52 protein-coding genes and 2 pseudogenes (1 of these 54 running past the window's edge) are annotated in these 57,671 nt (G+C 38.0%); 35 read left to right on the top strand and 19 right to left on the bottom strand.

What is annotated here, in order from left to right:
• Together KHY58_RS09095 and KHY58_RS09090 are read left to right on the top strand one after the other, a co-directional pair.
• Positions 1–669, top strand: partial view of an MFS transporter gene (locus KHY58_RS09095; RefSeq protein ID WP_156697106.1) — the 3' portion only. The gene continues 528 nt to the left of window position 1, outside the view; 669 of the gene's 1,197 nt are visible here — the last part of the coding sequence; the start codon falls outside the window, past its left edge; its stop codon occupies positions 667–669.
• A 204-nt stretch (positions 670–873) separates the two neighbouring features.
• Entirely contained in the window at positions 874–1,758 is an 885-nt protein-coding gene (locus tag KHY58_RS09090; RefSeq protein WP_008603042.1) for a LysR family transcriptional regulator, read from the top strand.
• Between the two features lie 139 nt (positions 1,759–1,897).
• Here the strand turns inward: KHY58_RS09090 and KHY58_RS09085 are convergent, their stop codons facing one another.
• Both KHY58_RS09085 and KHY58_RS09080 read right to left on the bottom strand, forming a co-directional pair.
• A complete protein-coding gene (locus tag KHY58_RS09085) occupies positions 1,898–2,512 on the bottom strand; it encodes a LysE/ArgO family amino acid transporter (RefSeq protein WP_004694005.1) in 615 nt (204 codons plus the stop codon).
• A gap of 135 nt (positions 2,513–2,647) precedes the next feature.
• Entirely contained in the window at positions 2,648–3,688 is a 1,041-nt protein-coding gene (locus tag KHY58_RS09080; protein ID WP_077708027.1) for a YeiH family protein, read from the bottom strand.
• A gap of 347 nt (positions 3,689–4,035) precedes the next feature.
• Between KHY58_RS09080 and KHY58_RS09075 the strand changes: the two genes are divergently transcribed.
• The 4 genes from KHY58_RS09075 (at position 4,036) to KHY58_RS09060 (ending at position 8,988) form a co-directional block, all read left to right on the top strand.
• Positions 4,036–4,581 (top strand): beta-class carbonic anhydrase, encoded by a 546-nt coding sequence (locus KHY58_RS09075; RefSeq protein ID WP_012863820.1) that lies wholly within the window; start codon positions 4,036–4,038, stop codon positions 4,579–4,581.
• A 552-nt stretch (positions 4,582–5,133) separates the two neighbouring features.
• Entirely contained in the window at positions 5,134–5,886 is a 753-nt protein-coding gene (bioD, locus tag KHY58_RS09070) for a dethiobiotin synthase (protein ID WP_278473151.1), read from the top strand.
• A 184-nt stretch (positions 5,887–6,070) separates the two neighbouring features.
• Positions 6,071–7,459: an adenosylmethionine--8-amino-7-oxononanoate transaminase gene (gene bioA, locus KHY58_RS09065; protein WP_227037669.1), complete on the top strand. Its 1,389-nt coding sequence runs from the start codon at positions 6,071–6,073 to the stop codon at positions 7,457–7,459.
• A 188-nt stretch (positions 7,460–7,647) separates the two neighbouring features.
• Positions 7,648–8,988, top strand: a complete 1,341-nt coding sequence (locus tag KHY58_RS09060) for an anaerobic C4-dicarboxylate transporter (RefSeq protein WP_008603031.1) — start codon at positions 7,648–7,650, stop codon at positions 8,986–8,988.
• 104 nt (positions 8,989–9,092) lie between these two features.
• Here KHY58_RS09060 and KHY58_RS09055 read toward each other — a convergent pair whose 3' ends face one another.
• The 3 genes from KHY58_RS09055 to KHY58_RS09045 form a co-directional block, all read right to left on the bottom strand.
• Positions 9,093–9,500 (bottom strand): Fur family transcriptional regulator, encoded by a 408-nt coding sequence (locus KHY58_RS09055; protein ID WP_205112832.1) that lies wholly within the window; start codon positions 9,498–9,500, stop codon positions 9,093–9,095.
• A gap of 230 nt (positions 9,501–9,730) precedes the next feature.
• Positions 9,731–10,549 carry a metal ABC transporter permease gene (locus KHY58_RS09050; protein WP_174892177.1) on the bottom strand — a complete coding sequence of 273 codons (819 nt, stop codon included), beginning with the start codon at positions 10,547–10,549 and terminating at the stop codon, positions 9,731–9,733.
• Positions 10,542–11,363 (bottom strand): metal ABC transporter ATP-binding protein, encoded by an 822-nt coding sequence (locus KHY58_RS09045; protein WP_278473148.1) that lies wholly within the window; start codon positions 11,361–11,363, stop codon positions 10,542–10,544. Before KHY58_RS09045 ends, KHY58_RS09050 begins: the two co-directional genes overlap by 8 nt.
• 147 nt (positions 11,364–11,510) lie before the next feature.
• Here KHY58_RS09045 and KHY58_RS09040 point away from each other — a divergent pair, with 147 nt between their 5' ends.
• The 5 genes from KHY58_RS09040 (at position 11,511) to KHY58_RS09020 (ending at position 15,623) form a co-directional block, all read left to right on the top strand.
• Positions 11,511–12,425: a metal ABC transporter substrate-binding protein gene (locus KHY58_RS09040; protein ID WP_008603023.1), complete on the top strand. Its 915-nt coding sequence runs from the start codon at positions 11,511–11,513 to the stop codon at positions 12,423–12,425.
• A gap of 231 nt (positions 12,426–12,656) precedes the next feature.
• The gene (locus KHY58_RS09035) at positions 12,657–13,226 is read left to right on the top strand and encodes a hypothetical protein (protein ID WP_278456690.1); all 570 of its coding nucleotides are present in this window, start codon (positions 12,657–12,659) and stop codon (positions 13,224–13,226) included.
• Between the two features lie 48 nt (positions 13,227–13,274).
• Complete coding sequence (locus tag KHY58_RS09030) at positions 13,275–13,946, top strand: hypothetical protein (protein WP_156697108.1); 672 nt, start codon at positions 13,275–13,277, stop codon at positions 13,944–13,946.
• A gap of 291 nt (positions 13,947–14,237) precedes the next feature.
• On the top strand, positions 14,238–14,921 hold the full coding sequence (locus KHY58_RS09025) for a hypothetical protein (protein WP_021147683.1): 684 nt from the start codon (positions 14,238–14,240) through the stop codon (positions 14,919–14,921).
• A gap of 72 nt (positions 14,922–14,993) precedes the next feature.
• Positions 14,994–15,623 (top strand): hypothetical protein, encoded by a 630-nt coding sequence (locus tag KHY58_RS09020; RefSeq protein ID WP_156697109.1) that lies wholly within the window; start codon positions 14,994–14,996, stop codon positions 15,621–15,623.
• Positions 15,624–15,677: 54 nt separating this feature from the next.
• Here the strand turns inward: KHY58_RS09020 and fliB are convergent, their stop codons facing one another.
• A complete protein-coding gene (fliB, locus tag KHY58_RS09015; RefSeq protein ID WP_278473145.1) occupies positions 15,678–16,589 on the bottom strand; it encodes a flagellin lysine-N-methylase in 912 nt (303 codons plus the stop codon).
• A 160-nt stretch (positions 16,590–16,749) separates the two neighbouring features.
• On the opposite strand from fliB, the gene KHY58_RS09010 reads away from it, so the two are divergent.
• From KHY58_RS09010 to KHY58_RS09000, 3 genes are all read left to right on the top strand, one after another.
• Positions 16,750–17,313: a PepSY domain-containing protein gene (locus KHY58_RS09010; protein WP_012863831.1), complete on the top strand. Its 564-nt coding sequence runs from the start codon at positions 16,750–16,752 to the stop codon at positions 17,311–17,313.
• 516 nt (positions 17,314–17,829) lie between these two features.
• Positions 17,830–18,450 carry a hypothetical protein gene (locus KHY58_RS09005; RefSeq protein WP_004693968.1) on the top strand — a complete coding sequence of 207 codons (621 nt, stop codon included), beginning with the start codon at positions 17,830–17,832 and terminating at the stop codon, positions 18,448–18,450.
• A gap of 158 nt (positions 18,451–18,608) precedes the next feature.
• Positions 18,609–18,887 carry a PepSY domain-containing protein gene (locus KHY58_RS09000; RefSeq protein WP_004693966.1) on the top strand — a complete coding sequence of 93 codons (279 nt, stop codon included), beginning with the start codon at positions 18,609–18,611 and terminating at the stop codon, positions 18,885–18,887.
• Positions 18,888–19,303: 416 nt separating this feature from the next.
• On the opposite strand, the gene alr is transcribed toward KHY58_RS09000, so the two are convergent.
• Positions 19,304–20,416 carry an alanine racemase gene (gene alr / locus KHY58_RS08995; protein ID WP_004693964.1) on the bottom strand — a complete coding sequence of 371 codons (1,113 nt, stop codon included), beginning with the start codon at positions 20,414–20,416 and terminating at the stop codon, positions 19,304–19,306.
• 359 nt (positions 20,417–20,775) lie between these two features.
• Between alr and KHY58_RS08990 the strand changes: the two genes are divergently transcribed.
• The 4 genes and pseudogenes from KHY58_RS08990 (at position 20,776) to KHY58_RS10040 (ending at position 25,506) form a co-directional block, all read left to right on the top strand.
• Positions 20,776–21,726, top strand: a complete 951-nt coding sequence (locus tag KHY58_RS08990; protein WP_278473144.1) for a 2-hydroxyacid dehydrogenase — start codon at positions 20,776–20,778, stop codon at positions 21,724–21,726.
• A 235-nt stretch (positions 21,727–21,961) separates the two neighbouring features.
• Entirely contained in the window at positions 21,962–22,354 is a 393-nt protein-coding gene (merR, locus tag KHY58_RS08985; protein ID WP_001863748.1) for an Hg(II)-responsive transcriptional regulator, read from the top strand.
• Positions 22,355–22,382: 28 nt separating this feature from the next.
• Positions 22,383–24,023 (top strand): mercury(II) reductase, encoded by a 1,641-nt coding sequence (gene merA / locus KHY58_RS08980; RefSeq protein WP_001031935.1) that lies wholly within the window; start codon positions 22,383–22,385, stop codon positions 24,021–24,023.
• Positions 24,024–24,182: 159 nt separating this feature from the next.
• A pseudogene (locus KHY58_RS10040) lies at positions 24,183–25,506 on the top strand (ISL3 family transposase).
• A 33-nt stretch (positions 25,507–25,539) separates the two neighbouring features.
• On the opposite strand, the gene KHY58_RS08955 reads toward KHY58_RS10040, so the two are convergent.
• Positions 25,540–26,103: a TetR/AcrR family transcriptional regulator gene (locus KHY58_RS08955; protein ID WP_278473120.1), complete on the bottom strand. Its 564-nt coding sequence runs from the start codon at positions 26,101–26,103 to the stop codon at positions 25,540–25,542.
• A 200-nt stretch (positions 26,104–26,303) separates the two neighbouring features.
• Here KHY58_RS08955 and KHY58_RS08950 point away from each other — a divergent pair, with 200 nt between their 5' ends.
• The gene (locus KHY58_RS08950) at positions 26,304–28,199 is read left to right on the top strand and encodes a heavy metal translocating P-type ATPase (RefSeq protein ID WP_012863834.1); all 1,896 of its coding nucleotides are present in this window, start codon (positions 26,304–26,306) and stop codon (positions 28,197–28,199) included.
• A 119-nt stretch (positions 28,200–28,318) separates the two neighbouring features.
• Here KHY58_RS08950 and pflA read toward each other — a convergent pair whose 3' ends face one another.
• The 3 genes from pflA to pflB all read right to left on the bottom strand — a co-directional run bounded on the left by pflA (position 28,319) and on the right by pflB (position 31,537).
• On the bottom strand, positions 28,319–29,095 hold the full coding sequence (gene pflA, locus KHY58_RS08945) for a pyruvate formate-lyase-activating protein (RefSeq protein ID WP_004693958.1): 777 nt from the start codon (positions 29,093–29,095) through the stop codon (positions 28,319–28,321).
• A gap of 12 nt (positions 29,096–29,107) precedes the next feature.
• The gene (gene grcA3 / locus KHY58_RS08940) at positions 29,108–29,344 is read right to left on the bottom strand and encodes an autonomous glycyl radical cofactor GrcA3 (protein ID WP_004693956.1); all 237 of its coding nucleotides are present in this window, start codon (positions 29,342–29,344) and stop codon (positions 29,108–29,110) included.
• 75 nt (positions 29,345–29,419) lie between these two features.
• Positions 29,420–31,537, bottom strand: coding sequence for a formate C-acetyltransferase (gene pflB / locus KHY58_RS08935; protein ID WP_278473118.1), 2,118 nt, complete (start codon positions 31,535–31,537; stop codon positions 29,420–29,422).
• A 517-nt stretch (positions 31,538–32,054) separates the two neighbouring features.
• Here pflB and KHY58_RS08930 point away from each other — a divergent pair.
• Positions 32,055–32,921, top strand: a complete 867-nt coding sequence (locus KHY58_RS08930; RefSeq protein WP_021147696.1) for a DMT family transporter — start codon at positions 32,055–32,057, stop codon at positions 32,919–32,921.
• A 227-nt stretch (positions 32,922–33,148) separates the two neighbouring features.
• On the opposite strand, the pseudogene KHY58_RS08925 reads toward KHY58_RS08930, so the two are convergent.
• Positions 33,149–33,334 (bottom strand): annotated as a pseudogene (locus KHY58_RS08925) (ABC transporter ATP-binding protein); the annotation flags it as partial.
• 210 nt (positions 33,335–33,544) lie between these two features.
• Between KHY58_RS08925 and KHY58_RS08920 the strand changes: the two are divergent.
• From KHY58_RS08920 to KHY58_RS08890, 7 genes are all read left to right on the top strand, one after another.
• Positions 33,545–35,011, top strand: coding sequence for a DASS family sodium-coupled anion symporter (locus tag KHY58_RS08920; protein WP_021147698.1), 1,467 nt, complete (start codon positions 33,545–33,547; stop codon positions 35,009–35,011).
• Between the two features lie 323 nt (positions 35,012–35,334).
• Positions 35,335–35,739 (top strand): PACE efflux transporter, encoded by a 405-nt coding sequence (locus KHY58_RS08915; protein WP_278473115.1) that lies wholly within the window; start codon positions 35,335–35,337, stop codon positions 35,737–35,739.
• 58 nt (positions 35,740–35,797) lie between these two features.
• Positions 35,798–36,301 (top strand): ECF transporter S component, encoded by a 504-nt coding sequence (locus tag KHY58_RS08910; protein WP_021147700.1) that lies wholly within the window; start codon positions 35,798–35,800, stop codon positions 36,299–36,301.
• A 152-nt stretch (positions 36,302–36,453) separates the two neighbouring features.
• Positions 36,454–37,587: a trans-sulfuration enzyme family protein gene (locus KHY58_RS08905; protein ID WP_021147701.1), complete on the top strand. Its 1,134-nt coding sequence runs from the start codon at positions 36,454–36,456 to the stop codon at positions 37,585–37,587.
• Positions 37,588–37,597: 10 nt separating this feature from the next.
• Entirely contained in the window at positions 37,598–38,782 is a 1,185-nt protein-coding gene (locus KHY58_RS08900; RefSeq protein WP_278473113.1) for a MalY/PatB family protein, read from the top strand.
• A 43-nt stretch (positions 38,783–38,825) separates the two neighbouring features.
• Positions 38,826–39,785, top strand: coding sequence for a homoserine O-acetyltransferase MetA (metA, locus tag KHY58_RS08895; protein ID WP_004697897.1), 960 nt, complete (start codon positions 38,826–38,828; stop codon positions 39,783–39,785).
• Between the two features lie 289 nt (positions 39,786–40,074).
• Positions 40,075–41,346 (top strand): O-acetylhomoserine aminocarboxypropyltransferase/cysteine synthase family protein, encoded by a 1,272-nt coding sequence (locus KHY58_RS08890; protein ID WP_278473111.1) that lies wholly within the window; start codon positions 40,075–40,077, stop codon positions 41,344–41,346.
• A gap of 480 nt (positions 41,347–41,826) precedes the next feature.
• On the opposite strand, the gene KHY58_RS08885 is transcribed toward KHY58_RS08890, so the two are convergent.
• The gene (locus tag KHY58_RS08885) at positions 41,827–42,414 is read right to left on the bottom strand and encodes a PepSY domain-containing protein (RefSeq protein ID WP_008602968.1); all 588 of its coding nucleotides are present in this window, start codon (positions 42,412–42,414) and stop codon (positions 41,827–41,829) included.
• 394 nt (positions 42,415–42,808) lie between these two features.
• On the opposite strand from KHY58_RS08885, the gene KHY58_RS08880 reads away from it, so the two are divergent.
• Positions 42,809–43,375: a biotin transporter BioY gene (locus KHY58_RS08880; protein WP_060919399.1), complete on the top strand. Its 567-nt coding sequence runs from the start codon at positions 42,809–42,811 to the stop codon at positions 43,373–43,375.
• Between the two features lie 191 nt (positions 43,376–43,566).
• Here the strand turns inward: KHY58_RS08880 and KHY58_RS08875 are convergent, their stop codons facing one another.
• From KHY58_RS08875 to KHY58_RS08860, 4 genes are all read right to left on the bottom strand, one after another.
• Positions 43,567–44,331, bottom strand: coding sequence for a TIGR03943 family putative permease subunit (locus KHY58_RS08875; protein WP_278473110.1), 765 nt, complete (start codon positions 44,329–44,331; stop codon positions 43,567–43,569).
• A gap of 58 nt (positions 44,332–44,389) precedes the next feature.
• Positions 44,390–45,925 (bottom strand): permease, encoded by a 1,536-nt coding sequence (locus KHY58_RS08870; RefSeq protein WP_278473109.1) that lies wholly within the window; start codon positions 45,923–45,925, stop codon positions 44,390–44,392.
• Positions 45,922–46,791 carry a CobW family GTP-binding protein gene (locus tag KHY58_RS08865; RefSeq protein WP_008602960.1) on the bottom strand — a complete coding sequence of 290 codons (870 nt, stop codon included), beginning with the start codon at positions 46,789–46,791 and terminating at the stop codon, positions 45,922–45,924. Before KHY58_RS08865 ends, KHY58_RS08870 begins: the two co-directional genes overlap by 4 nt.
• A 424-nt stretch (positions 46,792–47,215) precedes the next feature.
• Complete coding sequence (locus KHY58_RS08860; protein WP_118091038.1) at positions 47,216–48,664, bottom strand: aminoacyl-histidine dipeptidase; 1,449 nt, start codon at positions 48,662–48,664, stop codon at positions 47,216–47,218.
• Between the two features lie 301 nt (positions 48,665–48,965).
• Between KHY58_RS08860 and KHY58_RS08855 the strand changes: the two genes are divergently transcribed.
• The 3 genes from KHY58_RS08855 (at position 48,966) to KHY58_RS08845 (ending at position 52,357) form a co-directional block, all read left to right on the top strand.
• Positions 48,966–50,417 (top strand): nicotinate phosphoribosyltransferase, encoded by a 1,452-nt coding sequence (locus KHY58_RS08855; protein WP_118091037.1) that lies wholly within the window; start codon positions 48,966–48,968, stop codon positions 50,415–50,417.
• 8 nt (positions 50,418–50,425) lie between these two features.
• The gene (gene nadE / locus KHY58_RS08850) at positions 50,426–51,193 is read left to right on the top strand and encodes an NAD(+) synthase (protein ID WP_278473107.1); all 768 of its coding nucleotides are present in this window, start codon (positions 50,426–50,428) and stop codon (positions 51,191–51,193) included.
• Between the two features lie 186 nt (positions 51,194–51,379).
• Positions 51,380–52,357 carry an asparaginase gene (locus KHY58_RS08845; protein WP_004697824.1) on the top strand — a complete coding sequence of 326 codons (978 nt, stop codon included), beginning with the start codon at positions 51,380–51,382 and terminating at the stop codon, positions 52,355–52,357.
• A gap of 275 nt (positions 52,358–52,632) precedes the next feature.
• Here KHY58_RS08845 and KHY58_RS08840 read toward each other — a convergent pair whose 3' ends face one another.
• A complete protein-coding gene (locus KHY58_RS08840; protein ID WP_278473105.1) occupies positions 52,633–53,409 on the bottom strand; it encodes an adenosylcobinamide amidohydrolase in 777 nt (258 codons plus the stop codon).
• 175 nt (positions 53,410–53,584) lie between these two features.
• Here KHY58_RS08840 and KHY58_RS08835 point away from each other — a divergent pair, with 175 nt between their 5' ends.
• Genes KHY58_RS08835 through yfbR form a run of 3 tightly spaced genes read left to right on the top strand, consistent with a single transcriptional unit; the run spans position 53,585 to position 56,043 of the window.
• Positions 53,585–54,544 (top strand): mechanosensitive ion channel family protein, encoded by a 960-nt coding sequence (locus KHY58_RS08835; RefSeq protein WP_101928735.1) that lies wholly within the window; start codon positions 53,585–53,587, stop codon positions 54,542–54,544.
• 25 nt (positions 54,545–54,569) lie between these two features.
• Positions 54,570–55,427 (top strand): D-alanyl-D-alanine carboxypeptidase family protein, encoded by an 858-nt coding sequence (locus tag KHY58_RS08830; RefSeq protein WP_101928736.1) that lies wholly within the window; start codon positions 54,570–54,572, stop codon positions 55,425–55,427.
• A 25-nt stretch (positions 55,428–55,452) separates the two neighbouring features.
• A complete protein-coding gene (yfbR, locus tag KHY58_RS08825; RefSeq protein WP_038125773.1) occupies positions 55,453–56,043 on the top strand; it encodes a 5'-deoxynucleotidase in 591 nt (196 codons plus the stop codon).
• A 195-nt stretch (positions 56,044–56,238) separates the two neighbouring features.
• Here the strand turns inward: yfbR and KHY58_RS08820 are convergent, their stop codons facing one another.
• Complete coding sequence (locus KHY58_RS08820; protein WP_101928737.1) at positions 56,239–57,123, bottom strand: epoxyqueuosine reductase; 885 nt, start codon at positions 57,121–57,123, stop codon at positions 56,239–56,241.
• Between the two features lie 155 nt (positions 57,124–57,278).
• On the opposite strand from KHY58_RS08820, the gene KHY58_RS08815 reads away from it, so the two are divergent.
• The coding region (locus KHY58_RS08815; RefSeq protein ID WP_278473104.1) for an FAD binding domain-containing protein at positions 57,279–57,671 on the top strand (393 nt) is incomplete at its 3' end.

The following is a 57,671-nucleotide window of genomic DNA, read 5'->3' as shown; positions in this document are numbered from 1 at the left end:
CTTTGTATGTTGGGAATTTATCTATTCATGCCTAATCTACAGTTTGAGCATAAGGTAGATGCTAGAGAGTCGCAGCTGTCTCTAATTAAATCCTTTTTGGTCATACCTCGTGTTCGCCTCTTGGTAGGGCTATTGTTCTTATGTAATTTTGGTATTACCGGTATTGGTCCTATTTTACCACTATACATTAAGCACTATATGCATATGAATGATGAGTTTGTAGCCACCATTGTTGGTATAATTATTTTTGGCGCCGGTTTGTTTAGTGCTTTAGCTTCAATCTCCATTGGCAAGATAACAGAACGTTTAACCATGCCTCGTATTGTTTTTACTGCTACATGGGCTGTAGGGTCTTTGTTTATACTTCAATATATAATGCCTAGTATATGGGGCCTTGGCATATTCCGTGCCATTGCAGGATTCTTCATGGGCTTTATTACACCGATTGCCAATACGCTCATATCCAAGGCTGTTCCTATTGAGCGCCGAGGTATCGTATTTGGTGCGGTGTCGAGTGTAGCCATGATGGGAAATGTATTGGGGCCTGTCCTTAGTGGTATGATTGCTCGCGCCTTTGGGTATGGGGCGGTCTTTTGGTCTACAGCAGCTATATTCTTTGTAGCGGCCCTGTTTATTTATCGTAGTTTAGTTATTCCTAGTGAAAGTTAATCATCATAGCTGATCTGCTTTCACCGTTTTAGACATAGTTAAATATATTTAGTATTATGTAGAGAATCGATAGATACTATAGATTCTATGTAAGATACTATGTAGAGAAAACGTATAGCAAACTCCAATATGGGGCTATATGTTGCGAAATGTTTCAAAGGTATTGATTTGTCTAATCCGTAAGAGAGATGAGAGTGCATCGTTATGTTATTAAAACAATTAGAGTATTTTGTATGTGTAGTAGATAATAACAGTTTTACACAAGCTGCAACAGAGCAATATGTATCTCAATCTGCTATATCTCAGCAAATCAAGGCTCTTGAAAATAGCCTTGGTGTTGAATTAATGGTTCGAGAGAAACGAAGCTTTCATCTAACACCAGCAGGACAATATTTATATCGATCTGGTAAGAAGTTATTAGAACGGTTCCATGATATTAAGGTAGAAACGACGCGCATTGGTACAGATGCACGGGTGAGTTTGCGCATTGGCTATTTGAACCGTTATAGTGGGATTGCTATGCAGCAAACTGTGATTCGCATGGCAAAGCGTTATAAAAATTTAGATATTCGTATGTACAGCGGCAGTCATGAAGAGCTATATGGCATGCTCAGCGATCGTCGTGTAGATGTAGTATTTAATGATCAATGGCAAATTTTGTCTGATGATTTTGAAAGTCATTTAATTGATAAAGCCACTACATTTATAGAGGTACCACAAGGATATACTAATGAAGATTGTGTAGAACTAAAGCATATCGATGATTTACCACTTATTTTATTGTGTCGCGGGAAATATACCTTGTCTGAAGAGGAACACTATCGTAAGGCCATAGGTTATAATGGTGCCTTCGCTTATGCTCGTACGTTAGAAGAAGCACGATACCTGGTTGCAGGGCAGCAAGGGCTATTACTATTAGATTGTTTTAAATACTTAACAGATCCTATGCCAGGTATCGAACGTAAGGTGTTGACGAATCATAGTAAACCTATGGAACGCCACTACTACTTTATATCGCAACGAAATCAAAATAATTCGTATATTGTAGCTCTTAGAGATATGTTCCGGCAGGTACTTGAAGAATTATAAATGAGATTATAAATGAAAAAGTCGTTAGCAACTTGCTAACGACTTTTTTCTTTTTTGTACATCATCTATTTGTATTTTTCTTATATAGTTATGATGGTATTAGTGATTTAGACTTTTCTTTGTATCTATGACTATAACCTTACAAAAAGTCTCTTAACATCATGAAGCCATCAATACATAGTTTGATACCGTAAATGACGAGAACCGAACCACAGAAACGGTTAATCCATGCCATATGAGTAATTTTAATTTTTTTAGCTAGTAGATGCATTGTAGTAGCTAGAGAACCAAACCAAATTGGTGTCATAACTAAGAAACCAGCGAAGAAGTGGTAGATGCTTTCTTTTGGAATATTAGCTTGAAAAGCACCGAGCATCATTGTCGCATCTAGAATGGCTTGAGGATTGCCCCATGATACCGCAATGGCTGAGACAATAATTTTTCTAATTGGAATATGTGTGTCCACATTGCGCATGTCTGGTTCAGTTTTAAATATATTAAAGCCCATATAAACAATGAGGAGGCCCCCAAAGAGGAGAACTATGAGCTTTGTGAGTGGCCACATTTCAAGAACGGCACCAATACCATAGAAGGCGGCAGCACTTAAACTCATGTCAAAAAACGCTAGTATGATTAGCGTCAATATAATGCGACGGACAGGTTGCACCAAGGCCGTATTAATAATGAAGAGGTTTTGCATGCCAACAGGGGCAAACGTAGCGAGGCCGACAAGAAGTCCTTGTAAGAAGTACATATTAACCCTCCTGACTATGGTATGATAAAGTACTAATAAGGTGAATAGTAGCACGAAACCCCTCCATTACTGGAGGGGTCCTTACTATTCTATTCATATATAATTATAACATAATATACAATATATGTATATTTTCTACCATAAACCTATCATATGTTGTGCCATAAGGCTTACGGCAGAAATAGCAATCCAGCAACAAGCACCTAAGGTTAGAGCAGAGCCGCCGGATTTTAATAATTTTACAATATTTGTATTAAGGCCGATTGCTACCATAGCCATTGTAATAAAGTATTTGGAAATTGTTTTGAAGATACTCAAGAATTGAATATCTACATTAGCATAGGATAATGCTGTTGTAATAAGGGAGCAAAGTACAAAGTATAAAACAAATCTTGGGAAAATCTTAGCAATACTAACGTTTGCACCATCTGTCTGAGAGGCATTTTTCTTGGCTTTGTATACTTGATAACTAGCGAGGCCTAAACATATAGGAATAATAGCTAGGGTACGTGTTAGCTTTACGATAGTAGCATATTCCAAAACTTGAGTGCCCGTACCTTTCATACTATCCCATACAGCAGCTGTTGCTGTTACAGAAGAAGTATCGTTAACTGCAGTACCAGCGAACAATCCAAAGCCCATGTTAGAGAGCCCAATGGCGTCGCCTAATTGAGGGAATACGAAGGCGGCTACCACATTGAAGAAGAATACAACAGAGATTGCTTGTGCAATATCATGATCCTCTGCTTTAATAACTGGTGCCGCTGCAGCAATAGCGGAACCACCACAAATGGATGAACCAACACCGATGAGAACAGCTGAGTTAGAGTCAATATGGGTTAATCGATAAATAACATAGGATACGATTAACGATGTAGCGATGGTAGAAATGATGACAGGTAAAGAAATCCAACCTACATGTAGAATCTGTGTAATGTTAAGACCAAAGCCCAACAAAATAACGGCCCACTGTAAAATCTTTTTGGATGTAAATCCAATGCCAGCACCTGTTTTTTCCCGTTTCCAAGAGGTGAAGATAGAACCGATAATTATACCTAAAATGATGGCAAAGATTGGACTACCTACTAGATGAAATTGCTGTCCTAGTAGCCAACAAGGAATAGCGAGAATGGCACAGAGCAAAATGCCTGGCAACGTTTTTTGATTGATACCCATTATAAAACCTCCTTACTGTACATACAGTTCACGTCATATGCGGTATCATGTGGCGTTTGCTTTCTATAGTGTTAATAGTACCATAGGAAGGGTTTTAAAATCTACTATATATGTCAGAATTATACAGAATATTCATCGCATTTTTGAAGTTTTTATATGATTAATATAAATAAAAACAAATTATAAGATAGGAGTTAATATTATTGAGTTAAAGATTTTATATAATCGTAAAATTCATAATAATAATTTATAAGTTGAAATTTAAACTTGTTTTGTGATGAATAAGGTGTATATAATGAATAGAATCTATTTCAGGTGGAAATAGAGTATATAAAGTGAGGACCCTTATGATTGATATTACAAAAATAATTGAAACCAATAAAGAATATGTGAAACAACACCCTGAGCTACCAAAGGCGGGGCTAACAAGCCATCCTACAAAAAAGTTAGGCATCGTAACTTGTATGGATACCCGCTTAGTAGGTATGCTAGAAGAAGCACTAGGCTTTAATCGAGGTGAGATAATTGTCATCAAAACTGCAGGAAATAGTGTAACACAACCTATCGATAACATAGTGCAAAGCTTGCTCGTTGCTACCTATGGTATGGAAATTGAAGATGTGCTAATCATCGGTCATGAAAACTGCGGTATGATCGATTTTTCTGCTACTACATTCATGGAATCTATGAAAGCGAAAGGTATCAGTGAAGATGCTATTCGCATGATCGAACCGGGCCTTATCGACTGGATGGATCGATTCCATATCTCTGAAGACAATGTAATTTATACAGTTAACTTCCTACGCCACCATCCACTATTTCCAAAAGGGATGGGTTTCTATGGGGGCATGATGGATCCTGATACAGGCGAATTCCGCTACCTTGAAATCTAGGCTAAGATTTGATGGGGCCCAAGTTGATTTGTACATTTAGGTGAAAAAGAACGATAACTAACCTCTACGCTCCAAAGCGAGCTAAGTCGCTAATCGGTTAGTCATTACTCTTTTTATAACTGTATTTGTGAACTTGTCCAATCGAGTCTATCCATAAATCAATAAAACAAAATTCACTGTATCAAAAGAGAAAGGGAATGGCTTAGCCATTCCCTTTCTCTTTTCCCATATAGCCAACCTATTATTATCGTATTCAAAATAGCGGTCTGTGACTCTATGGGACTAATACTGCGATAATGTTATAAAAAGCTGTGTTCCTAATCGAAGTGCGACTTAGTTTACTATGGAGCGCGGAGGTTAGGGACACAGCTTTTTAGCTAAAATGTAGCGATGTATTCGGGCCCCATAGAGTCATAGAATCGTAAACTTGAACAGTAATAATAGGTTGACTATATATTCCTTTTCGCTGTATATTGTAATTAGATTGTAAACTTAATCATATAAATTAGTTAACCTATGCGGCAGTAAGTATTCGCTTGAGAGGAGCTTTGTATGAAGCAGTTAGGTATTTCTATAATTGGTACAGATACAGATGTAGGTAAGACGTTTGTGACCGGGTTATTGGGGGCGATGGCTGTAGACGATGGCTTTGCTGTTGGAATGGTGAAACCTGTGTCTTCTAGTGCAGTGCCTTTCCCTGAATGTGTGACGATGGATGAGGATAATTATAATATCGGCCTTGAGAGTAAAGATGCGACACATTTGATGCGCTCCGCAGGTATTCCTGAATCTCGTCGTCATGAAGTGAATCCTTATGCTATTGCCGGTGATTTTTCTCCTCGCCTTGCAGCGGAATTGGCTGGTATCGAGATTGACTATGATGGTCTTGTAGAACATACATTAGAAGTAGTGAGTCGCTATGACATAACCTTTGTAGAAGGTGCTGGCGGTATTACGACCCCTCTTTATGGAGATAAAACTTTCACGGATTTTATGAAAGATATCAAATTACCTGCTATTATCGTAGCAGATGGTCGTCTTGGTTCTATTAATCGTGCCGTTTTGACTTGCGAATATGCTAAATTGCATGGTATCGAGGTGAAAGCTATTATCGTAAATGATACGACAGCTGTAGATCTGTTCTTGTTGAAAACAAATGTGGCAGATATGGAGCGTTACACAGGTGTTCCTGTAGTAGCTGTAGTACCGCCATACCAAGGCCCGGATATTCACAAGGTTCAACTTGGTTGGGCTCGCTCTTTTATTGATTCTAAGGAATTATGGAACATCGTCTTAGGGCTATAAAGCTTAGATTGAATAATTCGTTATTTATTAGTGGTAGAAACTTAGCATAAATTATATACATCAATTTAGCGTAGTTAGATATGTATAGTTATATAACTTACATTATATATAGTAATTTAACTTACATTAATTATAGTCATAGAGAGTTATAGTTTGTAAAACTTAGTAAGTATGAGGTGACGAAATGGCAGAAAAACAGCTTTCACAAGCAGCACAATGGGACCACGAGTTTGTGTGGCATCCATTTACACAAATGCAAGATTGGCTAGCGCAAGAGCCAGTAGTAATCGAGCGCGGTGAGGGGGTATACCTCATCGATGAGAACGGTAAAAAGTATTACGATGGCGTATCCTCCTTGTGGGTTAATATTCACGGTCACAACCATCCTGTATTGAATCAAGCATTGAAGGATCAAATCGATAAAATTGCACATAGCACATTATTAGGCCTCGTAAGTCCTCCGTCGGCACAATTGTGTAAAGAACTGGTAGAACTTGCTCCAGAAGGCCTCGATAAAGTATTTTTGTCCGATGATGGTAGTACGGCTATCGAAGTTGCCATTAAGATGGCATATCAATATCGTCAGCAAGTGGGCCAAACTAAGAAAACTAAGTTTATCGCCCTCAATGCAGGCTATCATGGGGATACATTAGGCACGGTATCCGTAGGTGGTATTCAATTATTTCACCAAGTATTCCATAATCTATTATTTAAACCATTAACATTGCCAAGCCCTGGTGTGTATAGAGATTTGGCAGATCGAGATAAAGCTTTTGAAGAGTCGTTGACTGAATTGGAACGTATCCTTAACGAAGAAGGCGATGAAATTACAGCTCTTGTTATGGAACCATTGGTGCAAGCAGCAGCGGGTATGCTCGTAATGCCTCACGGCTATTTGAAACGTGTTCGTGAGTTAACAGAACAACACGATGTATTCCTCATCGTCGACGAAGTGGCTACAGGCTTTGGTCGGACTGGTAAATTCTTTGCCTGCGAGCATGAAGGCGTATCTCCAGATTTTATGACCTTATCCAAAGGCATCACTGGTGGGTACCTTCCATTAGCAGCAACATTGACTACAAAACGCGTATTCGATGCATTCCTCGGCACTTTTGAAGAAAAGAAAACCTTCTATCATGGTCACTCTTATACCGGTAATGCCTTGGCCTGTGCCGTTGCGTTGGCTTCTTTGAAAGTATTCCGTGATGAAAAGGTAATTGAACAATTGCCTGTTAAAGTAGAAGCTTTCACAAAGGCTTTAGAACCTATTAAGTCATTGAAGCATGTTAAAGAGGTTCGTCAGCGAGGCCTCATCGTAGGTATTGAACTTGAAAAAAATGTGGCAACTCACGAAGCGTATCGCCCGAATGATGCGGTCGGTGCTAAGGTGGCAATCCTCGCCCGTGAGCAAGGACTTATCTGTCGTCCTATCGGTGACGTGGTTATTCTCATGCCTCCATTGGCATCCACTGTGGAACAATTAGAGGATATGGTTCATATTGTGGGTGAAAGTATCCAACGTGCAACTGAGGAAGAGGGGATACTTGAAGATATGCGCCCAATTATTTTATAATGTTAAATTAATTATTGGAAAGCTACACCTATTGTCTTTTGTTAGTAGTTTAAGGCAATGGGGTGTAGTTTTTTTGGTATAGCATATCGAAATTTCGTCATATTTTAAACTATAGACTATACATTGCCAAAATTCGATGATTATTTAGCATATCTATGATACTATATATGTATAAAGGAGGTCATCGTATGGACATTTATGTAATTATGCAAGTTATTATTTTATTTGGTGCCATCTTCCTCGGTGTTCGCCTAGGCGGCATGGGCATCGGTTACGCTGGCGGCCTTGGGGTTGTGTTGTTAAGCCTTGGTATGGGGATGTTTCCGGGACAGATTCCATGGGATGTAATTCTGATTATCATGTCTGCTATCGCAGCCATCTGTGCCTTACAGTTAGCCGGCGGTCTTGATTATTTGGTGCGCATTGCTGAAAGTATTTTGCGTAAAAATCCTAAGCATATCAACTATTTAGCACCAACTGTTACGTATTTCTTAACTATTCTAGCGGGTACTGGTCATACAGCATTCTCTATGATTCCAGTAATCGTAGAGGTGGCGAAAAGTGAAAACATTAAGCCATCTGTGCCATTATCTATCGCCGTTGTAGCGAGTCAAATTGGTATCACAGCGAGTCCTGTATCGGCAGCAGTAGTTGCTATGAGTGGGTTCCTTGAGCCATATGGTGTTAACTATCCTACATTGCTCGCCATCTGTATTTCCACAACATTTGTAGGGGTTATGATTACGGCATTTATCATGTCTACCTTTGCGAATAATGATTTATCTTCTGATCCAGTGTATCAAGAACGTTTGGCGGCAGGTCACGTGGCGCCACCTCGTGAAAAAAGCACTGATTTCCACTTAAAACCTGGTGCAAAAACTTCAGTATTGATTTTCTTGATTGGTATCATTTGTATCGTATTCTACGCAACAGCAATTTCCAAAAACATTGGTATTATTAAACCAGTTATCTTTGGTCGAAATGATGCTATCATCGGCTTTATGATGATTATTGCGGCTGCTATCACATTCTTCTGTAAGCTTGATACAGCAGAACTTGTTAATACAAGTACATTCAAATCCGGCTTATCCGCTTGTGTCTGTGTACTAGGCGTAGCATGGTTGGGTGATACCTTTGTAAAAGGTCATATCCCTGAAATCAAAGCGCTCGCTTCTAGCATGGTAACAGCATATCCGTTCCTATTGGCGGTAGCGTTCTTCTTTGCAAGTACATTGTTGTATAGTCAAGCAGCGACTACACAAGCTTTGGTACCAGCTGTAATCTTAGCTCTCGGTATTACACCAGAGAATACAGGATCCGTTTATATTATTATCGCATCCTTTGCAGCTGTATCTGCACTCTTTGTATTGCCTACATATCCAACACTTCTGGGGGCTGTACAAATGGACGATACGGGCTCTACGCGAATTGGTAAACTCGTATTTAACCATCCATTCTTCATTCCAGGCGTACTTGCTATTGCCATCTCCGTAGCACTCGGTTTCCTAGTGGCTCCGTTGATGCTGTAATTGGTGAAAACTAAATAAGGTTAATACAAAACATATTTAAAGCTAAAAAGGACGTAACTATCAGTTGCGTCCTTTTTGTTGTTTAAACATTAGTTGTCTATTTTCTACTTCTTGTTTTTGCACTTCTTACAAATTCCTGCGATCTCAAGGTGATGTTCCGTCACAGTGAATCCTGCTTCGCTGAGTTCTTTAGGCATTTCTACGACGGGGCAGGTATGGAGTGGTAGCATCGCACCACAGCTCGTACATACTGCATAGTGGCGGTGTGTATGAGGGGTGATTTCATAATATGCCATATCACTACCCATGAGCGTGGTACGTGTAACGATACTCTTAGTTTCTAATAGTTCAAGTGTACGGTAGATAGTAGACATCCAAGTAGTGCTACCGTCACCTAAGCGTTCTGCGATTTCAAGGGCTGTAATAGGTTTATCTGTAGTTGTTAATACAGACCAAATGGCTTCGCGCTGTTTGGTCTTTTTTATGCCTTCTGGCCAAGTTGTTGTATTCATAGCTCTCTTTCGATTCTGTTTTAATACTAAACATGCTATACACCTGTATAGTTAAATGACTTATATGGCTAATAAAATATCAAATATGTTATCGCATTTGGTTAGATATATTTTTATATATAACTAGTTATATTTTTTATTCTACTAGCTATATTATTTGACTCTAACTAGTTATATTACTCTAACTAGCTATAATGTTTATGCCCAAATATATTACTTATTGTTTTAGCTTATCTACTAAACTGAAAGCGTCGTATGATGGCACGAATATTCTTAATGACTAACACTATTAGTAGGATCCCTACCGATGTTAGGGACACGAAGCCACCAGGTGCTACGTTAAGAAAGTAGGATCCAAAAAGTCCGATGATCATGGCAAGTAAGCTAAATCCAATGGAGCATAATAAAGTTATTTTAAATCCTTTTTCTAATTGTAATGCAGATGCTACTGGTAATGCAATCATGGCACTCAATACGAGAACACCAACGATTTTAATAGAAATGGATACGGCGGCAGCCATTAAGATAGCAAAGATATAGTTGATAAAATCTACCTTAACACCTGCTACACGAGCCGCTTCTTCATCGTAAGCGATGTAGAGTAAGGAGTTATACAAAAAGTATAGCGTTAATACTGATAAAATGGTGAGCACTGCAATACTAATCATATCGGTTGCGTTTACCGTTAGGATGCTACCAAAGAAGAATACATTTGCGTTAGCCTTTAGTTTGCCTGAGCTAATAAGTGTAATAGCTGTACCGATGCTGAGGGATAAGATGATAGTAAGAATAAGATCGAGATGGTGTGAAAAATATTTTCGCAAGAACTCGATGAGTGCACCGCAGATGGCAGTGAAGATAAAGGCTCCTAAAATTGGATTAGTATTCGTTAATAAACCTAGTGTAATACCTGCTAGCGATGCGTGACTCATGGTATCGCCAATCATACTGGAACGGCGTAACACCATGAAGATACCAATACATGGACATAAAAGAGAAATACAAATTGCTACGAAGAAGGCATTTTGCATGAAATCATAACTAAACATGGCGCACCTCCTCAACTGTGGTATCATCGGCCTGAGCCTGAGCCTGAGCCTGAGCCTGAGCCTGAGCCTGAGCCTGAGCCTGAGCCTGAGCCTGAGCCTGAGCTTCTATTGTTACATCTGTGAAACAGGAGCAGTTTTTGTGATCTATTGGATTGCGACCTGTACTGTGCATGATTTCACTAGCATATTGCTCAGGGGAGCAAAGGTGACCTTGACCATTTGCAATATGGTAGATATTAGTTGAGTTAGCTAAGGCCATTTCGATATTGTGCTCAACAGAGATAATCGTAATATGGTGTTTTTGGTTCAAATTGCGAAGTAGAGCATAGATGCCCTCTTGGCTTTTTCTGTCGATACCTGTTGAAGGCTCATCGAGGATGATGAGATCTGGCTTACCGATGAGGGCGCGGGCGATAGATACACGCTGAGCTTGTCCACCTGAAAGTTTGCTGATGAGACGGTCTTTAAATTCCGTCATATGGGTAAGCTCTAATACGCGATTGACTTCCTGCTTATCCTTAATCTTTAAAAGTTTTCGGTAGGAATCGAGGATTTCTTTTACCGTAATAGGAAAGCCTGCGTGAGAGAAGTCATTTTTTTGAGACACATACCGAATATTATTGGTGCTTCGCTTGATAGAACCTTTTACCGGTGTAAGAAAACCTAAAATAAGACGGAGTAAGGTACTTTTACCACACCCATTATCCCCAACGATGGATATATAATCACCACTGTGAATATGTAAATTAAGGTCGTTTAGCACATAAGGAGGTTGACCTTGATAGGAAAAATAAAGATGTTCTATTGATAACATATGAAAACCACATTTCTGATTGACAAAATTCTAAGTAAGTTTATACTATAACTATATTACAAATGCAACTGAGTCGCAACTGCAACTAAAGAATAGAGTGTATTCTGTATAGGCATAGCGATCAGGATTTTACAAAGGAGGACTACGATGATCAAGAAACTGATTTTGTTAGTTGTAGGTATTATGATGGCTGCTTTATTTGCAGGTTGTGGCAATGATGCACCGAATGCACAGAAGGAACAAGCAGGTAAAAAAATCCAAGTGGTAACAAGTTTTAATGCAATGGCTGAGTTTACAAAGGCTATTGGTGGTGACAAGGTAGAGGTATCTACTATTATACCAGATGGCGTAGAACCACATGATTTCGAGTTGAAACCTGAAAATATGAAACAATTGGCAACAGCTCAAGTGTTTGTGTATAACGGTTTTGGTATGGAGCCTTGGGCAAAACAAGCTATCGAAGCAGCTAAGAATGATAAACTCGTATCTGTTGTAGCTACTGAAGGCGTTGAAGCTATTAAAAATACTGATCCAGAAGAAATTAAAGAACATGGTGCAGAAGATCCTCATGCATGGTTATCTTTGAAAAATGCTAAAATTGAAGTGAAAAATATCAAGGATGCTCTTGTAAAAGTTGACCCAGCAAACAAGGATTATTATGAAAAGAATTATACTGAATACGTTGCTAAATTAGATGCAATGATTAAAAAATATGAAGAGCAATTCGCTAAAGCTCCGCATAAAAACTTTGTTACAGGCCATGCAGCGTTTGCGTACCTATGCCGTGACTTTGGTTTAGAACAAAATAGTGTGGAAGATGTATTTGCTGAAGGCGAACCAAATGCAGCGCAATTGGCTAAACTCATCGAATACGCTAAAGAAAACCATATTACTACTATCTTTGCAGAAGAAATGGCTAGTCCAGAAGTATCCAAAACTTTGGCACAAGAAGTAGGCGCTAAGGTAGAAACTATTTACACTATCGAAAGTAACGAAGATAATAAAACATACTTAGAACGTATGGATGAAAACCTTACAAAAATTGCAGCATCTTTGCAATAAGATAAATGAAAGAGCAGCCCCTAGTGGGCTGCTTTTTTGCGTTATAATAGGCTAAAATAATATCTTAAAAGTTAGATTATATAGTATAATATATTATCAGATTAAATAAAAAGGAGACTTGATATGGTTATCATTAATAAATTAGGGGTTGCTGATGAAAGGTCTTGACCATAATTATTATTTTGAAGGGAATCAATTAATTAAAAGTGAAAAGTTATAAGGTATAGTATTATGAATGGTTTGTTTGGTTTATATATAGAAAAATGGATGCATTTAGTGACCATAAAAAATATGTTACTACTTGCTGTGGGATCATTAATTATAACTGACTTAGGTTTATACGTATTAATGTTGATTTTTCCAAAGAGTCCTTTTTTTAAAACTTTTATTTGGGAGGTCATAGGTCCTGTAGAGCTAGAGGCGCTTCCTATTATTGGATATATACTTGGAATTGTAGCCTTTGTTCTTGTAACTTCTGGTATTTTATATGGTATTTTTAAAGTTTTTAAGGGGCAGGTTACCTATAAGCAGCTAGTGGCAGATTTACTTTTGAATAGCTGTATTGCTAGTTGGATTCATTTAATTTTTGTACTTATTGCGGCACCTGTTTATCTTTTCTTAGATTTACGTATTCGTGGTGGTTCGGGTGGATTAAGCACCATGGAACTAGTTAATGTTTTTATTATGGCACAACTCATGTCTAAGCAATTTGGTCTAAATCTTTGGATAACGGGTATTTCTTTTTACATAGTATCCTTCATCTTTGGTGTAGGAGGTATAATGTTGTCCATGACGGTTTAAATATAGTTTGTGTTACGATTAGAAAAATATAGGTGTTTTGGAGGTTCTATGGAAACAAAATGGTATTCAGATATTTGGCAGCTTATAGTAGCTCCATTTAAACGTGGTATTCCACAGATTGTAGAGCATGGATCTTGTCGCAAAGGGTTCTATGCTACAGTAGCTTTGGCATTGGTGGCATTCGTATTTTCAAATATTCTACCTACTTTTTTGAGTATGATATTTGTGGATAAACTTAGTGTTGCACTTACTGGTGCGGCGGCTCTTTCTGGGGCCGGTATATTAGGCCTAGCGGTTGGCTTGCTATTTGCTTTTATTGGTATTGCTATTTATTCTGCGATTTTCTCTTGGGTCGCCAATAAATTTGATGCCCATACTACATATGAGTCTGTGTTAAAAATCATGTGGTACGAACAAGCTTATAATCAGATTATGGGCTTAGTATATTTCATTGGCTTCCTATTACTATCATTGCCATTTTTGTTGCTACTAGGCTCTAATCCTGACTCTATAGTAGGTAGTATTGTATGGATAACTATTATTATATTCGCAACGATAGCTTTTGCAGTCTATACATTCTGGGTATGCTTAACATTGTTGAGTCGCCAAATTAATAAATCCCGTTTAGCAACTTTTGGTATTTCTATTATTACGAGTTTGATTCCTGTAATCCTTTTAGGTATCTTGATTGGCATGGTAGTACTTGCTACTTCCAGATAATTACATAACATGAAAGGGGCTGTAACAAAATACCCCTTACTACGAAAAAAGCTATTAGCTGATTATATATAATCTGCTAATAGCTTTTTCTGTATTTTATAAGGGAAAAGGGCCCCGAAGGACCCATTCCATTAGGATAATTAAAGTATGAAAAGATGTCTGTTTTGTGCTATAATGATGAACGGAAAATGAAAAGGAACTATTTTTTATAGTTCCTTATTGTGTGTTGTATGTTATAGTATTCAAACTTAAATGTTGTGTATGTATATTGTGTAAAAGGTGGTGATACCTATGATGGTGGGTTTAATGCAGTTTATCTATCGTTTATTAAACCCTATTGAAGAGAATAATCCTCGTATGTATCACTTTGATATTGCCTATGGGCAACTCATAGGAATGCTGCTATTAACACTCATATGTTATCAATTTACTATTGTAGGTGAAGGCGTATATTTAGATGCTATACGTGCGTTTATACGCAATTCTTCGTTATTAGTAAGGTGGGAATCGCTATCTCTTCCAGTAGGTCAACATGAAATACAACTTTTTTTGGAACAGATGGGTAGTCCTAGAGAATTTTGGAATATGGGTCGCTTTGCATGGGTAATCGGAAAAGTTATTTTCATGGCATGTATCATTATAGTTTATGCGGTTGCTCAACAGCGTAAATTTTATGTTCGAACTGTTACAACCGGTATTTTGCATATCATGTCATTTGCTCAACTTGTTGTGGCATTGATTACTTTTACAGCAGGGATTATGCTGATTTTAACTTCGGTACCATTAATACTGCAAGCGATCATTGGCTTCTGTATGATTGTGCTATGTGTTTTAAGTACCGTATTATTGTTACAAACTATGGGACGTATTGTGGGAGCATGCATTAATGGGACCCCTTATGAAGGTTTGATTCTAATGTTGATTGCTCTTTTGGTAGCACACGTGTTTGAATGGATTTATATGTTGACTCGATAAAATACATATGATATATCTAGGACGAGACATAGCTCGTCCTTTTTTACTAGTTTTAAACTAAAAGGAGCATTTATGACATGGTATAAGGATATATTACATTTATTTACCAAGCTTAGCGAACAATCATTTCAGAATATTATTAATTATGGATCTCATACAAGAGCCATTCTGAATCTAGTCGTATCTACTATTGTATTATATATAATGACCTATAGCTTACCGTTTATGGTGAAAGTTATATCTCCAATGCTCGGGATTAAACGGATTACTGGGTTAACTCATTTTGATGTAATTAGTATTTTAGCAAGTTCTGTATTTTTAATTTTTCAAATTATCATCGGTTCATTTGTTATATGGCGCTTACTTGTTTTATTAGGTGGTCGTGGTACTTATGGTGGGGTATTGCGCAATTATATATATGGATTAGCTTATACAAATGCACTTCGCACGGTTGTCTTAGTATTAATTCATATACTAGGGATTATTTTTTTCTCTTTGTCTCTTCAAAAATATGTAGGGGATATGGCTTATCTTATTACGATGTTCAGCCAGTATTATGCCGTGTTCATTGTAGCCCAATTAATGAGACGTTATGTTGAATTAGGTATCATTAAAACCTATATTGTTATCTTTATTGTAGCATTATTATCTGTCTCTGTATTACCTCAATGGATTCGCTTTGTTCATACTCTCTTCAAATGATGTATTATAATAAGACTTAAAAAAACCGCAAGATAAAATTCTTGCGGTTTTTGTTCACTCTATAATAAGTTGGGCTTCGTAGTGTTGTAATAATAGCGCCACATTATCTTCGTCGTATTCGATTTGTTGTGACCATCTAGCAATTTGTTTTAATGGTTGTCCCTCTAAGGCGCTGGCTATAAGTATATAGTCAGTACCATCCTTTGCATAAGCTAAGATAGATTCCAAGGAATAGTCTGATAGCATATCGATTTGGCGATACAATATATATTGGTACACTTTGTTAAATAGGCTCATATCCTCTTGCTGTATATAGGTCTGTACGGATGTGATGAGTTGGTCTAGTTTACTAGATAATGTATTAACTTGTGCTGTCCAATTCTCATCGATGGGTTCCGTTTGTTTATATAGGTCTAATAGTTCTTTGAAAGACTGTTTTGAGGGCTTTGGCGTATATTTGAATAGATTAGGATCTAAATCAAAGGCTAATAATTCAAAAACATTGTGGAGTGTTAATCGCTCCTCAGAATTGAATTCATTATGGTCATCTTCAATTGTAAAAAGGAGTAAGTCCATTGGTTCTTGTCGGGCCAATAGTTCAACCGAAGCTTCACAAGATAATCCAACGCCACATAGTTCTAAGTCTTCAATGTATTTATAAAAGCGTGGATGCATATGACAGGTATCACAAAGTCCTTCTTCTCCCAATTCAAGAACTACTTTGCATAGACCTTTTTCATTGAGTAAGGGACACATAGGTTGTGCTTTAGAAAAGATAAAATGACTGCCTTCATCATCAACAGTGATGGCTTGGCGTAAGCTTTTACCAAGAGAACCTGTCATGGAATGATAACGTTCAGCAGTAGGCTCATCTATATCGATGGTCCACAGCTGACAACATGTATTTTCGCATCGATTGGCCTTGCATTGAAATTCGTGATATATAGTGGGGTAAATTGAAATCATAGTTAGCTCACATGTAGTTACAAAAATGAATCTATGTGCATTGTATCATAGGGTGCAGGTACATGCACTAATTATATAAATAAAGATTATAAACCGTGTTGATTTAGTGTATAATTGTATATATATTGTTATGATAACTGTTTGAGATATGGAGGAACCAATGAGATCATTTTTTGTAAAAGGTAGCCTTGTATTGGCCTTGGCAGCGGCATTTGGCATGCCAAATGCAAGTGCAGCCCCTTTAGTAGCTGTAGAGCCAACTGTGGCAGTTGTTGATGGCAACCATGCAGCAATTGTAGGAGCTAATGGTTTATTAAATGCCTTTATCCAAAATCATCCAAATGCTGGAATTACGGAAATCGCCTTTGATGCGGATGGAGGTCAAATTAAGTATGATGTAGAAGGTTTTGATGAAACTGGCAAATATGAGTTAACGTATATCTATGCTACTAATCAAATCTTTGAAAAACGTGAAGGGGACTTCCATAAATCGTTAAAGAAAAAATCTTTTGATCCACGAGAAATTTTACCTCCTGCAGCAGTGGTGAACTTTGCTTATGCCCAAACAAAAGGCAAAGCTGTGAGCCTCAACGAATGGGCTGTGCGCTATGATAAAGGTAAAATCGTGTACAAAGTTAGCTTTGGTACAGAAGATAATAAAGAGGTACATGTACGTATGGATGCAATGAACGGTAAATTGCTATCTGTTAAATTTGATGACTAATATATGATTGACTAGTTATTATATCTTAATAGTGCCTAGTTATTTTATTCTGAATATAATAATTAAATGCCTTAATACTGTTTTTCTTAAAAAAATAACTAGTATTGAGGCATTTTTTGTGAAAGTTTGCTCATGAATGTGAATTTTTAGATATCAATACGTGTATTTTGAAAGCCGTTTATCCCTTATATATGGGGTAAACGGCTTTTGACATGTTATTCATGGAATTTTTAAGTATAAAGTAAATCCCATAGGATTTTATAGGAATTATATATAAATTCATTCTAAACTCACTATAAAATAAGCATTTAATGGTTCTTCTACATTTTGACTTCATAGACTATCGATAGTATGTGTACCAGTCGAAAGACAAACTCAACTATATCTGCAATTTCCAAACTATATATCTACAAGTCCATGCTAGATATATGTTTTGGAACTTACATGATGACATTGAGTTGACTGGAAATATACATGCGTAAAGTTGCATGTATATGAATTAATAAGGAGGACAATATGAAAAAATCTATTTTAAAAAGTAGTATTGCTTTAGCAGTGGCTGGTGTATTTGGTGCCACTGTAGCTGTAACAGCAGCTGAACCAGTAACTCCAATGCCTGTTACGCAAGAAACAGCGAGTACAGCGACTCCAGCACAACCAGTTACTGATCCAGTAGTTCCTACTGTAGCGGTGGCTCCAGATGTGGCTACTACTGCAGTTGCACCTAAAACTCCGGTAGCTCCTGTAGCAGAAGCTAATCAAGTAGGTACAGCAGTTCGTAATACTACACCAGTTCCAACAGCTACACAAGATGTTAAAACACCAGTAGCTCAAGAAACTGTAGTGCCTAGTACAGAAAATCCTGCAGCAGCGGTCCCTTCTATTGAAACTGCATCTGTAGCTAAAGCTCCTAGTGAACCAAGAGTAGTACGCAGTGGTGATAAAAAATCTGATTCTGTAGCGAAGCATGGTAAAGAAGTTAAAAATACTAAAAAAGCTGCAGTAGATAAAGCGCCTAAAGTAAAAGTTGTGAAAGACGAAAAAAAAGCTGATAAAGAAGAGCCTACTAAAGAGGAAAAAAAAACTCTAAAAGTAGAAAATCACAACCTAGCACAACCAACCAGCAAGAAGGCGTAGTAGACCAAAATAGTATTTTCGTAGCTGGTGCTAATTATTTAATTGACCAATTCGAAAGCAAATTTGGAAACTCCAAAATTACAAATGTATCTTTCAAAACTCAAGGTAAAACTGCCATCTATGAAGTAGCTGGTTTTAATACTAGTGGTGCTCATTCTATGACTCTAGATGTGGCTACTGGTAATGTAACGGATGGTACTCCTAAAGCATATGACGCATCTATGGAAGCTAGTGCTATTGATGCCGGAACAGTAATACCTCCACATGTGGCAATTAATGCAGCTTTTGTACAGTCTGGCAAGGTAGCGACTGGTATTAATGCGTGGTCTCTTGCTAATCAAAATGGAAAATCACTATATACCATAGAGTTCCATGATGCACAAAATAAACCGATATCCGTTGTATTGGATGCTAAAACAGGGACGGTAGCAAAATAAGTTGATCTCCTATTCTATAGCGCTGTAAAGTAAACCCTTTCAAAAACGAACACTAAGCACTCAAAACTATACACACATAACATAAGTACACTTACACACACATACACAACACATAAAACACACAAAAACACACAATAAACAACACACACATTAAACAATTACACACAGCCCTCTGGATTGGATAGATAAACATTGACTCTCTCCTATGCCGTCTATCATTCAGAGGGCCCCTTATGAATTGTGGTTCCCTCCGAATCATAAGATTATATACTTGGTATATATACTCTCTCTCACAATAAGAACGTAACTGCTTTACAGCACGCTGGGTATAGGAGAGCAAGAAAGCCCGTATCACATGTAGACTTCTACATGTGATACGGGCTTTCTTTATTTTACATAGGTTAGATATATTGTGGTTAGATATATTGTCGTGGTACGCGCTCTGAGAATCCACAAAAGATTTCATAAGGAATTGTAGAAGCAAGGGCTGCAATTTCTAGTGCAGAAATGCTTTCATGACCTTGGGAACCTAGAAGAACCACCTTATCGCCTGGCTTTACGGTAATTGTATCTGGAACGGCGACCATGAATTGGTCCATACAAATGCGACCTACTACGGGGCAACGAGTGCCATGAATCAGTACGGTGCCTCGATTGGATAGACTACGAGGATAGCCATCCGCATATCCTACAGGAATGGTAGCAATCGTCATTGGCTCAGCTGTGATATAGGTAGATCCATATCCAATGCCTTCGCCAGCAGGTATGTGTTGTACATGAACAACTTCACTATGGAAAGATAAAACTGGTTTTAAGCCCAATCGATTTGGCACATCAAGGGATGGCATGATACCGTATTGAATAATACCAGGACGAGCATCTGTAAATAAACTGTCTTTGACAGATAAGAGCCCTGCACTGTTGGCGAGGGAGAAACGGTAATCTGCTTCTGGACGGAATGCTCGTATTTCATCTACCATGTGATGAAATTTTTGCGTTTGGCTATGGGCGTGTGATTGATCCGCCGCATCAGCATTGCTCATGTGGGAGAAGAATCCATCTATTTCCAAATTTTCGTAGGACTCAATGCGTTTGATAAACTCAATGGCATCCTCAGGCTTGATACCGATGCGATGCATGCCTGTATCGACGGCAACAGCAACGCGAATAATCATGTCGTGATTATCGGCTACTTTATCGAGTGCTTCCAAGTCTGTAGATTCACAAACAGCAGGAATGGAATTCGTATCTGCCACAAGCTCAAAAGATTGTGGCCTTGTGAGACCTAATAGATAAATAGGCACCATAATACCTGCGTTGCGAAGAGGTACAGACTCTTCCGGAATAGCAACGGCTAAGGATTCGTAACCTTCCTCCACAGCAATACGGCCCATCATAACGCTGCCGTGGCCGTAGCCATTGGCCTTGATAACAGCTGTAGATGTGCTCCACTCAGGCAAACTATCTTTAATTTTACGCAAATTCTCGCGAACGAGACTTGTATTTATGGTCAAATAGGTGGGTCTCATGGTATTCCTCAATTCTATATAACATTACTCTTATTTTATAACTTTTGGGGAATTACACAATACTTTTGTGAAAGTTTTATACAGAAAAATTAGTTATATTTTTAATTTTATAGCTCTTCTGCATATATTATATACAATAATTGTGAAAGAATACTAATTAATATGGTTAGATGTGTTATTTAGGCTATATATTATAGTATTATTTATATAAATGATGTTTTTGATTCTATAGATATTTGTACCAATTCTATAGATAATAGTATAATTTATATGCATAAATTCTTTATATATTTGATATATATCTATAAAAGTAATTGAGTAAACTTTTTCTTATTTTTTTAGTTGTTTAGGAGGTTCTCATGAGTGAACGTGTAGTAGTGGTAAACGCAAGTAAAATGAATTATGACCATGCATTAGATTTCTCCATATTATCTAATGATGTACAGGTTTATGATAACAGTACAAATACTGAGCTTATCGAACGCATTCAGGGTGCTCGCGTAGTAGTAACAAAAGAGATTTCTGTTACTGCTGAGTTACTTTCACAATTTCCAGATACAGTAAAGCTCATCGTAGAAGCCGGTACAGGCTATAATAATATTAACCTTGACGCAGCAAAGAAAAAGGGCATCACTGTGTGCAATATTCCTGCGTATAGCACAGAGCGTGTAGCACATACAGTGATCATGATGATCCTCAATTTTGCATCCACTATGCAGCAACAAATTGGTATGCTTGTTAAAGGTGATCGCAGCAATTTCACGAAATACCTTCAAGTGAGCCATACAGAAGTGAATGGTAAAACCTTAGGTGTTGTCGGAGCTGGTCATATCGGTATGGAAGTTATCAAAGTAGCAAAAGCGCTAGGTATGAACATCTTAGTGCATACACGTACACCAAAGGCTGATGGTGATGGCATTCGTTATGTAAGTCTTGATGAATTACTTGAAAATAGTGATTATATTACATTGCATTGCCCATTGAATGACCAAACTAAACATCTTATTAATAAAGAAACAATTGGTAAGATGAAGCCTAATGCAGTTATCGTGAATACGGGGCGTGGTCCTCTTATTAATGAAGCAGACCTTTGTAAAGCATTAGCAGCCAAACGCATTGCAGGTGCAGGTCTCGATGTACAAGAGGTAGAACCACCAGTTGAGGATAGCCCTCTTTATACCCTAGATAATGTTATCATTACTCCACACATGGGTTGGAAAGGCCTTGAAACACGTCAACGCTTGGTAGGAATCATTCGTGACAATGTACAAGCCTTCTTTAAGGGTGAACCAATCAATGTTGTATCTTGATAGAATTTTAATAATTATAGGGTCTTCGGAATATATAGTGGAATTACTTTCTTAATAGTTTAAAAACAACTGGTGTTTAAATCGGATTTTCTGGTGGGATGTTAGGATAATCAATAGTATTATATAAAAGTATCAATCACATACGAGTGATACTTTGGGGAAAAAATAAAATAGTCCAATTTACTTGACCGTGTACTATGGTACATGGTTTATAATATTCAGGGGGTGAAATAAGATGATTTATCGCATTAGTGAGTTTGCAGATAAATGTGGAGTTAATAAAGAAACGATCAGATATTACGAGCGAAAAAATTTATTACAAGAACCTCACCGAACGGAAGCTGGTTATCGGATATATTCATATGATGACGTTAAGCGTGTTGGGTTTATTAAACGAATACAGGAACTTGGTTTCTCTTTAAGCGAGATTTATAAATTACTTGGTGTTGTAGATAAAGATGAAGTTCGTTGTCAAGATATGTTCGAATTTGTTTCTAAAAAACAAAAGGAAGTGCAAAAACAAATAGAGGATTTAAAACGAATTGAAACTATGTTAGACGACTTAAAACAACGATGTCCAGATGAAAAGCAATTACATTCGTGTCCAATAATAGAAACATTAACATGAGAGATTAATTAACGAAAGGAGCTTTTTTATGAATAAATTTAAGGTAAACATTTCAGGAATGACTTGTACGGGTTGTGAAAAACACGTAGAATCAGCACTTGAAAAGATAGGTGCTAAAAATATTGAGTCTAGTTATCGTCGTGGTGAAGCAGTATTTGAACTGCCCGATGATATTGAGGTTGAAAGTGCAATAAAGGCGATTGATGAAGCAAATTACCAAGCCGGAGAAATTGAAGAAGTATCATCACTAGAAAACGTGGCGTTAATTAATGAAGACAATTATGACCTTCTTATTATTGGTTCTGGTGCTGCTGCCTTTTCTTCGGCAATTAAAGCTATAGAATACGGTGCAAAAGTTGGAATGATTGAGCGTGGAACGGTTGGGGGAACCTGTGTGAATATTGGCTGTGTTCCGTCAAAAACTCTTCTTAGGGCAGGGGAAATCAATCATTTATCAAAAGACAATCCGTTTATAGGTTTACAAACATCCGCTGGAGAAGTGGATTTAGCTAGTTTAATCACGCAAAAGGATAAATTGGTGAGCGAACTTCGGAATCAAAAATATATGGATTTAATTGATGAATATAATTTTGATTTAATTAAAGGTGAAGCAAAATTCGTTGATGCTAGTACGGTTGAGGTTAATGGGGCAAAGTTATCTGCAAAACGCTTTTTAATTGCAACAGGTGCATCGCCTTCGTTGCCCCAAATTTCAGGACTTGAAAAAATGGACTATTTAACTAGTACAACACTTCTTGAGTTAAAGAAAATACCAAAACGATTAACTGTAATTGGTTCAGGATACATTGGAATGGAGCTTGGACAACTATTTCATCATTTAGGTTCAGAAATAACGCTTATGCAAAGAAGTGAGCGACTTTTAAAGGAGTATGATCCTGAGATTTCAGAGTCAGTTGAAAAAGCGTTAATTGAACAGGGTATAAACCTTGTCAAAGGGGCAACTTTTGAGCGTGTTGAACAAAGTGGAGAGATAAAAAGGGTTTACGTAACAGTAAATGGCAGTAGAGAAGTCATTGAATCAGATCAGTTACTTGTTGCCACTGGAAGAAAACCAAATACGGATTCTTTAAATTTAAGTGCAGCAGGTGTTGAAACTGGAAAAAATAATGAAATCCTGATCAATGATTTTGGTCAAACAAGTAATGAAAAGATTTATGCAGCAGGAGATGTGACTTTAGGACCACAATTTGTATATGTAGCAGCCTATGAAGGTGGAATTATTACTGATAATGCTATTGGTGGATTAAACAAAAAAATAGATTTATCGGTAGTTCCTGCTGTTACGTTTACGAATCCGACGGTTGCAACGGTTGGTTTAACAGAAGAACAAGCAAAAGAGAAAGGGTATGATGTGAAGACATCTGTATTACCTTTAGATGCTGTTCCAAGAGCAATTGTAAACCGTGAAACAACCGGTGTATTTAAACTAGTAGCAGATGCAGAAACACTAAAAGTATTAGGGGTTCATATTGTATCTGAAAATGCAGGAGATGTCATCTATGCAGCATCATTAGCTGTTAAATTTGGCTTAACGATAGAAGATTTAACAGAAACCCTAGCACCATATTTAACAATGGCTGAAGGGCTAAAATTAGTTGCACTTACGTTCGATAAAGATATTTCGAAATTATCTTGTTGTGCAGGCTAAGGGAACTTTTTTACAACTCCCTATTCAAGTGAACCAGCTAATGCTTTAAGGGATTTTCTAAGTGCATTTGTGGTCACAAAAATAATTTAACACTGATGATTTCGACATCAAATCTATAATTGATACCTTAACACCGCTGAGTAATAAAGGATGAATAATATGTCAGACTTATTATCCCTACCAGACATTAAAACAATAGAACCGCCACAAAAAAATGAAACCGATATGACGTTTAAAGTTGAAGCAGTCGGACCACCTGAACGTTGTCCTGAATGTGGTTTTGACAAGTTGTACAAACACAGTTCAAGAAATCAACTAATTATGGATTTGCCCATTCGTTTAAAGCGAGTGGGCTTACAATTGAACCGTAGACGATACAAGTGTCGTAAATGCGGATCTACCTTCTGGGAACGCCTATATCTGTAGATGAAAAGCGTAGTATGACCAAAAGGCTTTTAAAGTCCATTCAAGAGCAATCCATGTCTAAGACCTTTGTAGAAGTCGCAGAAAGCGTTGGTGTTGACGAGAAAACCATTAGGAACGTTTTTAAGGACTATGTGGCACTCAAAGAACGTGAATACTAGTTTGAAACTCCTAAGTGGCTTGGGATAGACGAGATACATATTATCCGTAGACCTCGGCTTGTATTGACTAATATTGAACGCAGGACTATTTATGACATCAAGCCTAACCGTAACAAGGAAACAGTCATCCAACGTCTTTCAGAAATCAGTGACAGGACTTACATTGAGTACGTCACAATGGATATGTGGAAGCCCTACAAAGACGCAGTGAACACTATCCTTCCACACGCTAAAGTTGTCGTAGATAAGTTTCATGTAGTTAGAATGGCTAATCAAGCCTTAGAGATAACGTCAGAAAGTCTTTGAAAGCCCATATGAGCCAAAAAGAAAGACGTACCCTTATGCGTGAAAGGTTTATCCTTCTAAAGCGTAAACACGATCTAAATGAACGTGAATCATTCCTCTTAGATACTTGGTTAGGTAATCTTCCTGCTTTAAAAGAAGCCTATGAACTCAAAGAAGAGTTTTACTGGATATGGGATACTCCTGATCCAGATGAAGGTCATCTTCGTTATAGTCAATGGAGACACCGTTGTATGTCCAGCAACTCTAAAGACGCATATAAAGACCTCGTGAGAGCCGTAGACAACTGGCATGTTGAAATATTCAACTACTTTGATAAAAGGCTCACTAATGCTTATACGGAGTCAATTAACAGCATTATTAGGCAGGTAGAGCGAATGGGTAGAGGTTACTCGTTTGATGCCTTACGAGCCAAAATCCTTTTCAATGAGAAGCTCCATAAAAAGCGTAAGCCACGATTTAATTCAAGTGCTTTCAATAAAGCTATGTTATACGATACTTTCAATTGGTATGAAGTGAATGATCACGACATTACAGACAACTTAGGTGTCGATTTTTCCACACTTATTAAGAATTGGGAGAAGGGTGATTTATAAGCCCTTTTCCACCATAAAATCCGAATACCCTAATTATATAATAGGTTCTATAACGGCATGAAAGTAATTGTCTAATTTTGTAGGTGATTCTTTCATGCCGTTTTTTACCCACCATAACACCATTTCGACAAAACTACCTGAAATATGATTGATAATAAAGTCATCCGGTAGATTTGTATTTGCTTTACGGTCTTGATTGATGAAATATCCTTGTACCAACTCATTTAGATGATCTCTAAAATAGCGCAAAAAGATTTCGTTATTATCACTAGCTAGTAACTCAAGGATCTTATTTTCGTTTTGTTGCAAATGTTGTAATAAATGACCAAATACCGAAACAGGATGAATACTTTGTTGATACAGCCCATGAGCATGCGGTAAGTGATTAATACTATCTTTTATATGTAAAAATAAGTCTTCGCAGAGTGCTTCTAGCAATGCTTCTTTTGTGTCGAAATGAGCATAAAAGGTGGTGCGGCCAATGTCTGCGGCACTAATGATTTCTTGAACGGTGATTTTATCATACGCCTTATTAGATAATAATTTGTTAAAAGCTATAAATATGGCTTTACGAGTTTTTTTCTGCCTACGATCCATATTAACTCCTGTCATTCTTTTAGTACAGAATAGCGTATATGTTCCGTAATGAACATATGAGATGTTTTATATATTGTATTAAAACCATAGGTTGATACAATTAAAGTGAACAAGGTGTTCGCTATCGTAATTATTGTACTGTAAGTGTAGTCATAATTCAATTCATATTGGTAGTGAAAGTCTGATAAGGGGATTGTTGTATGGTACATCGAATACATGATATATTATCTGGTTTATATATGACGATTTTAGCGGGGCTATTTTTACTGCTTGATGGAATTCCGCATTTGATAGAAGAGTTTTGTGGACAGAGACTATTTCAAAATATAATCCCTTTTGAACCTTCCTGGATTACCGTTATTATTTGTGGTTTTCCTCTTGTATATTTATCTATACGAAGGATTATATATAATAAGGGGATTAGTAAAATCTCGTCAGCTTTATTGATTTCCATGGCTATGTTTGCGGCCATTGCTATTGGAGATATATTTGCGGCTGGTGAGGTCGCCTTTATTATGGCTTTAGGCGCTCTCCTTGAAGAAGCAACTACGGAGCGAGCAAAAAAAGGGTTAAAGAAGTTAATTTCATTAGCACCTGTTAAGGGTCGTAAAATACAAGATAACAAAGAAATGATGGTTCCTGTAGAGTCTATACAAAGTGGTGATTATTTACGAATCCTTCCGGGCGAAACGATGCCTGTAGATGGACGCATTATTAATGGTGAAACAACGGTAGATCAATCTATTATGACAGGAGAGTCTATTCCTGTTGATAAAACAATTGATGATGATGTATTTGGCGGAACGATTAACTGTTTTGGTGCCATAGATATTATAGCTACCAAAGTGGGCGAAGATAGTTCTATTCAAAAAATGATTCAACTTATTAAAAATGCGGAACAGAAACAGGCTCCGATTCAGCGTATAGCTGATATTGTTGCTAGTCGATTGGTTCCTATTGCATTGATGATTGCATGTATAGGCTATTTAGTAACTGGTAATATCATCGTCGGTGTTACTGTGTTGGTTGTGTTTTGTCCTTGTGCATTGGTGCTTGCTACACCTACTGCGGTTATGGCCGCTATTGGTCAAGCTACTAAACATGGCGTTATTATTAAATCTGGTGAAATTCTTGAAACTATGGGAAAAGTAGATACCATGGCATTTGATAAAACCGGCACATTAACACGTGGTCAGTTATCAGTTCAATCTATTTTAGCCGTTGATACAGATTATAGTGAGATTGATATTCTTCAATTAGCTGCATCTGTAGAGGCTAAGAGCGAACATCCTATTGGCAAGGCTATCGTTTCTCATGCCATAGAGCAAGATTTAGAAATACTTGATACTACTTCATTTACGATGTCTGTAGGTAAAGGGATTATAGCCGTAATAAAAGGTCGGGAATTATATTGTGGAAATGAACGATTTCTTGAAGAGCATAATATTATTGTATGTGATTCTATTCAAAAAGCCATTAATGTATATCGAAGTGAAGGAAAGGTATCTGTCATTATTGCAGATAAAGAGCATATTATAGGTATCATTACATTATCTGATACAATGCGAAATGATGCGATAAATATGATATCTGCTATCTCAAGCTTAGATATGACAACAGTATTACTTACTGGTGATAGTAAAGAAGCAGCTACATATATTGGAAAGAAATCTGGCGTTTCCGAAATACATGCGGAGCTTTTACCAGGAGAAAAAGTAAGTATTATCGAATCATTGCAAGGGAAACATCATAAGGTTTGTATGGTTGGCGATGGAATTAACGATGCACCGGCTATGAAGACTGCTGATGTGAGTATTGCAATGGGGACTATTGGTAGTGATATTGCCATAGAAACAGCAGACATTGCTTTGATGAGTGATGACCTTAGTAAAATTCCTTATATTAAACGATTATCAGATGCTACGATTAAAACTATAAAATTTAGTATTGCTTTATCAATGGTCATTAATTGTATCGCTATTATTCTCTCATTGCTTGAGGTTTTGACGCCTACTACAGGTGCATTAGTGCATAATGTGGGATCTTGTTTAGTGGTCCTCATCGCTGCCCGTTTGTATGATAGAAAGTTTATTTAAATGCAATAAGAGCCGTCCCCGGTTGTATGGGGGCGGCTCTATTGATTAGGGCTATCATAGATCAAGTCTTGGTATATATATTTATATATATCAAGGGAGGTAGTTATCCTCAAACTTGATTATGATTGATGTTGTGTTTTGATGGGACTCCACCAATGGCGTCTATAGGCCTTGATGCCTTCCACCACGGTTCTTGTCGCTTTAGCTGCAATATCTTTCGTTGCAGCTGGGATGCCCTCTAGGCGATAGGGAATACCTAACTCCTTATATTTAGCAATACCCATAACGTGATAAGGTAAGCAATCAACGGCTTGTAAATTTTTCAGAGATCCTAGGAAAAAGCCTAGACGATAGTGACGATCGGCATTATCTGTAATCGTAGGGACTACTACGTGACGAACCCAAATCGGAACTTCCACGTCTGCCGTCAATCGAGCAAACCCGAGAATGGGCTCTAACGGTTTACCCGTTAACCATAAATGCTTGGCTGGATCGATTTCCTTAATGTCTAGGATGACGAGACTAGTTACACTGAGTAATTTACGGTATGCCACCTCTTGGTGGGGGTCAAAACAAATTCCACTTGTATCTAAACAGGTATGGACGTTTCTTTCACGGAAATATGTGAAAAGCTCAATAACAAAGTCGATTTGCATAAGAGCTTCCCCACCTGTGACGGTGATACCACCATTAGTATAAAATTGGCGGTTACGTTCGTACTGGTCCCATAATTCCTTTACGGTCATGAATTTAGCATTATCGCTAGTTTCATCCCATGTATCAGGATTATGGCAATAAGCACAGCGCATGGGGCATCCTTGAAGAAATACCACCATGCGCATGCCTGGACCATCAACCGTACCCATCGTTTCAACCGAATGAATACGTCCAGTCATAGGAAACCTCGATTAGATACGTTGATGGAATGTACGGGAAATAACTTCGTCCTGTTGTTGTTTTGTCAATTTGTTGAAGTGCACCGCATAACCGGATACACGAATCGTCAATTGAGGGTACAACTCAGGATGTTTTTGAGCGTCTAACAATGTTTCACGAGTAAACACGTTAACGTTCAAATGATGGCCGCCCTTTTGGGAATAACCATCCAATAACTCTACCAAGTTATCAACTTGTTGGTTGCTCATGGGTATAACCTCCTTTCAACCAAGACTAACACGCGTATCGATGCCGGTGAAAGCAGTTCGATACTGTGGAAGATTTTACTTATCTTCCTCTATAGTAACATTTGGTTCGCTGCATGCGAAGTTTGTATTGCTGTTAGGCAATTGAGAAGGGTCTAACTCAATATCAAAATCGCTAACGGAAACAAATGTTTCACCAGATTTACCTAATGCGTCCGGAATGATAGAGAAGGTATTAGAAATACCATCGGAGCAATCACGCCATGGCATTTTAGCTACGGATGCCAATGAAGATACGGCACCGTGAGAATCACGACCGTGCATTGGGTTCGCGCCAGGAGCGAAAGCTTCGCCAGCTTTACGGCCGTCCGGAGTAGAACCTGTAGCAGTACCATATACTACGTTGGAAGTAATTGTTAACAAGCTCATAGTAGGAACGGATTGACGATATGTAGGATGTTTACGAATTTTGTTCATAAATGTGGAAACAACTTTTGCTGCCAAGCCATCTACACGGTCATCATCGTTACCATATTTAGGGAAGTCGCCTTCGATTTCGAAATCAATAGCGATGCCATTTTCATCACGAATAGGTTTTACTTTAGCATATTTAATAGCGGATAAGGAGTCTGCTACTACGGATAAACCAGCGATACCAGTTGCAAACCAACGAGTTACCTTGCGGTCATGCAAGGCCATTTCTAGTTTTTCATAAGCATATTTATCGTGCATGTAGTGAATGATGTTTAATGCATTTACATATACGCCTGCCAACCATTCCATCATGTCGTCGAATTTTTCCCATACTTCGTCGAATTCTAAGTATTCGGAAGTGATAGGGCGGTATTTAGGACCAATTTGTTTCTTCAACTTTTCGTCAACACCACCGTTGATAGCGTAAAGCAAGCATTTAGCCAAGTTGGAACGAGCACCGAAGAATTGCATTTCTTTACCAATACGCATTGGGGATACGCAACATGCGATTGCGTAGTCATCACCAGAGTTAGGACGCATCAATTCGTCATTCTCGTATTGAATGGAAGATGTTTCAATGGATAATTTCGCACAGAAACGGCGGAAGCCGATCGGCATGCGAGGGGACCATAATACAGTGAGGTTTGGTTCTGGAGCAGGACCAAGGTTAGTCAATGTATGTAGGTAACGGAAGGACATCTTGGACACCAATGTACGGCCGTCAGTACCCATACCACCGATGGATTCAGTGGTCCAAACAGGGTCACCTGTGAACAAATTGTTGTATTCGTGGATACGTGCGAAGCGAACCATGCGCAATTTCATAATGAAATGGTCTACGAATTCTTGAATTTGCTCTTCTGTGTATGTGCCGTTGCGAAGGTCTCGTTCAGCATAGATATCGAGGAATGTGGAGTTACGGCCAATGGACATAGCAGCACCGTTTTGCTCTTTAATGGCACCAAGATAGCCGAAGTAAATCCATTGCATAGCTTCACGAACATCCTTAGCTGGTTTGGAAATATCATAGCCATAGGACGCTGCCATCTCTTTCAATTCTTTCAAAGAACGGATTTGATCTTGTATTTCCTCACGGTCGCGAATAACATCTTCTAGCATGTCACCCATTGTAATGCTAAATTGTTCTTTTTTATCTTCAATGAGATAATCAACACCGTAAAGAGCGATACGACGATAGTCACCGATAATACGACCGCGGCTGTACGCATCTGGCAAACCAGTTACAATGTGAGCGGTACGTGCAGCTCGCATTTCTGGAGTATATACATCAAATACGCCATCATTGTGAGTTTTGCGATGTTTCTTGAAGAAGTCCTCTGTTTGCGGATCCATTTTGAAGCCGTATTCTTCGATAGCGGATTTTGCTGTGCGCAAGCCACCATATGGGAACATAGCGCGTTTTAAAGGTTTGTCAGTTTGCAAACCAACGATTGTTTCAAGTTCTTTGTCGATATATCCTGGCGCATGGGCAGTAATGTGTGTGGCCACAGAAGTATCAGCATCGAGCATGCCGCCTTTTTCACGTTCTTCTTCATAAAGCTTCATTACTTGTTCCCACAATTTTGTTGTTCGTTCTGTAGGACCAGCAAGGAAGGAATCGTCCCCTTCATAGGGAATATAGTTTCTTTGAATAAAGTTGCGTACATCAACGGCTTTATCCCACACACCTGTGTTAAAATCTTTCCATGCAGTATGTTGCATTTTGCACCTCCATAAAAGGATATAACTATAGATTTCTATGCCTATAGTGTACAATGTTTGTAACAATTCCACAATGAATAAATGATATAGATTTTCAATACATACTATGCGATTTTGTGAAGTATCTCATAAACTTCCATAAGCTAAATTGTTTGAAGATACCAGTGTATATAGGTTTGTATGAGTTTTTACTTTTTGTGATTTTATTTAATGTATATATAATAATATGAAATTGCATATCAATATTGTTAAGAAACCTTGGATACAGATTTTTCAATAATATTGGATAGCTTATATTTGTGCATAGTTCAAGCGGTGAAAAAAGGTATGATTTGATTTCTTGTAGTTTCAGTGGTATATTATGGTACAATTTAGATTGTGTTATTAAGATATAAAACATGTAGATAACATGATCTTGGTAGAATGAATCAAGATAAAAATAATTTGGATAGAATATACGTTAATCAAAGTGGATTATAAGATTGTATATGCGAATACTATTGAAAGGCGGATGTTAATGACAAATCGAAAGAAAGCACTTTTAGGTGCATCTGCTACAATTGCTGTATGGGCTACTGCATTTCCTTTCAGTAAAATAGCATTACAATCCGTAGATTCATTAACACTTTCTGTGGCAAGGGTTATGGGTGGGGCCTTACTTATGCTGGTAATCGGTGTTGTAAAAGGCTTACACATACCGACAACATGGCGTGAGTGGGGACTATATATTCTGTTAGGCGCCACAGGGAATTTTGTTTACCAAGTTGTTTTTAATGAAGGTTTGCGCACAATTCCGGCGGCCACATCCAGTATTATTATGGCCTTGACTCCGATGACGACGGCACTGATGGCCATGATTGTTTATAAAGATAAAATACGCCCCATAGGCTGGTTATTTACAATAACAGCTTTTATAGGTGTAGCCATAATTATTCTTTGGAATTCAACCCTTACAATTCCTATAGGTGCATTATGGACTTTGCTAGGGATGACATTCTTTGCAGTTTATAATATCCTTAATCGTGGTCTTAGTTTAAAAGGATATAAGCCTATCACTATCGCCATGTGGTCTATGTTTACAGGTGCCATTATGGCTTTGCCTTTTGCGGAACATGCCATTGAAATGATAGCTGTGGCACCGATTAGTACAAAATTTGCCATGGCCTATTTAGCATTTCTTTCTAGTGCGTTAGGCTTTGTTTTCTGGAGCTATGCCTTGGAACATGCGGAAAAGGTTTCAGATGTAACCAACTTTATGTATATCTCGCCCATAGTGGCAGCTATTGTAGCCGCATTTTTATTGGGAGAAATTCCTAATATGGGGCTCTATATTGGGGCACCTATCATTTTGGGGTCATTATTCTTGTTTAATCGATTTAGGTGATTAGATTATATATAAAAAAGACGTACACAGTATAGCAATTTTGGCTTTGTCTCGAATGAGACAGACTTGGCCTGTGAAAGCATATGTGTACGTCTTTTGTATTTGTCTTATACTGTCATTCCTGCAGCATAGTTTTCATATAGTTCTTTATAGTGACCACCGCGTTTGATGAGTTCGTGGTGTGTTCCTTGTTCTGTGATAGTGCCGGTAAAAATCCAAGTATCTTACAGTACCATGCCTACCGTTTTGTGTAAGCTTTCACGAGATACGTCGCGAATATCTACGCCATCGTTGATGATTGTGGCCGTTAAGGTTGGTATATATAAAGTGCCTGCTACATTGAGTAACGAAAGAAGTGACACAATGATAATAGAAAACCATAAAGGTTTTATATAACTAGAAATTAATTTCATTTCAATCCTTTCGACATATCTTTCGATAGATTAATAATTTTCGATGTTTATATTGTATTGTATAAAACCAAAAATATCTAGTAAAAACTATTACTAAAAGTTTAGTATTAATCAATAAGTATTATGACGAATATTATATTCTCACTAAAAAAAATCTGCTATACTGTATTAGCAATTTTGCAGTTTTATTTTTAGTAAGGAGTGTTCTTAATGAAGTTGAATTGGAAATTATTCGCACCGCTTGTGGTAGCTATTCTTGTATGGCTCATCGGTGCGCCTGAAGGTCTTAGTCCAAATTCTTGGATTTATGTAAGTATTTTTGCAGGCCTTGTGGTGGGGTTGATTTTAGAACCAATGCCACCAGCTTTCATCGGTATCATTGCTGTTACCGTATCTATGTTATTTAAGGTTGGTCCAGCACCTATTGTAGATAAAGCAACTGGTGTAGCAAAGGCAATTACTGATGCTCAAGCTATTAGCTGGGGGCTTAGTGGTTTCTCTAATGCCATCGTATGGTTGATTTTTGCAGCCTTTATGATTGGTATCGGTTATGAAAATTCTGGTCTTGGCCGACGTATTGCATTGTTCCTCGTAGCCAAGCTTGGAAAGTCCTCTTTAGGCCTTGGTTATGCTATCGCTATTACTGATCTTGTGTTGGCTCCATTTATTCCAAGTAACGCGGCCCGTTCTGGTGGTACGATTTATCCAATCGTATCCAGTATTTGTCCGATGTTCGATTCTTATCCAGATAAGAATCCTCGTAAAATTGGTTCCTATTTGAACTGGGTAGCATTGGCTACTACGTGTGTATCTAGTTCTATTTTCTTGACTGGTGCAGCGCCAAACCCATTGGCCCTAGAATTGTCTGCTAAATCTGGTATCGTAGCGGCGAACTGGGGCACATGGTTCCTAGCATTCTTGCCAGTGGGTATTATACTATTTATCATCACACCATTATTGACCTATGTATTCTGTAAACCGGAGGTAAAAGGGTCCCCTGAAATTGCAGCATGGGCAAGGGATGAATATAAGAAATTAGGCTCCATGACACGCAGTGAAATCTTCATGGCCTTAATTTCTGTATTGGCTCTTGTGTTGTGGATTGGTGCTTCTACATTCAAAGTAAACCCTACAACAACAGCTTTGATTGTTATTATTTTGATGATTTTCACTAAGATTATGACATGGCAAGACTTTCTTGCTAACAAACCAGCATGGAATGTTTTGACTTGGTTTGCTACACTCGTACCTATGGCTTCTGGCCTTAAAAATGTAGGCTTCTTAGACTGGCTTGCTAAATCTGCTGGTGGTTCTTTGGTTTCTTTAGATCCTACAATGGCAGTTCTTGGCTTGTTATTAGCATTCTGCTTACTTCGTTACTTCTTTGCTTCTGGCACTGCTTATGTAACAGCTATGGTAGGCTTGTTTGCTACTCTAATTCTTCAAATTCCTGGTGTTGATCCAGCTCAAGTTATGTTAATTCTTTTAGTACCAATGGGTATTATGGGTATCCTTACACCATATGGTACTGGTCACAGCCCAATTTGGTTTGCTAGTGGCTATAACAAAGGTCCTGAATTCTGGAAATTAGGTGCTATCTTTGGGATTATCTACCTTGCGATATTTATCGTGGTGGGGATTCCATGGATTCAGTTCGTAATGCCACTTTTAGGATAAAGTGCTCCGCCGCATTGTATCTCCTTGCGCTCCATTCGCTGCAAGTCGCTTAGTAGATACAATGCGGCTTCTTTTTATCCTAAAATGGCAATACTCACTTTGGGAAAAGCAAGTCGAGCTTACAGAACGCTACGAGGGGCTTCCTTTATATCCGAAAATGGCATAGCTCACTTCGGGAGGGCAAGTCGCTGGACAGACATATGGCGGCTTTTTCTATCTTAAAATGGCAATATTCGACAAATCTAAGAAAATAAATATAATATAATATTGATATGATAGTAAATATCTTTTTTTGAGTTTTCTGATGGAGGTAGTTTATTATTATGTCTGCTACAGAGCGTGTTGTACAGTCGGTTTTATATGAGCTGGGCTGTGTTTTGATTGGCTGTTTGGTGATGCAGTTTGTTCCGCATGAGGGGCAGCCTTTGGTCTTGATGATTATTTTTTCCTTGTTGGCGATGGTTTGGAATTTTGTGTTTAACTGGATATTTGATAAACTAGTACCAGGTGACCGATTAGCGCGAGGTCCTGTAATCCGCATAATTCATGCGGTGTTGTTTGAAGGTTTGTTTATGCTTGCAACGGTACCGATAATCATGTACATGATGCATATGAGCTTTTGGATGGCCTTTGCTACAGATATAACGATGACATTAGTCATATTAGGTTATACTTATATTTATAATTGGGTATATGATCGAGCACGTCTATATTTTGTAGAGGCTTAATTTTAAATGTGAGGTAGGTACCTCTTGTAAAATCTATATCGTATAGTAGGAGGTTCTTATGTCTACAAAATCTATTACGGGCACAGGTCTCTTGTTGGCCGTTGCCTTATTGGCGCAAAGCTTGCGCCTCATTTTCCCCTTTATTCCTAATCAGGTGAGCATGTTCCTCATCGGGTCTATTACGTCCGCAACCTTTGTACTCGCCACATGGCGCTATGGATGGAAGAATGGTCTTGTTATTGCTTGGATTGCACCAGTAGTGGCGCATTTACAAGGCATGTTGCCGTTGCCGCCGTTCATTTTGATTACGGCCCTAGGAACGACAGCGTATGTATTCGTAGCCCACTGGTTACAACATAAACCAAAAGCATTGCTTATCATTGTGGCGGCTTTGGTAAAAGCCGGCGTACTCTTTGGCGGGTACTCCTTGTTTTTCTCCTTGTTCCAATTTCCACCAAAGATTGTAAATACCATGCTTTTCGTATCTAGTTGGCCGCAATTGGTAACTTCGTCATTAGGTATTATTTTGGCATTACTTATTACAAAACGCACTAAAAATTAGGTCAACTTAACTTAGAGTTATGACAACCCATTCAAAATAGATATGTCTTTTTAGGGGCACTCAGGATGTATGAGTGCCCATTTTTGTTGACCTTAATCATTGTCTACTCTTATAATTAACATATTGTATACAAATATGAGGAGTTGATTGGAATGAAGTTTAATACAAAATGCGTTCATGGCAGTGGTAAACCGGATGATACCGGTGCGATTTCCCCTGCAATTTATATGTCTAGTACGTTCTCTCATCCAAAGTTGGGTGATACAACAGGTTACCAATATTCACGTGAGTCTAATCCAACACGTGACCGCTTAGAACAATTGATGGCAGGCCTTGAAGAAGGTACAGATGCATTGGCATTTTCCTCCGGTATGGCAGCTGTGGACGCAGTATTCCACCTATTCTCTCCTGGAGATCACATCATCTTAGGTGATGATTTATATGGTGGTTCTATCCGTATGTTCACAAATATTTACGAACAGAACGGCATTGAGTTTACTTATGTAGGCACCTCTGATCTTGATGCGGTGAAAGCAGCTTTTAAACCGAATACAAAGGCTGTATATATTGAAACTCCTACAAATCCTATGATGGAGATAACCGATATTCGTGCACTCTGTGCGTTGGCGCATGCACGTAATGCACTAGTAATCATCGACAATACTTTCCTAAGTCCATATTTCCAAAAGCCATTGACTTTGGGTGCCGATATTGTCGTTCATAGTGGTACCAAATTCATTGGTGGTCATCACGATGTAATTTCTGGCTTTACTATTGTAAAAGATGAAGAAATCGCGGCAAAATTGCGTTTAACATACAAAACAGTTGGTGCATGCCTATCCGCTATGGATAGCTGGCTCGTTATTCGCGGCGTAAAAACATTGGCACTTCGTATGGAGCAACACCAAAAGAATGCGATTGCTCTTGCGGAATGGCTAAAGACACAACCTAAGGTAACAAAAGTATTGTTCCCAGGACTTCCTGAACATCCAGGTTATGAAATCAATAGAGCCCAAACAACAGGCTTTGGCGGCATGTTATCCTTCGAAGTAGATAGTGAAGAAACGGCTAAACAAGTATTAGAAGGTATTGAGCTTATTCAATTCGCTGAAAGTCTTGGTGGTACAGAATCCTTGTTGACGTATCCTGTGACGCAAACACATCCAGATTTAAAACCTGAAGATGCGGAACGCAAAGGTATTACACGTCGTTTGTTGCGTTTATCTGTAGGCATTGAAGATACAGAAGACTTGATTGCGGACTTGGAACAGGCTTTTAACAAATAAAGGAGTTCCTATGGGACAATATAATTTTGATCAAATATTAGATAGAACTCATACAAAATCATTGAAATACGACTTTGCTGTAAAGCGCGGTAAACCTGCGGATGTGTTGCCATTCTGGGTAGCGGATATGGATTTTGAAATTCCCCCTGAGTTAAAACAAATCTTATTGAATCGTGTTAAGCATGGTGTTTTCGGCTATACAGAGTCTGACGATGAATACTTTGAAGTGTTGAAGAATTGGTTTGCTACGCGTTTTAACTGGACGCCAGAACAAAAATGGCTTGTTAAAACGCCTGGTATCGTATTTGCCTTAGCGATGGCGGTTCGTGCTTTTACCGAGGTTGGCGAAGGGGTGCTCATTAATCAACCTGTGTACTACCCCTTTAGTATGGTTATTGACGATAACGATCGTCGTCTTATCAATGTGCCGCTCATCAAAGGCGACGAAAAATACACTATCGACTTTGAAGGCATCGAGCGTGCAATTATTGAGGAGAATGTAACATTATTTCTCTTGTGTAATCCGCACAATCCAGTAGGACGCGTGTGGATTGAGGACGAGTTGAAACGCCTCGGCGACATTTGTATTAAACACAATGTGCTCATCGTGAGCGACGAAATCCATGCTGACTTTGTTTGGGAAGGGCATACGCACAAGGTCTTTGCCGACCTTGGTGAAAGCTATGCAGAACATTGTGTTGTATGTACAGCGCCTAGCAAGACTTTTAACATTGCAGGCTTACAAGTGAGTAATATCTTCATTCCAAATGATTCCTTACGCCGTCGTTTTATAAAAGAAATTGACCGTGCTGGCTATAGCCAGTTAAATACGATGGGAATTGTGGGCTGTGAAGGAGCCTACAAAGTCGGGGCTCCTTGGCTTGATGATTTAAAAGAATATATTCAAGACAATATTCAATTCACCATTGACTATGTAGCAAAATATATGCCAAAGATTCGTGTATATCGTCCTGAAGGGACATATCTTATGTGGCTGGATTGCTCTCAATTGCCGCTGAGCCCTAAAGAGCGAGATGAATGGATCATCAATGATGCCAAGCTATGGCTCGATACAGGTTCTATGTTTGGCGTCGATGGGGAGGATTTTGAACGCATTAATGTAGCTTGTCCTCGTAAAATCTTGGAAGAAGGGCTTGAAGCTTGGCGTCGTGCCTATGAGGCTAAAGACTTTTAATTAGATTAGGTTATCAAATTGTAGAATATGTAGAGGTGACACTATGCCTATTAAAGTAATAAAAAATTTACCGGCCATAACGAAATTAGCTCAAGAGAATATTTTCGTCATGGATACTGAACGGGCGGAGAATCAACAAATCCGACCTTTGCAAATTTTGCTTGTCAATTTGATGCCTACTAAAGAAGTGACGGAAACTCAGATTTTACGTGCTCTTAGTAATAGCCCATTGCAAGTTAATTTGACTCTTTTGCATACCGCATCTCGTAAGGCTAAAAATACAGATGAACAATATTTAGAAACCTTCTACCGCACCTTTGATGAAGTAAAAGACCAGTTCTTTGACGGCATGATTATTACCGGTGCTCCTGTAGAGTTAATGCCTTTTGAAGAGGTAGACTATTGGTCTGAACTCGTAGAAATCATGAACTGGGGCGAAGAGCATGTTTACTCTACGTTTTATATCTGTTGGGGTGCTCAAGCTGGCTTATATCATCACTTTGGCATTAATAAATCCATTATGGATGAGAAATTATTTGGTGTTTACGAACACGATATTTATAATGATCGACCAGTGCTCATGCGTGGATTTGATGAAAAGTTTTGGATGCCACACTCACGGCACACCACAGTTTCGTTGCAACAAATTAAGGAAAATCGTGACTTGGAACTCTTGGCTGGGTCTGAACCAACAGGAGCTGCTATCGTTCGTAGTTTAGACAATAAACATATCTTTGTATTTGGTCATGCCGAATACGATTGGGATACACTTAATCGTGAGTACGTGCGGGATATCAAAAAAGGTATGGATATTGCGGTTCCTGAAAACTACTTCCCAGATAATGATCCGAAACAACGTCCCATCGTGCGCTGGCGCTCTGTAAGTACACTATTATTTACAAACTGGTTGAACTACTATGTATACCAAGAAACACCGTACATCATTGAACAAATCCAAAAAATGAAATTTGAACGGGATAAAAATTTAGGCGCTTACATCTAAATGTAAGTACTTATTTCTAATCTATTGATAGTACTATGTACTCCTAATTACTTCTAACATCTCTTAAGGGAGCTAGTTCTTTGGAAGTAATTAGGGGATTTTATTTCTCATAAATGACTTAGTTCGCTTTAGCGGTTTTGGTAAAAGCTTTTATCCTCCTTTGTCCACCATAGTTTAAAGTTATGGAGAAAAGAATATAAAAAATAGTAGACATAACTTTTAAAGCATAGTAATATACTAGGCATAAAGAACGAACTTAAAATATAGTTAATATAAAGGAGTTATTATAATGAGTAAACAATACAGATTTGAAACATTACAATTACACGCTGGTCATACGGTGGATCCAACAGGTTCTCGTGCAGTACCGATTTATCAAACTACATCTTTCGTATTTAAAGATGCTGAGGAAGCCGCAGGTCGTTTTGCATTGACTAATCCTGGTGGTATTTACTCTCGCCTTGGTAATCCTACTACAGATGTATTGGATTCTCGTGTTGCACAACTTGAAGGCGGTGCTGCTGGTATTGCAGTAGCATCTGGTTCTGCAGCGGTTACGTACTCTATTTTAAATGTAGCAGATGCTGGTGATAATATTGTTGCTGCATCCACATTGTATGGTGGTACTTATAATTTGTTTACTGCTACATTGCCTCGCTTGGGGATTCAAACTAAATTCGTAAATCCGGATCATTTGGAAGAATTTGAAGCAGCTATCGATGAAAAGACTAAAGCCGTTTATATCGAGTCTATTGGTAACCCTGGTATTAATCTTATCGATGTACAAGCCATAGCTGATATTGCACATAAACACAATATCATCTTGATTGTAGACAATACATTTGCATCTCCATACTTATTCCGTCCATTAGAACATGGTGCTGACGTAGTTGTACACTCTGCTACTAAATACCTTGGTGGTCACGGTACAACATTGGCTGGCGTAGTTGTAGAATCTGGTAAATTCGACTATAAAGGTTCTGGTAAATACCCTGGCTTCTCCGAAGGTGACGAACACTACAATGGATTAGTATTTGGTGATTTGCCAATCCCATTCACTGTAAAAATTCGTGCTCAATTACTTCGTGATACTGGTGCATGCATTACTCCACTTGCAGCATGGCAAATCTTACAAGGTATTGAAACATTGTCCTTGCGCGTAGAACGTCACGTAGAAAATGCTCGTAAAGTAGTAGATTTCTTGAGCAAACATCCTAAGGTAGCATGGGTAAGCTATCCAGAATTAGAAGACAGCAAATACAAAGCATTAGCTGATAAATACTTCCCTAAAGGTGTTGGTGCAGTATTCACATTCGGTGTAAAAGGTGGTAAAGAAGCAGGTATTAAACTTGTTGACTCCTTGGAAATCTTCTCCAACCTTGCCAACGTAGCAGATGCTAAATCTCTTGTTATCCATCCTGCATCCACAACACATGCACAACTTAACGAAGAACAACAAAAATCTGCTGGCGTAACACCAGATATGATCCGTGTATCCATCGGCCTTGAAAATATCGATGATATCATCGAAGACTTGGCACAAGCTTTAGATAAAGCATAATTTTCGTACCTCTTGTTTGGAAAACTATAGATCAAACCTTTAAAACTTACAAATGACATCCTTAAGCTGAACTTTGCTTAAGAAATAGAACACATAACTATCAAACCTATAAAACTTATACAAAAGGCCTCCCGCAGGGAGGCTTTTTTGTTATTAGTGTGTTGTTGTCTTTATAAGAATGAAATGTTGTGTAGGTGTAATATAATCTTGATAGAATGGGCATAAAAAGACCTTGGATTTAATGATCCAAGGTCTTTAAGGGAGTATAGTGTGTGTAACGTTTGGTCTGTGGTGTGTGCACAGACCGTTTTCCTATTGTGTGAGATAGGATTTAGGGAGTCCGTGGTTAGTGTTACGGGCTCTCTGAGAGTGTGTTAGAGAGTGTATCCAAAGGATACAGTGTGTATAGTATGTGTGTTATATGTGTAGTGTGTCATCTAAGTGGGTTAGGATAGGGTTTCACTTGATGAAATGAAAATCTTAGTATTTTGTGTTTTTAACTTTAGCGCTAATAACTTTACCGGATGTAGCGTCTACTTTTACTTCAGCATTTTTACCGCCGCCAGTTGTCATATCGAATTCATATACAACTCTGCCGTTTTCACGTTCAACGGTCCAATCCATAGTTTGGAAATCAGAACCAACTTTTTCCATAGCTTTTGTTTCAGCTACTTCAGGAATGATGATGTTTTGAACGTTAATTGTTTTAGAAGCTTTGGAGTAACCTTTTACTTCTTTACCAACGATTTGACCAGATGCTTCGTCTACTTTAAGCTCTACTTCACGGTTGCCATAATAACCTTCTACTTCATAGTAAGGATTGTGTTTTGCATCATAGGAAATAGATTTTACAGTAGCGCCAGGGAATTGCTGTTGGAATACTGTAACAGCGCCCATATAGTCAACAGAATAGTTAGCTTGTGCGGATGGAGCAACGCTACCAACACCATTCCAGTTGCTATGGTTGTTGTAACCATGGTTGCTAGCTGCACCAACTACACCTGCTAATAATACTGTACTAACGCCAAATGCACATAGTACTTTGGATACTTTCTTAACATTTTTCATAAGCAATGCCTCCTGATACCAAATTATAATTTTCGTTTAGTTACGATTTTGTGAAAGTAGATTTTACTCAATCTACTTATATATAATTTAATCTTGTTATATGAAAATAAGGTGAAATTAGATGATTTTTGTATGAAGATGAGTATATCTTTTAGTTATTATGAACTATTGATAATAACTATTAGCTATAGTCAAAATTAAAAAGTACTAAAAATATAGTATATATAGTATTAGACTATATAGTAAACTAAAAGTCAACCATTATAGTTGACAATTAAAAATACAAGTGCTTTAATTTAGATAGTTAGTAGTTTGTTTCCGTGTTATCTTGGACTTTTATTCTCCATTGATAGCACAAATTCCTGCTTAGGTCTGTTATGAATGGAGGTATACCATGAGCTCTACTGTATCAAAACAAACTCGCATTACCACCCGTCAGTTAACGATGACAGCACTCTTTGTGGCGCTAATCGCGGTTGGTGCTTTCATACGGGTCCCATTACCGAATTGTCCGTTTACATTGCAAATCTTATTTACTACATTAGCGGGCATTGTTTTAGGTAGTCGTTTAGGTGCCGCTAGTGTTGGCATTTATATTGTACTAGGCCTTGTTGGGGTTCCTATTTTTACATCTGGTGGTGGTCCTAGTTATATTTTGCAACCTACCTTTGGTTATTTAATTGGCTTTATGGTTGGTGCGTATGTAGTAGGACGCATTGCAGAGACAATGGATACACTATCGTTTAAACGTTTGCTAGCTGGATCCATATTAAATCTATTAATTGTATATGGACTTGGCATGGTGTACCTATACTTTATTATGAATCTGTATTTAGGTAAACCGATTGGTGTGGAAGCTGTCATTATTACTTGCTTCCTAATCCCAGTTGGCCCAGATATTTTCTTGTGCGCTGTAGCAGCATCTCTTGGCAAGAGAATTATTAAAGAATTACAGCACTAATAGAACGTTTTAATAACTATTTTTTAATAACTATTATAATTAGAATAACTAGAAAAAATATAATAACTATTATAAGGAATCAATCTATTGTAGATTCATATAGATATTGAATTATGAAATATACGTTATTTTATTCAACAGAATCATTCCTATTAAAAACGAGGCGTTAAGCCTCGTTTTTTATGTAATTCTTAAGGGTATACATAGCCTAAAATAGGTTCTGCAGATTTGATTTTTGTAATCTCTACATATGGTTGTTTACGACCGTGGAAGTCTCGTGTAGAAACCTTTCCTTCAATCGATACCCATTGTTCATTTTGTAAGCTATCACCATCTGTTTTATAGGCTGTCATGCCAATAGGGGCAACGTCAGCAATACAACAAGCCATAGCCATACGAGAAATAGTAAATTCGTTAGATTTTAATGTATTATCTTCGCGGTTCACATAGCCTGTCATATAAACGGTGTAGTCTTTATATTGCTCAGCATTAGATCCAACTTTTACAATGGTTTGATAGAAATTGTCTGAGTTCAAAACGATTTCTTTTTTGTCCTTGGAAATTCCTGGCTCTTTGCTTTCACTGTTAACAGTGACAACCTCTCCAATAGCATCGTTTGTAAAGTCAAAATTGTTAGTATCATCGTTTACACGAGCGGCACCATGAACGCCTGTTGATGGTACAAGAACGGGAGGAACGATGAGCAACATAATAGGAATAATAATCGGAACGATAGATTTCCAGTTATGCTTGTAGTATTTTGACGGCGCCCAAATAATCGTCGCTAGACCGCCTAAAATAAGGGCAACGCCACTAATACCTAGTAAAAGTTCATAACGCGGTGCAATATAGTTCAAATAACGACCTGTCACAATGAGGTAAATACAACAGATACCTAAGATGAGATACAATAGACCTTTCACGATAGAAAAGCGATCTTTCAGTCCTAATGTCATGAAATCATCTCCTTTTAATTAATTAAGAACTGAGATAGTGATTATAAAAGTTTGTAAATTAGCTAAGAAAGAATTTGAATACTAATGCTGCTATATAGGACATAACGGCAATCGTTATACTTAATCGTATGATAAATGAGGTAGGCATATATTGTTTTAATATATATACGTTTTTGATATCTAGCATCGGACCTAAGATGAGAAAGCCCATCACAGAGCTAATAGGAAATAAGGTGCTCAAGGATTTACCGATGATGGCATCTGATGTAGAGCAAATAGAGAAGAAGAATGCTAACATCAGCAAAATTGGAATGGCCGTAAATTCTGGTAAGGTTAATCCTGCGTTGAGAAGCCAAGGTTTGCCATAGACTTGAACTATAGATAGTACAGCTGCCGCCATGGAAAAATAGAATAAGAGTTGAGAAAACTCTTGTTCCATATGGACTAACAATCTTTTTTTATCGATATGTTTAGTTTTAGTTGCTTCTAAAACGATTTCTTCGTAGCTAAGATTCTGTGGTGTTCTTGCTTTCAAAATAGATGTGGCTGGAGGCCAAAATCGGAACGATAGGGCTACTAACAAGGCAACACCTAGTCCTAAAACGATACGCCATACGGAGAGCATGGGATTGTCAGGAAACGCATACCATGTAGAAAGAATGGTGATAGGGTTGATAATCGGGCTAGCGAGCATAAATAAAAGAGCTACTGATAAAGGGATGCCTCGATCTATTAGTGCCTTGAATAAGGGGATAATAGCACAGTCACAAATTGGCAAGGCAAAGCCACTGACCATAGCAGCCCCATAGCTTTTCAAAGAATGGTCACCTAATAGTTTTAGTAGCACTCGTTGTGGCACGAAATAGCGAATAATCGTCGAGCCTACCGTGCCTAATAAAAGGAATGGAATGGCCTCGATGATGAGGCCCGTGATTATGGCGAAGCATTGGTGAATGGAATAGGGGATGTCATGGCGAAAAGCTGTGACCAACAGTATATAGGTTGTAATACCAATAACTAATAGATTAGGAATGAGTCCCCATGTGGAATTCCGGCTCAGTTGTTCTACTTTTTCTGGTGTAGGAGCTGTTATAATTTTGGCTTCTCCATTATAGGTGCGTAGTAAAGCGTGATGTGTATTGGATTCTGTGATAATACAATCTGCACTATACAATTGACTCATTACATCATTACCTAAACCAGGGAGTATGGTTGAAACAAATTGATCGGTACAAATATACAATACCTTTTCTACTTGTACTAGGTGGCTTAATATATCGCTATATAGTAAGGCTTCTAGTTGATGAAAGCTTACCATGCCATTCCACTCAATCCATAGCTCTTTTGGCTGTAGTCGTTTTAAATAATCCCCGATTTTACAGGCTATCAATTCGTAAGACTTGATATCGCTAGGAACAATGGCATTGAGTTCATCCGCATTGAGTTGTAAGGGCTCTTTGATGAGAGGTTCACTGCCTTCTTCGGCGCTGATTATTGCGGTACCGCCTAGCTTTTTACGGTATTGTAATTGTTCGTTTATGAACGTGCTTTTACCGGATCCAATAAACCCTGTAACGATATAAACTGGTATCATGATTGACACACTTCGTTATGTACCATTGGTACATTAAAATCTGTGCCGATAACGACTAAACTATAGTCATTAGTTTCACTAGGTGAAAGCGAACAGTAATGAGTGCCGTATTGGAGTTCGTGAGGACCTTCCGTGGTTGGTACAATCCCTTTGGCACGAAGCACCGTATCAGGCATGCCTTCTAAAATGGTTTTCCATTGTGCAAGACTAAGGGTGCGCAAATCCTTAAAGGTATGACTCATAAATAAATGTTCATCGTGTAAGCAGTGATCATCATGACAATGATACAGGCGCTTGATGTAATCACGCAAACCAATGGTATCCCATGCTTCTTCATGAATTGGTGTATGTGGCGCGAGGTCGCGAATCATACGTTTTGTAATGCTTGTCTGTTGAATATCTTCTGTATGGCTCAAAAAAATTGCATCACTATGAGTGATTTGATCCTTGAAGAAAAGACCAAAATTTTTGATAAACATTGGTGCTTGCATAGCATCGACAGTCGTTATTGATGCGTGAATGTAAGCAGATTTTGCAATGTCCTCGTCGTTACAAGTATGGATGATTTCACTGAGTTTGCTGACACCTGATGGCTCGATGTAGATCATATCGATTTTGTAATTTTGCAGAATATCAAGTAGTGCTTGTTGGAAATTTCCTTGTAAGCTACAGCAAATACAGCCAGATGTTACTTCACGGACTGTGGCCCCTGTTTTTGCAAGATTAGCAGCATCGAGGCTAGTTTCACCAAAATCGTTTTCTATAATAAGAATTTTATCTTTCGATGTATGTTCTTTTAGTATATGTTGTAAGAATGTTGTTTTTCCAGAACCTAGAAATCCGGATATGATAACTATTGGAATCATATATACCTCCTGCGTAATGTAAACACAGTATACACCTATAGGATAACACAGAAAATACTCTATGGGGTATATGGAGACTAGTGAATGAGTCAGAGTTTAACAGCCTTTTTTGAAATTTATAGATTATATACTATATATGAGTATACTGGCACATGTAGTTGATATTCATAATTATTTATAAATAAAACGATGCATTCCATGTTGTTCATATATGAAAGAATACTCCTATATGAATAAATATTTATTTATGTAGTTGAAAAATTTTTATGAAAAAAATCCCTCCTACAAGATAATTCAGTTGGAGAGATGGCTGAATTACTTGTAGGAGGGTTGGAGAGTCACTATTACATGGGTCTCGTAACTTGATGTGTTATTTGCTTATAGTATAACAAATTATACATCAAAAATATAGTAATTATTTATTTTATTGTAATTTTGCTAATAATGCTTTGAGGTACACATATACATTTTCAACAGAAGGTAAATGAACGCGTTCTGATGGTGTATGAGGACTTACGATAGTAGGCCCAAAGCTAATCATTTGTGTATTTGGCAATACGCCTTTTAACAAACCACATTCGAGACCTGCGTGAATAGCATTTACATTAGCTGGTGTATCGAACATTTCGTTATGCAAGGAAATCGCTTGTTCTTCCAATTTTGAGCCTTTGTCGTATTCCCATGCTGGATATCCACCTGTACGCTCTGCAGCTACGCCAAGTGCTTTTGCAAGAAGCATCATTTTTTTCGTTAAGAATTCAAGACTATTGCTATTGGAACTACGAATAGAAATGAGTATTTCAATGGTATGTTGATTTTCACGTACGATAGCAATATTATTAGATGTTTCTACAAGGTTTGGGATAGACTTACTTACAGAATGAACCCCATCTTGTGCAAGATAGATATATGTAATAAGTGCTTCTGTTGTGTCTTCTGCATATACTATTTCAGGAGTAGGAACATCTTCAACTACAAATGTAAGGCCTGGATCCTGTACGCTATATTCGTGTTGGTATTGTTTTTCTTGGTATGCGAGCAATGTTTTAATGGCTGCCACATCTTCAGAGCGTACGGATAGTACAGCTACTGCCTTAGACGGGATTGCATTATGTTTTACGCCACCTTCGAAAGACGCTAAGCTAATAGGATATTGTTGTTGAATATCATAGAGTACACGGGTTAGTACTTGGTTTGCATTAGCTCGTTGCTCGTTGATTTCGATGCCGGAGTGCCCCCCTTTAAGACCGGTTACTGTAATGGATAAGCCCGCATCATAGCCTGGTTGATTGTTATCGCGTAACAATGGAATTTTTACATGTACGTGGCAACCGCCAGCACAACTAACGGTGAAGTCATGTTCTACTTCTGTATCTAGGTTGAGTAAGTAGTCACCAGTTACTTGACCTTCTTTAATGGCAAAGGCACCATCCATACCAGTTTCTTCGTTGGTAGTGAATAATAATTGCATTGGTCCATGTTGTTGGCTTTCATCTTCAAGGAGAGCAAGCATCATAGCAGCACCCATGCCATTATCGGCACCTAATGTTGTATGGTCTGCGTGCATCCATTCGCCTTCGATGATATTAGCGATTGGATCTTTAGAGAAGTCGTGGTTAGAGTCATGGTCTTTAACACAAACCATATCAATATGACCTTGTAAAATGATGGATGGACGGTTTTCATAACCTGGAGATGCAGCTTTTTTGATAACTACATTAAAGATTTCGTCTTGATGAACTTCAAGACCTAAATTTTTAGCAAAGTTCACGATGTAATCGCTGATGCCTTTTTCATTGCCGGACTCACGAGGAATTTGGCTCATTTCTTTAAAAATTTCTAATACGCGTTTTGCTTGAACGATTGTTTCCATAATGGTACCTTTCATTCTCATGTAAAATAGACATGTATGTATTATTGAAAGCTTTTAAAACAATATAAAATAAAATATTATAGCGTAATGGTCGCTTGTTTTACAGTCTAGACTAGGTCCTTTCATACATACGAACTATATAAATTATTATTGTATATATATAGTTATATCACAATAAAGATTATTAGGATAGCTTATGCTAGGTGCTAGCTATATAGGAATAATATTGTATAATGAGGGTATACGAATAACGAATAACAATTAACTAAATTTCTATAGATCTTAGAAGGTTGGTGAACCAATGCAACATGAAAGCCGCAATATTAGCATGCTTATGGATTTTTATGAGATGACTATGGCACATGGCTACTTTACAAAATTAAAAAATGTGGATCGCGTCGCATTTGATGTTTTCTTTAGACGTAATCCAGACAAGGGCGGTTTTGCTATTTTTGGTGGTCTCGAACAAATCGTTGAGTACATTTTAAATTTACACTTTGATGAAAGTGATATCTCTTATTTACGGAGTCAGGGTATTTTTAGTGAAGAATTTTTAGCATATCTAAAAGATTTCTCTTTCACCGGTGATGTATATGCCTTCCCAGAAGGTTCTATCATCTATCCTAATGAACCTGTAATTACAATTGTGGCGCCTCTCATAGATGCACAAATCGTAGAAACTGCAGTGCTTACTATGATGAACCATCAATCTCTTATCGCCACAAAAGCTAATCGCATCGTTCGCGCTGCGGATGGGCGTATTGTGGCTGACTTTGGTGCTCGTCGTGCACATAATGTAGACGCAGCCGTATACGGTGCAAGAGCCGCTTATATTGGTGGTGTTCAGTCCACTGCAACCGTTTTAGCAGGGCAACAATTTGGCATTCCTGTCAGCGGTACTATGGCGCATAGTTGGGTCATGTACTATGGCTCTGAATACGATGCTTTCAAAGCCTATGCTGAAGTGTATCCAGATAATGCAGTATTCCTTGTTGATACTTATGATGTGTTAAACTCTGGCGTGCCCAATGCTATTAAGGTAGCAAAGGATGTATTAGAGCCAATGGGGAAACGCTTAAAAGGAATTCGCCTAGATTCTGGTGACCTTGCGTATTTGGCGAAAAAAGCGCGGCGCATGCTAGATGATGCAGGCTTAGAAGATTGTAAAATTATGGCATCTAATAGTCTAGATGAGTATACAATCACATCTTTGCTCATACAAGGTGGCCCTATTGATATTTTTGGTGTAGGGGAACGCCTCATTACCTCTAAGAGTGACCCCGTATTTGGTGCGGTATATAAAATTGCTAGCATCGAGAAAGATGGTATGTGGGAACCTCGTATCAAGATTTCTGAAAGTGTAGAAAAAATTACTAATCCAGGTCTTAAAAAGGTATATCGTGTTTATAATGATAAAGGTCGTGCGATTGCAGATCTATTAACATTGTTGAGAGAGGTACCTGATACAGAGGAACCATATCGTTATATCGATCCTGAGCAACCTTGGCGTGAATTATATTTTGAAAATTGTACTTTTAAAGAGATGAAGCAGCTTATTATCAAGGATGGTAAATTAGTTGTGGACTTACCAACACTAGAGGAAATTCGAGCATATGTGCAAGATCAATTAGCTAATGAAATTTGGCCTGAAGAGCAACGCTTTGAAAATCCACATCGTCACTACCTTGATATGAGTCCTAGCTACTATCAATTGAAGATGGATTTATTGAACCGTATTTATCGGAAAAAGTAGGAGGGCCTATGTTAGAAAATCCACAAGCTACAAAGGATGCCCTCATTCAATGGATTCGAGATTATTTTGGTAAAAATGGTCCTAACTGTAGTGCTGTAGTTGGTATTTCAGGTGGTAAGGACTCGACTATCGTGGCAGCTCTTTGCAAAGAAGCTCTCGGTGCAGATCGCGTAGTTGGTGTTCTTATGCCAAATGGAGTGCAATCGGATATTGATGATGCTCAGGCAGTGGTAAATTATTTAGGAATTCCGCACATGACGGTCAATATTGGTGCTGCCTATGAGGCGCTAACTCATGCTATCGTTCAGGCTAAGGGGTATGATGTTGTAACGGGGAGAACCGATTTATCTAAAGATGCTGCCATTAATACGCCGCCTCGTCTCCGGATGGCAACTCTCTATGCAGTAGGACAAAATTTACCAAATGGTGCTCGTGTAGCAAATACTTGTAATGGATCTGAAGACTACGTAGGATACTCTACAAAATACGGAGATAGTGCAGGTGATTTTAGCCCTCTCGCACAACTCGTAGTAGAAGAAGTTCGTCAAATAGGAAAACTTCTTGATATTCCATTGCACCTAGTTGATAAGGTGCCAAGTGATGGTCTTAGTGGTCAGTCCGATGAGGATAAATTGGGATTTACCTATGCTATACTGGATCGTTATATCAGAACTGGTGAAATTGAAGATCAGCCAACAAAAGAGCGAATCGACTATCTGAATCGAATTAATAAACATAAATTGGAGTTGATGCCATCATTTGACCCAAAGCTTTAATTGATAAGGCAGAAATCTCGATTTATAGAGATGAATCCATGAATCTATAGGGGCGAAGCCATAAAATAAGATAAAATAATTTTTTAGAATATAATAAGGCTGGCCATTATTGACCAGCCTTATTGAATCGTACTTAGTTTAAATTTAATAACAATAATTATTTTATAGTTTTATAGTGGAGGTAATATGGATACAAAAATTGCTTTGATTGGTACTGGAGGAACTATTGCAGGAAAAGGTACTTCAAATACTGATTTAACAGGCTATACGGCAGGGGTGTTAGGACTTGACAAAATCTTAGCCTCCGTACCTGGTACAAAACCGTATGGTCCTTATACATATACTCAGTTTAGTAATATTGAAAGCTCCGATATTACCGTAAATCACTGGTTAGAACTTTCTAAGTTGGTGCAAAAATTGGTTAATCGAGATGATATCGGTGGTGTTGTTATTACTCATGGCACAGATAGCATGGAGGAGACGGCATATTTTCTGAATCTGACAGTTCATACAGACAAGCCAATTGTTATTACTGGATCTATGAGACCCGCAGGTGCTATTAGTGCAGACGGGCCAATTAATTTATTGCAAGCTATCCAAGTAGCGAGAACACCATCGTCTGTAGGTAAAGGTGTGATAGTCGTATTAAATGGCTACATTGATGGGGCAAGGGATGTATCTAAATGCAACACTACTAATGTAGCGACTTTTGATAGTCCATTAGTGGGGCATCTTGGTATTGTACAAGATGGTGTTGCCCACTATTATAAAGTGTCTACTCGACGTCATACTCAAGACTCTGTATTTGATGTGAGTAAATTGTCTGAGTTACCTCGTGTAGTTATAATGACCTGCTATGGTGGTATGGATGATATGGTGCCTATGAGTGTAGTTGCTACAAATCCTGACGGTTTAATTTTAACAGGTCTTGGTCATGGTACAATCCCACAAAACGTACGTCAAATCACACAGAATACAAAGTTTCCAACGGTACGTGCTTCTCGTACCGGTAGTGGTATGGTATCTGCAGTGCCACAAGATGCACTGGCAAACTATCTAGTATGTGATACTTTAAGTCCACAAAAAGCGCGTATTTTATTGATGCTAGGGCTTACAAAAACTAAAAATCTTAAAAAGTTACAACAATTCTTCCATGAATATTAAAGGCACATAATACTCATGGAACATATGAAACATAATAATTCTTTGAATCTAATAATTAATTTGAAAAATTTGAGAAAATATCTCAAATTTTAATTTGATATTCATTTTCAAAAATTATACTATATGTAACAGTTTTATATGCAATAAACCGCACATTCCGATCGCCTAGGATGTGCGGTTTTTCATTTGTATTATATTTTTCATATATGAGTGGGGTATTGAATAATAATTTTTGGGGTATCATTCTAGATATTTTTGTATATTACAAAATAGGATTATTCAGCGCCGATAGCATTTTCTAGTGCTCTTTGTACGCCTACATAGACGGCCTTGGCTAAGGTGTCTCCAAATAGTGAAAAGGAACCAGCATCTGTTAAGATATCTCCATTTGTATCAATGGTGAGAATGATACCATCTGTAGAGGTACCTGTGGCAGATGTTTTTCGTTCTTTTGTAATTGCATCAGGAATGTATTCATTAATAAACGGATGGAGGCGTACGCTTTCAACATTCCAATCTTGAAGGGCTGCGGTTTTTGCTTCGGTAATTGTCATAACAGCTTTTACCATAGCGCTATCTGTTAAAGCTTTATTTGTAAATACGAGGATATTGATTGTGCCTGGCACTATGAAGTCTCCATCACGCTCTTCGTAACAATAGCCTGTACCTGCGCGATGTGCCGTTTTTTCATAGCCTGCAGTCACGATAGTTTCCACAATAGTATCATGTTCTTCAACTTTGGCATAGGCGTGTAGATGCATTGTGGCAGACGTGAGAAGTGCTGTACTAAAATGAACAGGAGTATCAATATGTTCAAATTCTTGAGCCAAATAATCGGCTACAGAGCCACCGGGTAAATCTTTTTCTGTTTCGATTTGATATGTTAGCTGTTGGTTGCGTACCGCTAGCGTATGGTGATAGCCACCATTTAATTGTCCGCTCGAAAGAGAATAGTGGATATCGTCAAAGTGTACCGTAACGGAGTGTAACTCTCTAGTTACATAGCCTCCAGTAGCGAGCTCTTGGGGTGCTTCGTATAGATTTTTGAACATGTAAGTCTCCCTAGTTTTATGATTGTTATATATGGAATATAACGATATAATATCTTTATTATCGTATTGCGAATGCATATGTAAAATTATAGCATATATGTTTACTGTTATTATATTGACATTATGTTGAGACGTATATTTGTTATTGTATAGATTTATATTATGGATGGTTATTATGGCTAATTTCTTAAGTGCTATTTCTGAATTTCTTTTTAAAGACGCTAATATATTAATTCAAATGAGGGACTGGTTCTTTGCACAAGCTGGAAATATCTTATTAGCGTTAATTTTATTTTGGATAGGGCGATATGCTATTAAATGGGTAAAAGCTTTTGCTGTTCGCATTATGACAAAAGCTTCCTATGACTCAGCAGCAATGAGCTTTATCACTCAAATTATTAATTACGCCTTGCTAGTAGGGTTAGTATTGATTTGCTTAAACCAAATTGGTGTTCCTACAACATCTTTTATAGCTGCTTTTGGTGCTTTTGGTTTAGGTATTGGTCTCTCCTTACAGAATAACCTTTCTAATTTAGCATCTGGTTTATTAATTCTTATCTTCAAGCCTTTTAGAGCGGGTCACGTTATTCAGGTAGGTGATGTAGTCGGCAGTGTTAAATCAATCCAATTTATGTATACAGTTATTACTACAAAAGATCAAAAGAATGTATACATACCTAACTCTCTTCTTACATCACAAGCTGTAACTAACATTGTTTATACTACAGAACGGGTTATCCCATTTACGTTTGACATTGGTTATAATAATGATCATCATGAAGCAATAAAAATCTTAAAAAATATTTTTGCAGCAGATAAACGTGTCCTTAATCCGAAGAATATGGAAATAGGTATCTCTGAATTTGGAGATAATTCTGTACGAATTGCCGCTTATGCTCGTGTTAAGTCGAAGGATTTCCTCGCTGTTCAATACGGCATTATGTCTGATGTAAAAGATGCTTTTGATAAATATGGCATCGACATTCCATATCCTCAGCGTGTAGTATATATTCAAAATGATCCTCAACATGTAGTATATATTCAAAATGTAGATACATCGACAGGTGAAATTAAAGGGACAAAGAAAAAAGCAACTACTACAAATGTAGAAATAGATAATAGTCTTGAAAGTTAGGATACTGGAAGGTAGAACGAGAGTGATGACACTTTTAACGACGAATATTCATATATTTTATAAGAAATTGGTATTGGCCATAACTTTTATAGGAATCGTATTTATAGGTGCTGGTGTTGCTCAAGCTGCATACATTACACCTCCTTCTACTGTTGGTGAGGCCGTAGTCCTTATTGATGCAGATACAAAAGAAATTTTATTTGCAAAGAATCCAGATAAGTGGATGCATCCAGCTAGTACTACGAAAATGGTTACCTTGTTAACTGCTTTAGAACTAAAGGGAACACAGCTTGATGAATTAGCTACGATAAGTAGCTATGCAACGAGCATGGAAGAATCAAACCTAGGGGTTCGCGTAGGCGATCAGATTACATTGGAAGGTGTTCTTGAAGGTATGATGGTTGCTAGTGGCAATGATGCGGCCGTTGTAGTAGCCGAAAATGTAAGCGGTTCTGTAGATAAATTTGCTAAGGATATGACTCGTATTGCTGCAAAAGCGGGTGCAAAGAATAGTGTGTTCTTGAATCCTCATGGATTAACACAAAAGGGTCACCATTCTACGGCTCGTGATTTAGCGATGATTGCAGCGTACGGCATGAAATACCAAATGTTCCGTGACAAGGTTGCTAATGATTATTACAAGGTGCCGTATCAAAACCGTGCACCAGAAACAATTCGTACTACAAACCATTTTATTCGCAATAAATATCCAGGTGCGAATGGCTTGAAAACAGGTTTTACAAACGCAGCAGGAGAATGTTTGATTGCGTCTGCCACACGGAAGGGACATACTATGATTGTAGTTATGCTTAATGATGATAATCGTTGGGAAGAAGCTGTACAATTCCTTGATTATGGATTTAAACTCCGTGGGGTAATTTAAGGACCTATTGTGTAATGGGGGACATATGAGTTCATTTTTTGCATTTTTAAAACGCATGCGCTTTATCAATCGATGGAGCCTCATGCGAAATACGGAAATAGAAAATATTCAAGAACATAGCCTTGAAGTGGCTATGGTAGCGCATAACTTAGGGGCCATAAAAAATGAATACTTCGGTGGGAATGTAGATATCAATAAGGTAGCTGTCATAGCTATGTATCATGAGGTGAGCGAAATCTTTACAGGAGATATGCCGACACCAATCAAGTATTTTGATCCAAAGTTGCGGGAACTGTATGGTGAGGTTGAAACTTTGGCGCAAGAAAAAATGCTATCAACCTTGCCAGACCGGTTACAATCTGTTTATAAGCCTATACTTGTTGATGCAGAAACTAGTCCAGAATGGCCTCTCGTTAAGGCTGCCGATACAATTTCAGCCTATATGAAATGCGTCAAAGAGCTCAAGGCAGGGAATGATGAGTTTAAAGAGGCACATGACTCTATCTTAGCTAAGTTGAAAACTCTAAATATGCCTGAGGTAGATATGTTTATTGAATTATATATCCCTGCTCTTGGTAAGAGTTTGGATGAGTTGAACTATTACGAAATTAAATAACTACTAAAAGAGACGACTTCTTGAGCTGTACCCCAAAAATTGGACACAATTTTGAAGGTATAGTTCATTTGGGCCGTCTCTTTTTGATTCTAAAGATTTGTAGATTATGTTGCTAATGCTTTATCAAATTTTTGTTAGTTTGTTTAATAATAATTATTATAAGCGTATTTGTTAATTATTATCCCTTATTGAATATTATAGTTTACTTTTCCTATCTATAATCTCTTGATTTCTCATTAGTATTTTTTTACCTCGCCACGAGAAGGCTCGATGGCCATATTTTGCTTTGAATTCTTTGTTCGTTAGTGCTTCCAGTTCGTCTATATTGACATACGGTTCTATCTGTTGGAATTCTGGGATGGGCGTAGTTGGAATATTTTTGTTGTGGGGGCATACCTCTTGGCACACATCACAACCAAATACGAGTGGTGTTTTAGCGAGAATATGTTCCTCTTTATCGGTGAGTTCTCCTTTTTTCTGCGTCAAGAAGCTTTTACAAGTGTTGTATTTAAAATCGTCATGGCCTAAACATTGACCTAAGCACGCTGTAATACAACGATTGCATCCCATGCAGGACTGCTCAAGAGGGGTATTTGGTTTGAGTTCTAGTGTTGTTAAAATCGTACCAATAACGACATAAGAACCCCATTTAGGGCTGATAAAACAGTTGTTCTTTCCGTAAAAGCCGAGACCTGCTAAGTAGGCCATGTACCGATCTGCTAAAGGAGAGGTGTCGCAATGAATGGAGAACTGAGCCGAGTCATCAATTATTTGTAATCTTTCAATAAGACGTTCTAAATATTCATTAATGACCAGGTGATAATCTGTTGACCATGTATAGCGCGATAGATTGGCATGGCCTTTGTGTTGTACATGGTACGGGAATAGACAAACGATGGCACTTTTGGGCATAAACCGAGTCGTTCCTAGTAGTCTTGCCTCTACATCTGCCGTAGTAAAGGGGCATGGGTTGCTTTCAAATAAAATAGTTTTGGCCTGTTCAGGCAGTGGCCATGAGGCAATTCCAAATTCATAAATATGTAATTCTTTGCAAATTTCCTGTAAATTTATATCTTTCATCGTAGATTTAGTGGTAAATAATTGGTAAAATAAAAGTATAAGAAATGCGTGGGATTCTATAGATTTTTATTAGGTTTGTAGTTTGGTGACAACTGTATTTTTATAGTTAGCACCGTAATTCTGTTAGTATTAGTATACCATTGAGAGGATAGATTATGTTAGCATTTATGAAAGTATTACAACCGAAGACGGTGGAAGAGGCTTATGAATTAGCCACAAAGAACAAAACTGCTCCTATGCTAGCAGGCGGCTGTTGGCTGCGTCTAGGACGACGAACTTGGCCATCGGTGATTGATATGGCGAGTCTTGATTTGCGTTATGTTCGTGAAGAAGATAAGGAGTTTGTAATTGGCGCTATGGCGACACAAGGAGATGTGGAACGCTTTGAGCCTTTACAACAATTTTGCGGCGGTGCCGTAGTTAAAGGCGTTAAGGAGATTCTTGGTGTTCAATTTAGAAATACTGCTACCATGGGCGGTTCTGTAGCAAGTAAATTTGGATTCTCAGATATCATTCCTGCTTTATTGGCAGTGCATGCAGACATCGTT

The organism is Veillonella parvula (genome assembly GCF_018366295.1).
Taxonomy (GTDB): domain Bacteria; phylum Bacillota; class Negativicutes; order Veillonellales; family Veillonellaceae; genus Veillonella; species Veillonella parvula_P.
Note: the sequence above shows the minus strand (reverse complement) of the source record. Positions and strands in the feature narration are given on the sequence as shown.

Coding starts and splice junctions, on each gene's coding strand:
- KHY58_RS09090 (WP_008603042.1), top strand. CDS start 874: ATGTTATTAAAACAATTAGAGTATTTTGTATGTGTAGTAGATAATAAC.
- KHY58_RS09085 (WP_004694005.1), bottom strand. CDS start 2,512: ATGTACTTCTTACAAGGACTTCTTGTCGGCCTCGCTACGTTTGCCCCT.
- KHY58_RS09080 (WP_077708027.1), bottom strand. CDS start 3,688: ATGGGTATCAATCAAAAAACGTTGCCAGGCATTTTGCTCTGTGCCATT.
- KHY58_RS09075 (WP_012863820.1), top strand. CDS start 4,036: ATGATTGATATTACAAAAATAATTGAAACCAATAAAGAATATGTGAAA.
- bioD (WP_278473151.1), top strand. CDS start 5,134: ATGAAGCAGTTAGGTATTTCTATAATTGGTACAGATACAGATGTAGGT.
- bioA (WP_227037669.1), top strand. CDS start 6,071: ATGGCAGAAAAACAGCTTTCACAAGCAGCACAATGGGACCACGAGTTT.
- KHY58_RS09060 (WP_008603031.1), top strand. CDS start 7,648: ATGGACATTTATGTAATTATGCAAGTTATTATTTTATTTGGTGCCATC.
- KHY58_RS09055 (WP_205112832.1), bottom strand. CDS start 9,500: ATGAATACAACAACTTGGCCAGAAGGCATAAAAAAGACCAAACAGCGC.
- KHY58_RS09050 (WP_174892177.1), bottom strand. CDS start 10,549: ATGTTTAGTTATGATTTCATGCAAAATGCCTTCTTCGTAGCAATTTGT.
- KHY58_RS09045 (WP_278473148.1), bottom strand. CDS start 11,363: ATGTTATCAATAGAACATCTTTATTTTTCCTATCAAGGTCAACCTCCT.
- KHY58_RS09040 (WP_008603023.1), top strand. CDS start 11,511: ATGATCAAGAAACTGATTTTGTTAGTTGTAGGTATTATGATGGCTGCT.
- KHY58_RS09035 (WP_278456690.1), top strand. CDS start 12,657: ATGAATGGTTTGTTTGGTTTATATATAGAAAAATGGATGCATTTAGTG.
- KHY58_RS09030 (WP_156697108.1), top strand. CDS start 13,275: ATGGAAACAAAATGGTATTCAGATATTTGGCAGCTTATAGTAGCTCCA.
- KHY58_RS09025 (WP_021147683.1), top strand. CDS start 14,238: ATGATGGTGGGTTTAATGCAGTTTATCTATCGTTTATTAAACCCTATT.
- KHY58_RS09020 (WP_156697109.1), top strand. CDS start 14,994: ATGACATGGTATAAGGATATATTACATTTATTTACCAAGCTTAGCGAA.
- fliB (WP_278473145.1), bottom strand. CDS start 16,589: ATGATTTCAATTTACCCCACTATATATCACGAATTTCAATGCAAGGCC.
- KHY58_RS09010 (WP_012863831.1), top strand. CDS start 16,750: ATGAGATCATTTTTTGTAAAAGGTAGCCTTGTATTGGCCTTGGCAGCG.
- KHY58_RS09005 (WP_004693968.1), top strand. CDS start 17,830: ATGAAAAAATCTATTTTAAAAAGTAGTATTGCTTTAGCAGTGGCTGGT.
- KHY58_RS09000 (WP_004693966.1), top strand. CDS start 18,609: ATGACTCTAGATGTGGCTACTGGTAATGTAACGGATGGTACTCCTAAA.
- alr (WP_004693964.1), bottom strand. CDS start 20,416: ATGAGACCCACCTATTTGACCATAAATACAAGTCTCGTTCGCGAGAAT.
- KHY58_RS08990 (WP_278473144.1), top strand. CDS start 20,776: ATGAGTGAACGTGTAGTAGTGGTAAACGCAAGTAAAATGAATTATGAC.
- merR (WP_001863748.1), top strand. CDS start 21,962: ATGATTTATCGCATTAGTGAGTTTGCAGATAAATGTGGAGTTAATAAA.
- merA (WP_001031935.1), top strand. CDS start 22,383: ATGAATAAATTTAAGGTAAACATTTCAGGAATGACTTGTACGGGTTGT.
- KHY58_RS08955 (WP_278473120.1), bottom strand. CDS start 26,103: ATGGATCGTAGGCAGAAAAAAACTCGTAAAGCCATATTTATAGCTTTT.
- KHY58_RS08950 (WP_012863834.1), top strand. CDS start 26,304: ATGGTACATCGAATACATGATATATTATCTGGTTTATATATGACGATT.
- pflA (WP_004693958.1), bottom strand. CDS start 29,095: ATGACTGGACGTATTCATTCGGTTGAAACGATGGGTACGGTTGATGGT.
- grcA3 (WP_004693956.1), bottom strand. CDS start 29,344: ATGAGCAACCAACAAGTTGATAACTTGGTAGAGTTATTGGATGGTTAT.
- pflB (WP_278473118.1), bottom strand. CDS start 31,537: ATGCAACATACTGCATGGAAAGATTTTAACACAGGTGTGTGGGATAAA.
- KHY58_RS08930 (WP_021147696.1), top strand. CDS start 32,055: ATGACAAATCGAAAGAAAGCACTTTTAGGTGCATCTGCTACAATTGCT.
- KHY58_RS08920 (WP_021147698.1), top strand. CDS start 33,545: ATGAAGTTGAATTGGAAATTATTCGCACCGCTTGTGGTAGCTATTCTT.
- KHY58_RS08915 (WP_278473115.1), top strand. CDS start 35,335: ATGTCTGCTACAGAGCGTGTTGTACAGTCGGTTTTATATGAGCTGGGC.
- KHY58_RS08910 (WP_021147700.1), top strand. CDS start 35,798: ATGTCTACAAAATCTATTACGGGCACAGGTCTCTTGTTGGCCGTTGCC.
- KHY58_RS08905 (WP_021147701.1), top strand. CDS start 36,454: ATGAAGTTTAATACAAAATGCGTTCATGGCAGTGGTAAACCGGATGAT.
- KHY58_RS08900 (WP_278473113.1), top strand. CDS start 37,598: ATGGGACAATATAATTTTGATCAAATATTAGATAGAACTCATACAAAA.
- metA (WP_004697897.1), top strand. CDS start 38,826: ATGCCTATTAAAGTAATAAAAAATTTACCGGCCATAACGAAATTAGCT.
- KHY58_RS08890 (WP_278473111.1), top strand. CDS start 40,075: ATGAGTAAACAATACAGATTTGAAACATTACAATTACACGCTGGTCAT.
- KHY58_RS08885 (WP_008602968.1), bottom strand. CDS start 42,414: ATGAAAAATGTTAAGAAAGTATCCAAAGTACTATGTGCATTTGGCGTT.
- KHY58_RS08880 (WP_060919399.1), top strand. CDS start 42,809: ATGAGCTCTACTGTATCAAAACAAACTCGCATTACCACCCGTCAGTTA.
- KHY58_RS08875 (WP_278473110.1), bottom strand. CDS start 44,331: ATGACATTAGGACTGAAAGATCGCTTTTCTATCGTGAAAGGTCTATTG.
- KHY58_RS08870 (WP_278473109.1), bottom strand. CDS start 45,925: ATGATACCAGTTTATATCGTTACAGGGTTTATTGGATCCGGTAAAAGC.
- KHY58_RS08865 (WP_008602960.1), bottom strand. CDS start 46,791: ATGATTCCAATAGTTATCATATCCGGATTTCTAGGTTCTGGAAAAACA.
- KHY58_RS08860 (WP_118091038.1), bottom strand. CDS start 48,664: ATGGAAACAATCGTTCAAGCAAAACGCGTATTAGAAATTTTTAAAGAA.
- KHY58_RS08855 (WP_118091037.1), top strand. CDS start 48,966: ATGCAACATGAAAGCCGCAATATTAGCATGCTTATGGATTTTTATGAG.
- nadE (WP_278473107.1), top strand. CDS start 50,426: ATGTTAGAAAATCCACAAGCTACAAAGGATGCCCTCATTCAATGGATT.
- KHY58_RS08845 (WP_004697824.1), top strand. CDS start 51,380: ATGGATACAAAAATTGCTTTGATTGGTACTGGAGGAACTATTGCAGGA.
- KHY58_RS08840 (WP_278473105.1), bottom strand. CDS start 53,409: ATGTTCAAAAATCTATACGAAGCACCCCAAGAGCTCGCTACTGGAGGC.
- KHY58_RS08835 (WP_101928735.1), top strand. CDS start 53,585: ATGGCTAATTTCTTAAGTGCTATTTCTGAATTTCTTTTTAAAGACGCT.
- KHY58_RS08830 (WP_101928736.1), top strand. CDS start 54,570: ATGACACTTTTAACGACGAATATTCATATATTTTATAAGAAATTGGTA.
- yfbR (WP_038125773.1), top strand. CDS start 55,453: ATGAGTTCATTTTTTGCATTTTTAAAACGCATGCGCTTTATCAATCGA.
- KHY58_RS08820 (WP_101928737.1), bottom strand. CDS start 57,123: ATGAAAGATATAAATTTACAGGAAATTTGCAAAGAATTACATATTTAT.